At 71.4% G+C, this 56,034-nt stretch carries 53 protein-coding genes (1 of these 53 only partly in view); 30 read left to right on the top strand and 23 right to left on the bottom strand.

Translation table 11 applies throughout. The features are described 5' to 3' along the window. Positions 1-2,696: the 3' portion of a M66 family metalloprotease gene (locus AC4F3Q_RS00265; protein ID WP_491038275.1), read on the top strand. 1,021 nt of this gene lie to the left of the window's left edge; the window shows 2,696 of its 3,717 coding nt (coding positions 1,022-3,717); its start codon lies beyond the left edge, outside the window; the stop codon is at positions 2,694-2,696. A 112-nt stretch (positions 2,697-2,808) separates the two neighbouring features. Beyond that, on the top strand, positions 2,809-4,170 hold the full coding sequence (locus tag AC4F3Q_RS00260; RefSeq protein ID WP_491038274.1) for a GAF domain-containing protein: 1,362 nt from the start codon (positions 2,809-2,811) through the stop codon (positions 4,168-4,170). Here AC4F3Q_RS00260 and AC4F3Q_RS00255 read toward each other — a convergent pair. After that, positions 4,146-4,361: a hypothetical protein gene (locus tag AC4F3Q_RS00255; protein ID WP_491038273.1), complete on the bottom strand. Its 216-nt coding sequence runs from the start codon at positions 4,359-4,361 to the stop codon at positions 4,146-4,148. The genes AC4F3Q_RS00260 and AC4F3Q_RS00255 overlap by 25 nt on opposite strands. A 241-nt stretch (positions 4,362-4,602) precedes the next feature. Here AC4F3Q_RS00255 and AC4F3Q_RS00250 point away from each other — a divergent pair, with 241 nt between their 5' ends. The 5 genes from AC4F3Q_RS00250 to surE all read left to right on the top strand — a co-directional run bounded on the left by AC4F3Q_RS00250 (position 4,603) and on the right by surE (position 8,922). Then, positions 4,603-4,851: a DUF6458 family protein gene (locus AC4F3Q_RS00250; RefSeq protein ID WP_491038272.1), complete on the top strand. Its 249-nt coding sequence runs from the start codon at positions 4,603-4,605 to the stop codon at positions 4,849-4,851. A gap of 212 nt (positions 4,852-5,063) precedes the next feature. Further along, positions 5,064-6,587, top strand: coding sequence for an acetaldehyde dehydrogenase ExaC (gene exaC / locus AC4F3Q_RS00245; protein ID WP_491038271.1), 1,524 nt, complete (start codon positions 5,064-5,066; stop codon positions 6,585-6,587). A gap of 11 nt (positions 6,588-6,598) precedes the next feature. Continuing rightward, entirely contained in the window at positions 6,599-7,036 is a 438-nt protein-coding gene (locus AC4F3Q_RS00240) for a DUF779 domain-containing protein (RefSeq protein WP_491038270.1), read from the top strand. Between the two features lie 8 nt (positions 7,037-7,044). Next, a complete protein-coding gene (locus tag AC4F3Q_RS00235; protein ID WP_491038269.1) occupies positions 7,045-7,995 on the top strand; it encodes a PfkB family carbohydrate kinase in 951 nt (316 codons plus the stop codon). Positions 7,996-8,061: 66 nt separating this feature from the next. Next, complete coding sequence (gene surE / locus AC4F3Q_RS00230) at positions 8,062-8,922, top strand: 5'/3'-nucleotidase SurE (protein WP_491038268.1); 861 nt, start codon at positions 8,062-8,064, stop codon at positions 8,920-8,922. 29 nt (positions 8,923-8,951) lie between these two features. Here the strand turns inward: surE and AC4F3Q_RS00225 are convergent, their stop codons facing one another. From AC4F3Q_RS00225 to gcvT, 5 genes are all read right to left on the bottom strand, one after another. Further along, positions 8,952-10,118, bottom strand: a complete 1,167-nt coding sequence (locus AC4F3Q_RS00225; RefSeq protein ID WP_491038267.1) for a hypothetical protein — start codon at positions 10,116-10,118, stop codon at positions 8,952-8,954. 150 nt (positions 10,119-10,268) lie between these two features. Next, the gene (gene trpS / locus AC4F3Q_RS00220) at positions 10,269-11,336 is read right to left on the bottom strand and encodes a tryptophan--tRNA ligase (protein WP_491038266.1); all 1,068 of its coding nucleotides are present in this window, start codon (positions 11,334-11,336) and stop codon (positions 10,269-10,271) included. A gap of 163 nt (positions 11,337-11,499) precedes the next feature. Then, a complete protein-coding gene (gene gcvP, locus AC4F3Q_RS00215) occupies positions 11,500-14,370 on the bottom strand; it encodes an aminomethyl-transferring glycine dehydrogenase (RefSeq protein ID WP_491038265.1) in 2,871 nt (956 codons plus the stop codon). Positions 14,371-14,383: 13 nt separating this feature from the next. Next, positions 14,384-14,764 (bottom strand): glycine cleavage system protein GcvH, encoded by a 381-nt coding sequence (gene gcvH / locus AC4F3Q_RS00210; protein WP_434060841.1) that lies wholly within the window; start codon positions 14,762-14,764, stop codon positions 14,384-14,386. Continuing rightward, positions 14,761-15,867: a glycine cleavage system aminomethyltransferase GcvT gene (gene gcvT, locus AC4F3Q_RS00205; RefSeq protein ID WP_491038264.1), complete on the bottom strand. Its 1,107-nt coding sequence runs from the start codon at positions 15,865-15,867 to the stop codon at positions 14,761-14,763. The genes gcvH and gcvT overlap by 4 nt, the downstream gene beginning before the upstream one ends. A gap of 170 nt (positions 15,868-16,037) precedes the next feature. Between gcvT and AC4F3Q_RS00200 the strand changes: the two genes are divergently transcribed. Both AC4F3Q_RS00200 and AC4F3Q_RS00195 read left to right on the top strand, forming a co-directional pair. Continuing rightward, positions 16,038-17,726: a bifunctional 3'-5' exonuclease/DNA polymerase gene (locus AC4F3Q_RS00200; RefSeq protein WP_491038263.1), complete on the top strand. Its 1,689-nt coding sequence runs from the start codon at positions 16,038-16,040 to the stop codon at positions 17,724-17,726. 50 nt (positions 17,727-17,776) lie between these two features. Then, positions 17,777-19,090 carry a hypothetical protein gene (locus tag AC4F3Q_RS00195; protein WP_491038262.1) on the top strand — a complete coding sequence of 438 codons (1,314 nt, stop codon included), beginning with the start codon at positions 17,777-17,779 and terminating at the stop codon, positions 19,088-19,090. 33 nt (positions 19,091-19,123) lie between these two features. Here the strand turns inward: AC4F3Q_RS00195 and AC4F3Q_RS00190 are convergent, their stop codons facing one another. Then, positions 19,124-19,807: a FadR/GntR family transcriptional regulator gene (locus AC4F3Q_RS00190; RefSeq protein WP_491038261.1), complete on the bottom strand. Its 684-nt coding sequence runs from the start codon at positions 19,805-19,807 to the stop codon at positions 19,124-19,126. 100 nt (positions 19,808-19,907) lie between these two features. Next, complete coding sequence (locus AC4F3Q_RS00185; RefSeq protein WP_491038260.1) at positions 19,908-21,293, bottom strand: L-fuconate dehydratase; 1,386 nt, start codon at positions 21,291-21,293, stop codon at positions 19,908-19,910. 206 nt (positions 21,294-21,499) lie between these two features. Between AC4F3Q_RS00185 and AC4F3Q_RS00180 the strand changes: the two genes are divergently transcribed. From AC4F3Q_RS00180 to AC4F3Q_RS00135, 10 genes are all read left to right on the top strand, one after another. Beyond that, complete coding sequence (locus AC4F3Q_RS00180) at positions 21,500-22,561, top strand: 2-hydroxyacid dehydrogenase (protein ID WP_491038259.1); 1,062 nt, start codon at positions 21,500-21,502, stop codon at positions 22,559-22,561. A gap of 44 nt (positions 22,562-22,605) precedes the next feature. Next, positions 22,606-23,343 (top strand): IclR family transcriptional regulator, encoded by a 738-nt coding sequence (locus AC4F3Q_RS00175; RefSeq protein WP_491038258.1) that lies wholly within the window; start codon positions 22,606-22,608, stop codon positions 23,341-23,343. Positions 23,344-23,460: 117 nt separating this feature from the next. Continuing rightward, entirely contained in the window at positions 23,461-24,099 is a 639-nt protein-coding gene (gene eda, locus AC4F3Q_RS00170) for a bifunctional 4-hydroxy-2-oxoglutarate aldolase/2-dehydro-3-deoxy-phosphogluconate aldolase (RefSeq protein WP_491038257.1), read from the top strand. Positions 24,100-24,145: 46 nt separating this feature from the next. Beyond that, on the top strand, positions 24,146-25,270 hold the full coding sequence (locus AC4F3Q_RS00165) for a sugar kinase (protein ID WP_491038256.1): 1,125 nt from the start codon (positions 24,146-24,148) through the stop codon (positions 25,268-25,270). 126 nt (positions 25,271-25,396) lie between these two features. After that, entirely contained in the window at positions 25,397-25,777 is a 381-nt protein-coding gene (locus AC4F3Q_RS00160; protein WP_491038255.1) for a helix-turn-helix domain-containing protein, read from the top strand. Next, positions 25,774-27,069, top strand: a complete 1,296-nt coding sequence (locus AC4F3Q_RS00155; protein WP_491038254.1) for a type II toxin-antitoxin system HipA family toxin — start codon at positions 25,774-25,776, stop codon at positions 27,067-27,069. The genes AC4F3Q_RS00160 and AC4F3Q_RS00155 overlap by 4 nt, the downstream gene beginning before the upstream one ends. A 217-nt stretch (positions 27,070-27,286) precedes the next feature. Continuing rightward, positions 27,287-28,126 (top strand): DUF4397 domain-containing protein, encoded by an 840-nt coding sequence (locus AC4F3Q_RS00150; protein ID WP_491038253.1) that lies wholly within the window; start codon positions 27,287-27,289, stop codon positions 28,124-28,126. Between the two features lie 14 nt (positions 28,127-28,140). Beyond that, positions 28,141-28,899: a class F sortase gene (locus AC4F3Q_RS00145; RefSeq protein ID WP_491038252.1), complete on the top strand. Its 759-nt coding sequence runs from the start codon at positions 28,141-28,143 to the stop codon at positions 28,897-28,899. After that, complete coding sequence (locus tag AC4F3Q_RS00140) at positions 28,896-29,525, top strand: RNA polymerase sigma factor (RefSeq protein ID WP_491038251.1); 630 nt, start codon at positions 28,896-28,898, stop codon at positions 29,523-29,525. Before AC4F3Q_RS00145 ends, AC4F3Q_RS00140 begins: the two co-directional genes overlap by 4 nt. Then, on the top strand, positions 29,506-30,423 hold the full coding sequence (locus AC4F3Q_RS00135) for an anti-sigma factor domain-containing protein (RefSeq protein WP_491038250.1): 918 nt from the start codon (positions 29,506-29,508) through the stop codon (positions 30,421-30,423). Before AC4F3Q_RS00140 ends, AC4F3Q_RS00135 begins: the two co-directional genes overlap by 20 nt. 124 nt (positions 30,424-30,547) lie before the next feature. Here AC4F3Q_RS00135 and AC4F3Q_RS00130 read toward each other — a convergent pair whose 3' ends face one another. Together AC4F3Q_RS00130 and AC4F3Q_RS00125 are read right to left on the bottom strand one after the other, a co-directional pair. Beyond that, a complete protein-coding gene (locus AC4F3Q_RS00130) occupies positions 30,548-31,159 on the bottom strand; it encodes a histidine phosphatase family protein (RefSeq protein ID WP_491038249.1) in 612 nt (203 codons plus the stop codon). After that, the gene (locus tag AC4F3Q_RS00125; protein ID WP_491038248.1) at positions 31,159-31,632 is read right to left on the bottom strand and encodes a tRNA (cytidine(34)-2'-O)-methyltransferase; all 474 of its coding nucleotides are present in this window, start codon (positions 31,630-31,632) and stop codon (positions 31,159-31,161) included. Before AC4F3Q_RS00125 ends, AC4F3Q_RS00130 begins: the two co-directional genes overlap by 1 nt. Positions 31,633-31,693: 61 nt before the next feature. Between AC4F3Q_RS00125 and AC4F3Q_RS00120 the strand changes: the two genes are divergently transcribed. The 3 genes from AC4F3Q_RS00120 to AC4F3Q_RS00110 are packed head-to-tail and all read left to right on the top strand — an operon-like array spanning position 31,694 to position 33,691. Then, entirely contained in the window at positions 31,694-32,197 is a 504-nt protein-coding gene (locus tag AC4F3Q_RS00120) for a GtrA family protein (RefSeq protein ID WP_491038247.1), read from the top strand. A 35-nt stretch (positions 32,198-32,232) separates the two neighbouring features. Next, positions 32,233-33,318 (top strand): aldo/keto reductase, encoded by a 1,086-nt coding sequence (locus AC4F3Q_RS00115; protein WP_491038246.1) that lies wholly within the window; start codon positions 32,233-32,235, stop codon positions 33,316-33,318. 43 nt (positions 33,319-33,361) lie between these two features. Continuing rightward, complete coding sequence (locus AC4F3Q_RS00110; protein WP_491038245.1) at positions 33,362-33,691, top strand: cupin domain-containing protein; 330 nt, start codon at positions 33,362-33,364, stop codon at positions 33,689-33,691. 20 nt (positions 33,692-33,711) lie between these two features. Here AC4F3Q_RS00110 and AC4F3Q_RS00105 read toward each other — a convergent pair whose 3' ends face one another. The 9 genes from AC4F3Q_RS00105 to AC4F3Q_RS00065 all read right to left on the bottom strand — a co-directional run bounded on the left by AC4F3Q_RS00105 (position 33,712) and on the right by AC4F3Q_RS00065 (position 41,967). Further along, on the bottom strand, positions 33,712-34,476 hold the full coding sequence (locus AC4F3Q_RS00105) for an SDR family oxidoreductase (protein WP_491038244.1): 765 nt from the start codon (positions 34,474-34,476) through the stop codon (positions 33,712-33,714). Further along, positions 34,473-35,507, bottom strand: a complete 1,035-nt coding sequence (locus tag AC4F3Q_RS00100) for a zinc-dependent alcohol dehydrogenase (RefSeq protein ID WP_491038243.1) — start codon at positions 35,505-35,507, stop codon at positions 34,473-34,475. The genes AC4F3Q_RS00105 and AC4F3Q_RS00100 overlap by 4 nt, the downstream gene beginning before the upstream one ends. Continuing rightward, the gene (locus AC4F3Q_RS00095; protein ID WP_491038242.1) at positions 35,504-36,517 is read right to left on the bottom strand and encodes a C-terminal binding protein; all 1,014 of its coding nucleotides are present in this window, start codon (positions 36,515-36,517) and stop codon (positions 35,504-35,506) included. Before AC4F3Q_RS00095 ends, AC4F3Q_RS00100 begins: the two co-directional genes overlap by 4 nt. A gap of 41 nt (positions 36,518-36,558) precedes the next feature. Continuing rightward, a complete protein-coding gene (locus AC4F3Q_RS00090) occupies positions 36,559-37,344 on the bottom strand; it encodes an SDR family oxidoreductase (protein ID WP_491038241.1) in 786 nt (261 codons plus the stop codon). A gap of 53 nt (positions 37,345-37,397) precedes the next feature. After that, positions 37,398-38,162: an IclR family transcriptional regulator gene (locus tag AC4F3Q_RS00085; RefSeq protein WP_491038240.1), complete on the bottom strand. Its 765-nt coding sequence runs from the start codon at positions 38,160-38,162 to the stop codon at positions 37,398-37,400. Positions 38,163-38,188: 26 nt separating this feature from the next. Then, positions 38,189-39,022 (bottom strand): 5-dehydro-4-deoxy-D-glucuronate isomerase, encoded by an 834-nt coding sequence (kduI, locus tag AC4F3Q_RS00080; protein WP_491038239.1) that lies wholly within the window; start codon positions 39,020-39,022, stop codon positions 38,189-38,191. An 88-nt stretch (positions 39,023-39,110) separates the two neighbouring features. Continuing rightward, positions 39,111-40,415, bottom strand: coding sequence for a TRAP transporter large permease (locus tag AC4F3Q_RS00075; RefSeq protein WP_491038238.1), 1,305 nt, complete (start codon positions 40,413-40,415; stop codon positions 39,111-39,113). Between the two features lie 12 nt (positions 40,416-40,427). Next, positions 40,428-40,934, bottom strand: coding sequence for a TRAP transporter small permease (locus tag AC4F3Q_RS00070; protein ID WP_491038237.1), 507 nt, complete (start codon positions 40,932-40,934; stop codon positions 40,428-40,430). Positions 40,935-40,965: 31 nt separating this feature from the next. Continuing rightward, on the bottom strand, positions 40,966-41,967 hold the full coding sequence (locus AC4F3Q_RS00065) for a TRAP transporter substrate-binding protein (protein WP_491038236.1): 1,002 nt from the start codon (positions 41,965-41,967) through the stop codon (positions 40,966-40,968). Positions 41,968-42,189: 222 nt separating this feature from the next. Here AC4F3Q_RS00065 and AC4F3Q_RS00060 point away from each other — a divergent pair, with 222 nt between their 5' ends. Then, on the top strand, positions 42,190-43,206 hold the full coding sequence (locus AC4F3Q_RS00060; RefSeq protein WP_491038235.1) for a DUF4862 family protein: 1,017 nt from the start codon (positions 42,190-42,192) through the stop codon (positions 43,204-43,206). 84 nt (positions 43,207-43,290) lie between these two features. Here AC4F3Q_RS00060 and AC4F3Q_RS00055 read toward each other — a convergent pair whose 3' ends face one another. Together AC4F3Q_RS00055 and AC4F3Q_RS00050 are read right to left on the bottom strand one after the other, a co-directional pair. Beyond that, positions 43,291-44,073: an IclR family transcriptional regulator gene (locus tag AC4F3Q_RS00055; RefSeq protein ID WP_491038234.1), complete on the bottom strand. Its 783-nt coding sequence runs from the start codon at positions 44,071-44,073 to the stop codon at positions 43,291-43,293. Continuing rightward, positions 44,070-45,119, bottom strand: a complete 1,050-nt coding sequence (locus AC4F3Q_RS00050) for a D-2-hydroxyacid dehydrogenase (protein WP_491038233.1) — start codon at positions 45,117-45,119, stop codon at positions 44,070-44,072. Before AC4F3Q_RS00050 ends, AC4F3Q_RS00055 begins: the two co-directional genes overlap by 4 nt. Before the next feature lie 47 nt (positions 45,120-45,166). Here AC4F3Q_RS00050 and AC4F3Q_RS00045 point away from each other — a divergent pair, with 47 nt between their 5' ends. The 3 genes from AC4F3Q_RS00045 to AC4F3Q_RS00035 all read left to right on the top strand — a co-directional run bounded on the left by AC4F3Q_RS00045 (position 45,167) and on the right by AC4F3Q_RS00035 (position 48,411). Next, a complete protein-coding gene (locus AC4F3Q_RS00045; RefSeq protein ID WP_491038232.1) occupies positions 45,167-46,078 on the top strand; it encodes an NAD(P)-dependent oxidoreductase in 912 nt (303 codons plus the stop codon). Between the two features lie 179 nt (positions 46,079-46,257). Further along, the gene (gene nhaA, locus AC4F3Q_RS00040) at positions 46,258-47,532 is read left to right on the top strand and encodes a Na+/H+ antiporter NhaA (RefSeq protein WP_491038231.1); all 1,275 of its coding nucleotides are present in this window, start codon (positions 46,258-46,260) and stop codon (positions 47,530-47,532) included. Positions 47,533-47,583: 51 nt separating this feature from the next. Next, entirely contained in the window at positions 47,584-48,411 is an 828-nt protein-coding gene (locus AC4F3Q_RS00035) for an alpha/beta fold hydrolase (RefSeq protein WP_491038230.1), read from the top strand. Positions 48,412-48,438: 27 nt separating this feature from the next. Here the strand turns inward: AC4F3Q_RS00035 and AC4F3Q_RS00030 are convergent, their stop codons facing one another. Next, positions 48,439-49,200 carry a 6-phosphogluconolactonase gene (locus tag AC4F3Q_RS00030; RefSeq protein WP_491038229.1) on the bottom strand — a complete coding sequence of 254 codons (762 nt, stop codon included), beginning with the start codon at positions 49,198-49,200 and terminating at the stop codon, positions 48,439-48,441. A 165-nt stretch (positions 49,201-49,365) separates the two neighbouring features. Further along, the gene (locus AC4F3Q_RS00025; protein WP_491038228.1) at positions 49,366-51,933 is read right to left on the bottom strand and encodes an ATP-dependent Clp protease ATP-binding subunit; all 2,568 of its coding nucleotides are present in this window, start codon (positions 51,931-51,933) and stop codon (positions 49,366-49,368) included. A gap of 560 nt (positions 51,934-52,493) precedes the next feature. Here AC4F3Q_RS00025 and AC4F3Q_RS00020 point away from each other — a divergent pair. From AC4F3Q_RS00020 to AC4F3Q_RS00005, 4 genes are all read left to right on the top strand, one after another. Then, positions 52,494-53,294, top strand: coding sequence for a transporter substrate-binding domain-containing protein (locus tag AC4F3Q_RS00020; protein ID WP_491038227.1), 801 nt, complete (start codon positions 52,494-52,496; stop codon positions 53,292-53,294). Positions 53,295-53,326: 32 nt separating this feature from the next. Continuing rightward, a complete protein-coding gene (locus AC4F3Q_RS00015; protein WP_491038226.1) occupies positions 53,327-54,004 on the top strand; it encodes an amino acid ABC transporter permease in 678 nt (225 codons plus the stop codon). Then, positions 54,001-54,765, top strand: coding sequence for an amino acid ABC transporter ATP-binding protein (locus AC4F3Q_RS00010; RefSeq protein WP_491038225.1), 765 nt, complete (start codon positions 54,001-54,003; stop codon positions 54,763-54,765). The genes AC4F3Q_RS00015 and AC4F3Q_RS00010 overlap by 4 nt, the downstream gene beginning before the upstream one ends. 297 nt (positions 54,766-55,062) lie before the next feature. Further along, on the top strand, positions 55,063-55,692 hold the full coding sequence (locus tag AC4F3Q_RS00005; protein WP_491038224.1) for a DUF6318 family protein: 630 nt from the start codon (positions 55,063-55,065) through the stop codon (positions 55,690-55,692). Positions 55,693-56,034: the final 342 nt, after the last annotated feature.

Raw genomic sequence — 56,034 nt, 5'->3', positions numbered from 1 at the left:
TCAGCGGCGGCAACGGCATGGCGACCCTCTACGACTCGGTCGGCAACGAGCTGAGCCACGAGCTCGGGCACTCGTACGGGCTTGGCCACTACCCAGGCATGAGGTGGGACCTCGCCGGCGACGAGATCGCCCGCCACGCCACGCACCACCTCAAGTCCGGGTGGGGCTACATCGCCCACCGCGGGCTCATGCGCTCGAACCTCTCCACGGCCAGCTTCGTCGCCGCCAGGGACATCAACGGCGCCACGTTCACCGAGAACCTCGCCGGCCGCTACAACTTCAACACCGACACCATGGCGGGCGGCTGGGACGCGAGCACCGTGTCGGACTACACCCACGTCACCGGCTACAGCCAGAAGCGCATCCAGAGCTCCCTGAAGGCTCTGACCGCCGACAAGTCCTACCCGAGCGGCTACCGCGACTGGGACGCCACCGCAGGCAGGTGGGTCGACGCCAGGGCGAAGACGCCGTCGTTCGACCGGCCCAGCCCCGCCCAGGTCGGCGTGCCCGTGCGCACCATCCTCGGCGGGTACAACCCCGACAACGCGAGCCAGACGCTGCTGTATCCTGCCTTCCGCTCGAACTACGGCGTCACGTTCGACCTGCCCCAGGCCACCATCACCGGCACGTCTGCGACCCGCGCCTGCTGGGCCGAGATCACCTTCCGGTCGAAGCCCACGCGCCACGTCCAGATCGACGCCTCGAGCGGCGTCAAGCAGGTCAACATCAACGTCGCCGAGGCGGACCGTCCCACCGGTGCCCGGCTCGCGTGCCGCGAGAACGGCGTCACGACGCCGCTGGGGAACCGCATCGCGATCGACCCGGACCTGCCCGCCATGGCGGCCCCCGTCGTCGTCGGCCAAGAGGCCGGCTACGAGGCTCTTCGCACGCAGGAGCTCAAGGCGATGAGCCCGCGCCTCGAGGCGCTCGCGGGTGCGGCCGTCCCGGTCCTCAGCGCCGCCGACCAGATCGCGCTCCGTGGCTGGTCCGACGACCTCTCGGCGCTGAGCCCTGCCGCCCGCAAGGTCGCAGAGCGCGCCCAGGAGCTCTCCGACCAGGCGACGCTCGTGAGCGCCTTCGCTGCTCAGCACAGCGCCGACATGGGCGATGCCGCGGTGTCGGACGCCCAGCAGGACCTCGTGCGACACCTGACCGACCGCGGCTTCCTCGACGCCCCCGGACGGGTCCTGCCGCGCGGCACCGTCGTCACGGTCGACGGCGGCAAGTGCCTCACGCTCGACCAGGACAAGGACGGCACGACGAGCGTCCGTGTCACCCCCAAGGCCGCCGACTGCACCGGCAGCTCAGCTGAACGCTGGTTCGCCGACGCGTCTGGGCGCATCCACCCCGCGGACCGCCCGGAGCTGTGCCTCAAGGCCGCGTCACCCACGACCGCCGAGCCGTGCAGCACCTCGGACGCCGCGCAGCGGTGGAAGTTCGAGGCGGACGGCCACGTCATGTCCGTCAGCCGTCCAGGCAACGCGCTCGACCTGAACCGTCAGACCAGCCAGCCGGGCCTCTACTCCCGCGCCACCGGCTCGAACCAGGTGTGGCGCGGGCTGACGACGAGCAGCAACACGCTCCTCGGCGCGCTGAGCTCGCGTGGTCTCACCGAGCTGTGGGCGGCCTCGGTCCCCGCGGTCCGGATCAACACGTCCCGTCAGGCAGCAGCCTCGGGTTGGCTGAACAGAGCGACGACGGTCACCGCCACGGCTGTCGACGCGTTCGCCACTGCCGAGACCCCGATGATCGAGATCTCCTCGGGCGCGGGCTGGGCGCCGTACAACACGCCGGTCAGTCTTCCGGAGGGCACCACGACGGTCCGGGTCCGCGCGACGACGACGGCGGGACGGTCCGCGACCGTCAGCCGGACGTTCAAGGTGGACACGGTCGCCCCGGCGAGCACGGCCACGATCGGCCCCACGAGCCTGACCGTCAAGGCCCAGGACGCCACCTCGGGTGTCGAACTGGTCGAGTACCGCCTCGGCTCGGGGACGTGGAAGCACTACCAGGCTCCGGTGCGTCTGTCCGCGACGCGCACCACCGTGCAGGTCCGCGCGACCGACGGCGCTGGCAACGTGGAGCCGGCCATCGCGGTCGTCACGTCGTCCTCCCCGGTGCGGGTCGTGGCCAGCGCCCCGAAGGTCGCCTACGGCAAGTCCGCTCGGCTCGCGGTCCGTGTGACGGCGAAGGACGGGAAGTCGACGCCGACGGGAACCGTCCAGCTGCTGTACGGTTCACGCGTCGTCGGCACCGGCACGCTCGCGAAGGGCAAGACGTCGGTCAAGCTGCCCGCGCGCAAGCTGCCGGTCGGCAAGCGCTCCCTCACCGTGCGCTACTCGGGTGATGCCAAGCACGCCGCGACGTCGCCGAAGACCAAGGTGCAGGTCGTGCGCAGCTCGTCCACCAGCAGGCTGACGGCACCCAAGACCGTCGCGCGCGGCGCGGGCCTCACCGCGAAGCTCCGGGTCACCGCGCGGACGAAGGTGGCCGTCCAGGGTTCCGCCACCGTGCGGGTCACCCGGACTGGGCAGGTCGTGCACACCGGGAAGGTGCGGGTGTCGAACGGCCGCGCAACCGTGCGCGTCCCCGGGCGCGCGCTCGACCGCCGCGGCACCTACAAGGCGACGGTGACGTACAGCAAGGGCACGACGGTCGCGTCGTCGCGCACCACTGCGGAGGTCCGCGTGCACTGACCGCCGTCGGCGGTCGACGGCGGCCCCCGGTCGGGTGCGTGAGCACCCTGGCCCGGGGCCGTCCGTCTTGTTAGCCTCGCCGCACCGACCAACGACGATCGGAAGGAGCCGCGTGGGCCTCGGTGCGGAGACGAACGACCACGCGCCCCTGCGTCGCGTCGTCGCGGAGTCGTGGCGCCGCTCGCGGGGGTTCGCGCTCGACCCGGATGCCGTGCCGGGCGTCGTCGACGTCGCGGACGACGAGCTGCGCGCCTACCGCGACGAGCACCCGCTCGTGGCGGCACGCCCGATCATCGACCGCCTGCTCGTCCAGCACGCCACGGACGCGGGACTGATCGTCGCGATCGGCGACCACGCAGGTCGGCTGCTGTGGGTCGACGGCGACCGTCGGCTGCGTCGCCGGGCTGAGGCGATCGCGTTCCAGGAAGGCGCTGACTGGTCGGAGCGCGCTGTGGGCACGAGCGCCCCGGGGACGGCTCTCGCCCTCGGGCGGGCGGTGCAGATCCGCGGCGAGGAGCACTTCGCGCGGCTGGTGCACCCGTGGTCGTGCTCGGCCGTGCCGCTGCGCGACCGTGCGACGGGCACGCTGCTCGGGGTCCTCGACGTCACCGGCGGCGAGGCGGCCGTCGCCCCTGTGACGCTGCCGCTGCTCGAGGCGACGGCTGCAGCCGTCGAGGCGGAGCTCGCGTTGATCGAGCGCGGGCGCGCGCCGATCCCCGCGCTCGCTGCGGCACCGGTCGAGCTGTCTGCCACGCCGACGCTGCGCGGGACCGGACCGACGCCGCACCGTCCGTCGCCCGTGCTCGCGATCCTCGGCCGGGACGACGGCGTGCTGCGCTCGTCGGCTGGCGAGGTGCGCCTGTCGCAGCGGCACGCCGAGATCCTCACGGTGCTCGCGGACCGGCCGGAAGGACTGCCGGCGACGGAGCTCGCGGACGCCGTCTACGGGCGGGACGACGCGGTCGTGACGTTGCGCGCCGAGATGGTGCGGCTGCGGCGCGCTCTGCGCGGCGTGGCGCCACACCTGGGCCCGCTCGCGCGACCGTACCGCCTGGGCGGCCGGCTCGACGTCGACGCGCACCAGGTGCTCGCGTTCCTCGAGCGTGGCGCGCACCGCATCGCGCTCGCGGCGTACCCGGGCCCGGTGCTGCCTGCGTCGGAGTCGCCGGGCACGGCGCACCTGCGCGAGACGGTGCGGGCTCAGCTGCGCGAGTCGCTGCTGGCGGGCGCGAGCGTCGACACCCTGCTCGCGTTCGCGCGGACGAGCGACGGCGCCGACGACGTCGAGGTGTGGCTCGCGTGCTTGCGGCTCTTGCCGCCGCGGTCACCGCGGCGGTCTGCGATCGTCGCGAGGCTCGAAGAGCTGGACGCTGCGCTCACGACCGGGACAGGGCGGGTGCGTCGACAAGAGACGGGCCGCACGAGGCGGGTCCGGGCGGGCAGCGCGAGTCAGCCCAGGCGCTTGCGGGGGTAGCTGCGCGAGGCGACGAGCCGGGGTTCCCCGAGCGAGGCCTCGAGCACGCTGGCGGCGTTGAAGAGCGCCGCGTCCGCAGCGATCCGCGAACGGCTCAGCGCGGCCGACCTGCGGCGCGAGACTGGACGCCCCATACCGTCGGCGCGGCGCACGAGCGCCTGCTGGATGGGCACGACGTTGCCCTCGTTCATGTCACTCCCCGAATTCCTTGCATCCCCGATGAGCCGACACGCGTCAGCGCTCGCTCTCCAACTCACAGTAGACGTCTCACACGTCTTCGGCAGGGGGAAACGTCCCACCAAGGGCGGGTGAATCGGGAATTGTCGTGATATGCGTCACCCCACCAGGGTGGGATCACCTACCCCGGGATGCGGTGCGCCCCGACCCCGCTGACACTCGAGTGAACAGTCAGTCCCACGAAACGGAGCAGTCATGGGTATCGGCGGAGGCATCTTCCTCATCGCGCTCGGCGCAGTCCTGTCGTTCGGGGTCAGCCCCGACGCGTGGGAAGTCTTCAACATCAACATCATCGGCTACATCCTCATGGCGGCGGGTGCGCTCGCCCTGATCCTCGCGTTCGCGATGCAGTCGCAGCGCCGGAACACGAGCCACACGGCGTACGTCGAGAAGCACGACGTGGAGCACCAGGTCCCGCCGGCGGGCAACCCGCCCACGGTCTGAGCAGCACGCGCCCCGACGAGGCGGCGTCGACCCTCCGGTCGACGCCGCCTCGTCGCGTTCTGCCCGTCGCCGCTCCGCGCGGACCCGACCGTCGATCCACCACGCAAGGGACGAACGTCCTGCGATGCAACCGGGCGCAACCTTCGCCGACCTACCGTCAGGGACGAGCCTCCCCCGAGGCGCTCACAGACAACGACGTCGAAGGAGCCACCATGACCGTGTATGCCGCCCCCGGCAGCCCCGACAGCCTCATCACCTTCAAGCCCCGCTACGAGCACTGGATCGGCGGCGAATGGGTACGCCCCGTCCAGGGCCAGTACTTCGAGGACGTCTCACCCGTCACGGGCAAGCCGTTCGCCGAGGTCGCCCGCGGGACTGCCGAGGACATCGAGGCTGCGCTCGACGCCGCCCACAAGGCGGCACCCGCGTGGGGCCGCACGAGCGCGACCGAGCGCGCCGCGATCCTCAACAAGGTCGCCGACGTCATCGACGCCAACCGCGAGCTGCTCGCCGTCGCCGAGACCTGGGACAACGGCAAGGCGATCCGCGAACCGCTCAACGCCGACCTGCCGCTCGCCGCCGACCACTTCCGCTACTTCGCATCCGTCATCCGCGCGCAGGAGGGCGAGTTCACCGAGCTCGACGGCGACACGGTCGCCTACCACTACGCCGAGCCGCTCGGCGTCGTCGGGCAGATCATCCCGTGGAACTTCCCGCTGCTCATGGCGACCTGGAAGCTCGCACCCGCGCTCGCCGCCGGCAACGCCGTCGTGCTCAAGCCCGCCGAGCAGACACCCGTGTCGATCCTCGTCCTCATCGAGCTCATCGGTGACATCCTGCCGCCGGGCGTCGTCAACGTCGTCAACGGGTTCGGCCTCGAGGCGGGCAAGCCGCTCGCCTCGTCCAAGCGCATCCGCAAGATCGCCTTCACGGGCGAGACGACGACCGGGCGCCTGATCCTGCAGTACGCCTCCGCGAACCTCATCCCCTCGACGGTCGAGCTCGGCGGCAAGAGCCCGAACCTGTTCTTCGAGGACGTCGCCGCCCAGAACGACTCGTACTACGACAAGGCCCAGGAAGGGTTCGTGCTCTTCGCGTTCAACCAGGGCGAGGTGTGCACCTGCCCGAGCCGCTCGCTCATCCAGAAGAGCATCTACGACACGTTCCTGTCGGACGCGATCGACCGCACCAAGCGGATCGTGCAGGGCAACCCGCTCGACACGGACACCCAGGTCGGCGCGCAGGCCTCCAACGACCAGCTCGAGAAGATCCTGTCGTACATCGACATCGGCAAGCAGGAGGGCGCGAAGCTGCTCCTCGGCGGTGAGCGCGTCGACCTCGGCGGCGACCTCACGGACGGCTACTACGTCGCGCCGACCATCTTCGAGGGCCAGAACAAGATGCGTGTCTTCCAGGAGGAGATCTTCGGTCCGGTCGTCGCCGTGACGAGCTTCGAGGACTTCGACGACGCGATCTCGCTCGCGAACGACACGCTCTACGGGCTCGGTGCCGGCGTGTGGTCCCGCAACGGCAACACCGCGTACCGCGCTGGCCGCGCCATCCAGGCGGGACGCGTCTGGGTGAACAACTACCACGCGTACCCCGCGGGCGCGGCGTTCGGCGGCTACAAGAGCTCGGGCATCGGACGCGAGAACTCGAAGCTCGCGCTGAGCCACTACCAGCAGACCAAGAACCTGCTGGTGAGCTTCTCCGACAACGCCCTCGGCTTCTTCTAGACCGGCCCGTCATGCCGATCGACGCGCAGGTCGTCATCCCCGGGGAGACGCAGTCGCGGGTCGCCCTCACGGACGAGGCGCTCGCCCTCCTGCGGATGCTCTGGGACAAGCACGGACCGCTCATGTTCCACCAGTCCGGCGGCTGCTGCGACGGCAGCTCACCCATGTGCTACCCGGCGGGCGACTTCCTGACGTCGGACGCCGACGTCCTCCTCGGCACGTTCGACATCGCCGAGGAGGGCGCGGCGCGGCAGGCCGTCGACTTCTGGATGTCCGCCGAGCAGTTCGAGTACTGGAGCCACACCCACCTCACGGTCGACGCCGTCCCCGGGCGTGGCGCCGGGTTCTCCGTCGAGGCGCCCGAGGGCAAGAGGTTCCTCATCCGGTCGCGGCTCATGGACGTGACGGCCTCGCCCCCCGGCGTGCGGGACATCCCTGGTCAGCCCTAACCTCAGTCATGGAGACCAGCCGCTCGGACGATGCCGCCCCTCGTCTGTGCGTCCTCGCGGCGGAGCCGCTGCTCACCGTGACGATCGAGGCGAGCGGCCACGAGGTCGACGTCCCCGAGGTTCACGTCCACGCAGGCGGCCAAGGCCTGTGGATCTCGCGCATGGCGGCGTCGCTCGGCGCGACGGTGACCGTGTGCGGGCCCTTCGGCGGGGAGACGGGCTCGGTCCTCGCTCATCTCGCCGAGCAGGAGAGCTTCGACGTGCGGACCACCACGGGCCCCTCGAACGGCGCGTACGTCCACGACCGGCGCGACGGCGAGCGCCGCGAGATCGCCCGCATGCCGTCCCCGCTGCTCGACCGTCACTGCCTCGACGACCTGTACGGCACGGTCCTTGTCGCGTCGCTCGACGCTGACGTGTGCGTCCTCACCGGGACCGAGGAGAGCAGCAACGTCCCGCCGTCGTTCTTCGGGCGGCTCGCCCACGACCTGCGCGCGGCGGGTCGGATCGTCGTCGCCGACCTGTCCCGGGGGCAGGCGAAAGCCGTGATGGACGTCGACGGGGTCATCCTCAAGATCAGCCACGAAGAGATGGTCGAGGGTGGCTTCGCCGACGACGACACGCTGAACTCCCTGCGCACCGCCGCCGAGGGGCTCGTCGCGGACGGGCTGGGCGGCGTCGTGCTGTCCCGTGCCCACGAGCCCGCCCTCGTCGTCACCGGCGAGAGCGTCGCGACCGTGACCACGCCGCCGATCACGACCGTCGACCACCGCGGTGCCGGCGACTCGATGACCGCCGGGATCGCCGTCGGGCTCGGCCGCGGGGAGAGCCTCGCGACAGCCGCGCAGCTCGGCGCGGCCGCAGGCGCGCTCAACGTCACCCGCCGTGGGCTGGGGACCGGACGCCGCGAGCAGATCGAGCGGTACGCCCAGCAGGTGCGGGTCGACCTGCTCGACTGACCCGCCCGGGTGCGGCGTGCCCGCGAGCGCGGCAGGGTGGAGGGACGACGACGCGAGGAGGTTGGCGTGCGCGCCCTCATCACGAACGACGACGGGATCGACTCCCCTGGGCTCACCGTGCTCGCCGAGCGCGCCGCGGCCGAGGGCTACGAGGTGGTCGTCGCGGCACCCCGCCGCGAGTCCTCAGGGGCGAGCGCCGCGCTCATGGGCACCGAGGACGACGGTCGGCTCATCGTCGAGCGACGCTCACCTCCCGGCCTTCCCGACGGCGTCGAGTCGTTCGGGGTGCGCGCTACGCCCGCCCTCATCACGCTCGTCGCCGCGCACGGCGGCTTCGGCCCGCCGCCCGACCTCGTCCTGTCCGGCATCAACCGGGGCGCCAACACGGGGCACGCGACGTTGCACTCCGGGACGGTCGGCGCCGCCCTGTCCGCCTCGACGCACGGCATGCTAGCGATGGCCGTCTCGCTCAACTCGGCCGACCCGACGCACTGGGACACCGCCGGGTATGTCGTCGAGCACGCCCTGCGGTGGCTCCTCGAGAACCCCGACCCGACCCGGGTGCTCAACGTCAACGTGCCGGACCGTCCGGTCGAGCAGGTGCTCGGCATCCGCCAGGCTCCCCTCGCGAGCTTCGGCATGGTCCACGCCCGCATCAAGGAGGTGGATCACGGCCACCTGACGCTCACCTACACGGGGACGGACATGTCGAAGGAGCCGCAGAGCGACGCCGGGCTCGTCGCGCGCGGCTGGGCCACGCTCTCGCTTCTGCGCGCGCCCGTCGCGGACGACGACGCCGAGCTGTTCCGCATCGAGCACGACGGGGCGAAGGAGCGTCGCTCAGGAGCGCGCCGCGAGCAGGTCGACGCGATCGACGCCGGCGTGATGACGGGCCAGGACCTGCCCGCCGACCGCGGCGGAGCCTAGCCGCCGGCGGTCAGGCGCGGCCTCACCCGTCAGTCGGGGTGCGGCCAGCTCAGGACGGCGCCACCGACCCCGTCCGCCCCAGCAGGACCGGAGGCCGTCCAAGCGACGAGATCACCAGCGAGCGAAAGACCCAGCGCCAGCCGATCGACCGGCAGACGCTCGGACCGCTGCTCGACGACGTCGACCAGGAACAGCTCGTGCTCCCCCTCCGCATCCATGGACTCGCCCGTCATCAGGACCCGGCCGTCGTCCAGACCGGGCTCGTAGGGATCCGCGCCGGCCAGCAGGACGGCCGTGCGTGCCGTCCGGTCGAGCACCCACACCTGGGCGTCATCCTCGCCGACGGCGACCTGGACCACGACGTGCCGCTCGTCCGCCGCTCTGACGAAGACGCTGCCGCGAGCACGGACGAGCGGCGTGCTGCTGCCCTCCGGGTTCTCGACGCTGACCTCGCAGCCGTCGTCCGTGCAGCTGTTCACCAGGAGGTCGTCCCCACCCGGGGTGACCCACACGTCCGGCGCGTCAGACGACCGCGGGACCCGCGTCCCGTCCCAGCCGACCGCGCCACCGCGGTCGTCGTACGCAGCGGACCGGCCGAGCGCACGCACGTCGTCCTCGGCACCGTCCCCTTCAGCGACCACGCGGCCCTCGTCCTCGCCGTCGGGCGCGTAGAGCAGGCGCCACGGGCCCTCGACCGACCGCTCGACCCACGCGACGCCCCCGTCGACGAACCTTGCGAGCACGCCGGGGTCGACCATCCCTGAGACTTCCCACCCTGGCGAGCGGAGCGTCGTCGTCCCGTGCGCACCGACGAGGCGGAGGGGCCCGTACCCGTCCGGTCCACCGCCCGGGCTCGCGTCACCCTCGAGGTCGACGGCGAGATACGTCCCGTCAGGTCGCAGGTCGGAGATCGTCGGTCGCCAGCCCTCGGCCACCGTCAGCTCGGACACGAGCGTGACCCCCTCGCCGAGGCGCACGTCCACCGCGTCGTCGATGTCGATGGTCGGACCGTCGACCGGTGTCCCGTCCGCCCAGGCGAGGATCGGCTCTTCGGGAGCGGGCGTCGTGACTGCCGGCGACTCGACGCCCGCAGGCGGCGTGGTCACCCCCGGGCTCGCGGCTGGCTGCTCGGCGGTGCAGGCCGCGAGCGCGCTCAGCGCGAGCACGGCGATGCCGGTCCTCATTCCTCGTCGCATGTGTTCCCCCTGCTCAGGCCAGCGAAGCGCCGGCACGCTCACGCTATCGGCCGGGGCGACGGCGGGGAAGAGGCGGGTACTGCGAGGGCGGTCGCCGACCGCGCGGTCGGCGGGTCCCGTCAGACAGGCCCGCCGACCGTCAGCCGTCGATCAGTAGGTCGTCCCCATGAGCCGGCGGACGTCGTCGAGGGTCGCGTCCGCGAGCTCGTTCGCGCGCTCGTTGCCGCGGGCGAGCATCTCGAGCACGTCGTCGCCGTGCGCGGCGAGCTGGGCGCGCCGCTCGCGGATCGGCCGCAGGTACTCGACGAGCGCCTCGGTGACCTCGCGCTTGAGCGTGCCCGCACCGCCGTCGCCGATGCGTGCGGCGGCGACCTCGGGGTCCTCGCCCTTCGTGAGGGACAGCAGGCCGAGCAGGTTCGCCACCTCGGGGCGTCCCTCCGGGTCGTACGTGATCGTGCGCTCCGCGTCGGTCTTCGCGCGCTTGACCCACTTCGCGGTCTCGTCCGCCGTCGCGGACAGCATGAGCGTGTTGCCGCGCGACTTGCTCATCTTCGTGCCGTCGGTCCCGAGGATCGTCGGGGTCGGTGCGAGGAGCGCCTCAGGCTCGCGGAAGTACTGCTCCCCGCCCGCGTACCGCTGGTTGAACCGGCGCGCGATCGTGCGCGTCATCTCGAGGTGCGGCAGCTGGTCCTGGCCCACGGGCACGAGGTTGCCGTGGCAGAACAGGATGTCCGCAGCCTGGTGCACGGGGTACGTGAGCATGAGGCCGCTCATCGCGCGCCCGCCCGTCGCCGCCGTCTCAGCCTTGACCGTGGGGTTGCGCTCGAGCTCGGAGACGGACACGAGCGAGAGGAACGGCAGCATGAGCTGGTTGAGCGCCGGCACCGCGGAGTGCGTGAAGATCGTCGTCTTCTCAGGGTCGATGCCGCTCGCGAGGTAGTCGAGCATGATCTCGCGGACCGTCCCGCGCAGGTCGCCCATGACGTCACGGTCGGTGATGACCTGGTAGTCGGCGAGGATCAGGATCGTCTCGACGCCCGCCGTCTGCAGCCGGACGCGGTTGGCGATCGTCCCGAAGTAGTGGCCGATGTGCAGCGACCCGGTAGGCCGCTCACCCGTGAGCACGCGGAACTGCGAGGGGTCCTTGGCGATCTGCTCCTCGACCTGGGCGCTGCGCGCGCGGGCGGCCTCGAGGGTCGAGATGGGTGCTTCACTCATGTGTGCGGGCTCCTGGGATCGGGCGCCGCCCCCGCGACCGAGGCGCGGGCCCGGCTGCGGCGAGCAGCTCGGGGACACGGACGGTCACGGCTGCGCGGGCAGCCACCACCATGCGTGCGTCGTCATGCCCCCAAGGCTACCGCGTCCGGCACGAGGACAGGGCTCACACGAACGCCTCCGGTGGCGGGCACGCGCACACCAGGTTCCGGTCGCCGTACGCCTGGTCGATGCGGCGCACGGGCGGCCAGTACTTGGCGCCGCGCTGTCCTGGCGCCGGGAACACCGCGAGGTCGCGCGGGTACGGGTGCGTCCACTCCTCGACGACGCTCGCCGCAGTGTGGGGCGCGTGCACGAGCGGGTTGTCGTCGGCAGGCCACCGGCCCTCCGCGACGGCGTCGGCCTCCGCGCGGATCGCGACCATCGCGTCGACGAAGCGGTCGAGCTCGGCGAGGTCCTCGCTCTCGGTCGGCTCGACCATGAGCGTCCCCGCGACGGGGAAGGACACGGTGGGTGCGTGGAAGCCGTAGTCGACGAGCCGCTTCGCGACGTCGTCGACGGTGATGCCCGTCGCGGCCCGCAGGGGCCGCAGGTCGAGGATGCACTCGTGCGCGACGAGGCCGCCCTCGCCCGTGTAGAGCACGGGGAAGTGGTCGCGCAGCCGCGCCGCGAGGTAGTTCGCACCGAGCACGGCCGACGCGGTGGCGTGCCGCAGCCCGTCCGTGCCCATCATCCGCAGGTACGCCCACGTGATCGGCAGGACGAGCGGGCTGCCGAGCGGCGCGGCGGACACGATCCGGCGGTGCGCCGGACCGTCGTCGTTCGTGAGCGCGGCGGAGCGCGGGTCGAGCGGGTGCCCCGGCAAGAAGGGAGCGAGGTGCTCGCGCACCGCGACCGGGCCGACGCCGGGGCCGCCCCCGCCGTGGGGGATGCAGAACGTCTTGTGCAGGTTGAGGTGGGAGACGTCGCCCAGGTCGCCGAGGCGGACGTGGCCGAGCAGCGCGTTGAGGTTCGCGCCGTCGACGTACACCTGACCGCCCGCCGCGTGCACGACGTCGCGCACCTCGGTGATCGTGTCCTCGTAGACGCCGTGCGTCGACGGGTAGGTGACCATGATCGCGGCGAGGTCGTCCCCATGCTCCGCGACCTTGGCGCGCAGGTCGTCGAGGTCGATGCTGCCGGTCTCGTCGCACGCGACGACGACGACGCGCAGCCCCGCGAGGACGGCGCTGGCCGCGTTCGTGCCGTGCGCCGACGACGGGATGAGGCACACGGTGCGTGCCGCGTCGCCGCGGGAGCGGTGGTACTCGCGCACCGCGAGGAGCCCGGCGAGCTCGCCCTGGCTGCCAGCGTTGGGCTGCAGGCTCACCGCGGCGTAGCCGGTCAGGTCGGCGAGCCACCGCTCGAGGTCGGCGACGAGCGCGAGCGTCCCGGCGGCGTCCTGCGGCGGTGCGAACGGGTGCAGGTCGGCGAACGCGGGCCATGTCACGGGCGTCATCTCGACCGCCGAGTTGAGCTTCATCGTGCACGAGCCGAGCGGGATCATGCCGCGGTCGAGCGCGTAGTCCTTGTCCTCGAGCGCACGCATGTACCGCACGAGGCTCGTCTCGGAGCGGTGCGTGCGGAACACGGAATGAGTGAGGTAGTCGCTCGTGCGGCGCAGCGCGGCAGGGATGCCGACGTCGGGCGTTCCGTCTGCGGCGGGTGCGGCACCGTGCGTGGTGAGGATCTCCGCGAGGAGATCGACCTCGGCGTCCGTCGTCGTCTCGTCGAGCGTCACCTGGAGCGTGTCGTCGTCGACGAGCCAGAGCAGGAGGTCGCGCTCGGCGGCCGCGGCGACGGCCTGCGCCGCGCGGCCGGGCAGGCGCACGGCGAGCGTGTCGACGACGTCGCGGTGCACGACGGCGTCACCGAGCGCGCGGGCGAGCCGCACCGTGCGGTCGTGGACGGCGCACGCGATGCGGGCGAGCCCGTCCGGGCCGTGGTGCACGGCGTACATCGAGGCGACGACCGCGAGGAGGACCTGCGCGGTGCAGATGTTGCTCGTCGCCTTCTCGCGGCGGATGTGCTGCTCGCGGGTCTGGAGGCTCAGGCGGTACGCGGGGGCGCCGTCGGCGTCCTTGGACACCCCGACGAGGCGGCCTGGGAGCTGCCGTTCGAGGCCCGCGCGCACAGCCATGTAGCCGGCGTGCGGGCCGCCGTAGCCGAGCGGCACGCCGAAGCGCTGGGTGGTGCCCACCGCGACGTCCGCGCCGAGCTCGCCCGGGGCGCGCACGAGGGTGAGCGCGAGCAGGTCCGCTGCGGCGACGACGAGACCGCCGCGCGCGTGCACGGCGTCTGCGACGGCGGACGGGTCCCAGAGCCGGCCCGACGCGCCGGGATGCTGGACGAGCACGCCGAACGCGGGCGGCAGGTCCTCGTGTGCCACGTCCGCGAGCGGCACCTCGACGACCTCGATGCCGACGGCCTCGGCGCGGTGCGCGAGCAGTGCGCGCGTCTGCGGCAGGGCGTCGACGTCGACGAGGAACACGTCGGTCGGCACGGCCGGGCGCGCGGCGCGGCGAGCGAGCAGCATGCCCTCGACGACGGCGGTGCCCTCGTCGAGCATCGACGCGTTCGCCGTCGCGAGCCCCGTGAGGTCCGCGACCATCGTCTGGAAGTTGAGGAGCGCCTCGAGGCGCCCCTGGGAGATCTCCGGCTGGTACGGCGTGTACGCCGTGTACCAGCCGGGCGCCTCGAGGATCCCGCGGCGAATCGCCGCCGGCGTGATCGTGCCGTGATAGCCCATGCCGAGGAAGGACCGGCGCACGCGGTTCGCGGCTGCGAGCGCGGCCAGCTCTGCGAGCGTCTCGCGCTCGTCGGCCGGTGCGGGCAGCGCAGACGCGAGGGGGTCGGCGTCCGCGTGCAGGACAGCGCCCGGGACCGCGCGCTCGACCAGCGCGTCGAGCGACGTGAGGCCCGGGTCGACGGCGGCGAGCATGCGGCGCTGGTCCGTCGCGTCGGTCCCGACGTGACGGTCGACGAAACCTGACGTCATCGCGGGCGCCGCCTCAGGCGCCGACGAGCGAGGCGTACGCGGCGGCGTCGAGCAGCGAGTCGATCGTCGCCGGGTCGTCGGGGGCGACGACGTAGAGCCACGCGGCGTACGCGTCGGCGTTGACGAGCGCCGGGTCGTCGACGACCGCGGTGTTGATCTCGACGATCTCCCCGTCGATCGGCGCGAACAGCTCGGAGACGGACTTGGTCGACTCGATCTCCCCCGCCACGTGACCGGCGACGACCCGCGTGCCCGGCTCGGGCAGCTCGACGAAGACGATGTCACCGAGCTCGGTCGCGGCGTGCGCCGTGACCCCCACACGCACCTGCCCGTCGACGACGGCGACCCACTCGTGCTCGGCCGTGTACCTCAGGTCTGCGGGGATGGTCATCAGGATTCCTTCCGGGAGTAGAACGGGAGCGTGCTGACGGTGACGGGGACGCGCGTGCCGCGCACGTCCGCCTCGAGCGGTAGCCCAGGGTCGGTCAGGGCCGGGTCGACGTAGGCGAGCGCGATCGGGTGCCCGAGCGTCGGCGAGAGCGCGCCGGACGTGACCTCCCCGACGACCGTGTCGCCGTCGAAGATCGCGGTGCCCGCCCGTGGGGCGCGGCGCCCCTCGCCGACGAGACCGACGAGCTGGCGGGCATCGGCCGGCGGGCCCGCGAGGACCGCCTCGCGACCGACGAACTCGCCCTTGCGGGCGACCGGTACCGACCGGGAGAGCCCGGCCTGCGCGGGGTGCACCTGCCCGGTGAGCTCGTTGCCGTAGAGCGGCATGCCTGCCTCGAGCCGGAGCGTGTCGCGCGCCGCGAGCCCGGCGGGGACCGCGCCCAGGTCGGCACCCGCCGCGAGCACGGCGTCCCACAGCGCGGGGGCCGCCGACGCCTCGAGGTAGAGCTCGAAGCCGTCCTCGCCCGTGTACCCCGTCCGGGCGACGAGGCCGTCAGAACCGGCGAACCGCATGGGCAGCGCACGGTAGTAGCGCAGCGTCTCGAGACCGTCGACCTCGAGGTCGGCGACCCGCTCGAGGACCTCCCGCGAGCGCGGGCCCTGGACGGCGACGAGCGCGAGCTCGTCCGTGACGTCGTCGACTTCGCAGTCCGCGCCTCGGCACCGTGACCGCAGCTCGTCGCGGACGAGGTCGCGGTTGGACGCGTTCGCGACGACGAGGAAGCGGTCGGGTGCCGTGCGGTACACGATCAGGTCGTCGAGGATCCCGCCGTCCGGGGCGAGCAGCAGGCTGTACCGCGCCTGACCGTCGACGAGCGGGGAGAACAGGCCTGCGAGCGCGTGGTCCATCGCCGCTGCCGCGTGCGGGCCGGTCACGAGGATCTCCGCCATGTGGCTGAGGTCGAACACTCCGGCCGCCTCGCGCACCGCCTTGTGCTCCGCGAGCTCCGACGTGAAGCGCAGCGGCATCCGCCACCCTGCAAAGTCGGTGAACCGCGCACCAGCGGCCTCGAGCCGCTCGTCGAGGGGGCTCAGGCTCAGGGACATCGCGCTCCTCCGCGCCGCTGCCGGTCGGGCCCCGCGCGGGTGAGGGACCCGCAGGTGAACAGGACGATCCGGGACGCAGCGCACCTCTGTGGCGAGAGTAGCAAAGGGGTGTTTCGGGCACGTTGCGCACGTGAGAGCCGGCCAGCGTCCGGGACGCGGGAGGATGGGGCGTGCACATCGTGGTCGAGCAGGTGGGGACGCCCGACGGCGACCGAATCGCGCTCACGTCCGTGACCGGCCGCGGCGAGGTCGTCGCGCGCCGCGACGTCGCCGCGGACGAGCTGCCTGCCGCGGTGCGCGCCGAGCCGGCCGACGTGCGGTGGACCTGGGCGGACACGTCGGTCGCCCTGCCCCCGCTCCTCGCGGCAGGCGTGCACGTCGCGCGCAGCCACGACCTGCGCCTGTGCCACCGCATCCTGCGCGACGCGGCCGCGACGGCGTCGAGCAGGCTCGCACGGAGGCCCCGGGACGGCTGGGACGACCCGCTGCCGCTCGCGGCGCCCGCACGGCAGGACGCGCTGTTCGACGCGGCCGAGCTCAGCCCCGCAGCCGAGCGTCTCGACCCTGTCGTCGAGCTCGTCGCCCAGCTCGACGCCGTCAGGGCGGCCGGAGACGGCGCGGGCCGGCTCCGCCTCCTGCTGGCCGCCGAGTCCGCGGGCGCGCTCGCCGCCGCCGAGATGACGTACGCGGGCCTGCCGTGGCGGCCGGACGTCCACGACGCCCTCCTCGCCGACCTGCTCGGCCCGCGCCCGCCCGAGGGCTTCCGCCCCGCGCGGCTCGAGGCGCTCGCCGCGGTGCTGCGCCGCGAGCTCGACGACCCGACGCTCAACCCTGACTCCCCCGTCGACGTGCTGAGGTCCTTGCGCCGCGCAGGCCTCCCCGCGACGTCGACCCGCTCGTGGGAGCTCACGCAGATCGACCACCCTGCGATCCCGCCCCTGCTCGAGTACAAGAAGCTCGCGCGCCTGTGGACCGCGAACGGGTGGCACTGGCTCGACTCGTGGGTGCGCGGCGGCCGCTTCCGGCCGGTCTACGTGGTCGGTGGTGTCGTCACCGGGCGGTGGGCGTCCGACGGCGGCGGCGCCCTCCAGCTCCCCCGCCAGGTGCGCGACGCCGTCCGCCCCGATCCGGGGTGGTGCTTCGTCGTCGCCGACGCCGCCCAGCTCGAGCCGCGCATCCTCGCCGCCATGTCCGGCGACGAGGCGATGGCAGGTGCAGGCCGCGCCGCCGACATGTACGAGGGCATCGTCGCGACGGGCGCCGTCGAGAGCCGCACCCACGCGAAGTACGGGATGCTCGGCGCGATGTACGGCGGGACGCAGGGGGTGTCCGGTCAGGTGCTGCCCCAGCTGCGGCGCGCGTTCCCGGCGGCGATCGGGCTCGTCGAGCGCGCCGCCGAGGTGGGCGAGCGCGGCGGCCAGGTCACGACGTGGCTCGGCCGCACCTCCCCGCGCCCGGACGGCGGGGGCGGCGCGCCGCTCGGCGAGGGCGAGGAGCGCGAGCGCCCCGCGGACGCGGGTGCCGAGGCCGCGCGAGCCCGCGCGTTCGGCCGCTTCACGCGCAACTTCGTCGTCCAGGGCACCGCCGCCGAGTGGGCGCTGTGCTGGCTCGCGCTCCTGCGCGAGCGACTGCACGCGCTGCGCCCGGAGGCACCGCTCGTCGAGCGACCCCACCTCGTGTTCTTCCTGCACGACGAGGTGATCGTGCACGCGCCCGCCGACCTGGCCGACGACGTCGCGCAGGCCGTGCGGGAGAGCGCAGCAGAGGCGGGGCGCCTGCTCTTCCCCGCGTCGCCCGACGACGTCGAGTTCGCCCTCTCCGTCGCGGTCGTCGAGTCGTACGCCGACGCGAAGGACTGAGGCGCCGCCCTGTAACCTCGTCGGGACCGCACCGATCCTGGGAGCCTCGCATGCACGCCCGTCGCCTCGCACGTCCTGTCGGCGGGTTCGCCGTCCTCGCGCTCGCACTCGCGGCATGCACGTCGTCGAGTCCCGAGCCAGCACCGACGACGTCCGCCGCACCCGTCGAGGTCGACCTGCGCGCGGCTTTCCCCGACGCGATCGCCGAGGGCGTCGTCACGCCCGTGAGCACCGACGTCGACGCAGGCACCGGCACCGTCCAGGCCGACGGCACGGTGCTGCTCACCGGCTCGAGCGACGGCGTCACCGACGACTCGATCGGGATCCTGGACCTCACGACGGGCGACGTCGAGTGGCTCGTCGAGGACACGGTGCCGGAGGCGGTGACGCTCGTCGCGGGCCAGCTCACACCTGAGGTCCTGACCTGGACCGTCGAGGTCGAGGCCGTGGACGAGCAGGAGCTCGCCGCGACGCTCGAGGACGTCGGCGGCTACGTGTTCGCGCTCGACCGCGCGAGCGGGAAGCGCACCGTCCTCGCCGACGCGTCCGGCGCGGGCGGCATGCCCCCAGGCACGTACGCCGCCTCGGTCGCGGTCCAGGACGGGATCGCGTACTGGGAGGGCCTCGACGGCGACGACCTGTCGACGATCTACTCGCGACCGCTCGACGGCTCGGGCGCGCCTGCGGTCGTCGCGACGGACGCGTGGGGAGTCGCGGCAGACCAGTGCGTGTCCGCCGGCAAGCTCTCGTTCTTCGCGTTCGCCGAGGACGACGTCACGCGGCAGCTCGTGAACGCTGACGGGACCGCAGGGGAGACCGTCGCCATCCCCGCACCGACCGCCGCCGACCGCATCGTCGAGATCCAGTGCGGCACCGCCTACATCCAGAGCCCGTACTCCGAGGACGGCGGCGTGAGCCCTGACGACTACGACACGGGCGAGGAAGGTATCGACGACGGCCTGAGCGAGGACGACGAGACCGCAGAGGGCGAGCCGCTCGAGGGCGAGGTCGTCGTCGAGGGCGAGAACCTCTCGACCGAGGGCGAGGCGTCGCCCGCCGACCCGGCGGGAGACCTCATCGAGCTCGTCGACGGGGCGAGCCTCGTGCGCTTCCGGGCGAACGGCGTCGGAAGGATCTCCTCCGTCGCGCTCGACGCGACCTGGATGACGCTCGGGCTCGCGGTCGGCGACGACGACTCCGAGTCGCGACAGCTGCTGTTCCACCGCGCGAGCGGCAAGGTCTACGAGCTCCCGCAGACGAGCATGACGATGCTCGACCTGCAGAACGGCTACGTCACGTACGGCTCGACCGCGACCGAGGACAGCGACTCGATCACGGTGGTCGGCAGGCTCACCGCGCCCTGACCCCGTCAGGCCGCTGGGGACCAGCCTCGGTCGTCAGGGCAGCGAACGCTCGACCTCGAGCAGGTGCGCCTGCATGAGCGTGCGTGCCTCGTCCTGACGACCGTCCTCGACGGCCGTCAGGATCTGGCTGTGCCACTCATGAGCGCGGGCGTCCGCGTCGGGGAGCGTCGTCGCGCGCCACCTGCGGTGCGGCGTCGTGCGCCCAGCAAGAGCGTCGACGAGCGCGGCAAGCACAGGGTTGCCTGCCCACGCCGCGAGCGCGGCGTGGAATGTGACGTCAGCCTCGAGGAACGCGTCGTGCCCGTCGTCGGACGGGCCTGCGAGCGCCGCTGCGGCGCGGTCGAGCGCGGCACGAGCGGCGTCGCGGGACGCCGCGTCGTCAGGCCTGCGTGCAGCCCCTGCCGCCGCCTCGGCCTCGAGCATGCGGCGCACGGCATGCGTGTGCCGCGCCTGACCGGCCCCCTGCAGCTCGACGAGCAGGCCGACCGGGCGCAGCAGGAGGCTCGGGGCGAGGCTCGTGACGTAGGTGCCGTCGCCTTGGCGCGACTCGAGGATGCCGAGCACCGCGAGCGCGCGCACCCCCTCGCGCAGGGACCCTCGCGACACCTCGAGGCGCTCTGCCAGCTCAGCCTCGACGGGCAGCCGGGCCCCCGGGGCGAGCTCGCCGTCGAGGATCATCTGCGTGACAGCGTCGACGACGCGATCTGTTCGGGACATGGGGCGAGTATCCATGCTGCGGCTCCTCGTGTGGACCGGCGGCGCGCCTCGGGGGAGCGCGCCACCGGGGGTCGGGTCGTCCGGCCGGTCGGCGGACCGGTCAGTCGACGAGCCGCTCGGCGACGGACGAGGCCGCGGTCCCGGCGGCGACCGCGGCACGTGCGGCGCTCTCGTGCCGCTCGCGCCAGTACGCGCCGTCCGGGAAGCGGTAGTCGGCGACCGACGCGGGGAACATCTCGGTCGAGTAGCCGGGCTTGCTCGGCAGGCGGTAGCACGCGTCGCGGACCACCACGGGGTCGGTGAAGTGCTCGTGCAGGTGGTCGACGAACTCGGTCACGCGGCCTTCCATCGAGCCGGAGATGGCGACGTAGTCGAGCATCGACGCGTGCTGGACCATCTCGCACAGCCCGACGCCGCCTGCGTGCGGGCACACCGGCTTACCGAACTTCGCGGCGAGCAGCATGACCGCGACGATCTCGTTCATCGACGCGAGCCGGCCGGCGTCGAGCTGGACGAAGTCGATGGCGTCGGCCTGGAAGAGCTGCTTGAACATGACGCGGTTGTGGCAGTGCTCGCCCGTCGCGACGCCGACCGGTGCGACGCCGCGCCTGACGGCCGCGTGACCGAGGATGTCGTCGGGGCTCGTCGGTTCCTCGATCCACAGGAGGTCGAGCTCCTTCATGGCGTTCACCCAGTCGATCGCCTCCTGGACGTCCCACACCTGGTTGGCGTCGATCATGAGCGCGCGGTCGGGGCCGATCACCTCGCGGGCGATACGGGCACGGCGGATGTCGTGCTCGAGGTCGAGGCCGCACTTGAGCTTGATGTGCTGGTATCCCTCGGCGACGGCCTCCTCGCACAGTCGGCGCATCTTCTCGTCGGAGTAGCCGAGCCAGCCGGCCGACGTCGTGTAGCAGGGGTAGCCGGCCTCCTCGAGGTGGGCGATGCGCTCGGCCTTGCCGGCCTCCTGGGCGCGCAGGAGGGCGATCGCCTCGTCGCGGGTGAGCGCGTCGGACAGGTAGCGCAGGTCGGCGATGTCGACGAGCTGCTCGGGCGTCATGTCTGCGAGCAGGCGCCAGACGGGCTTGCCCGCGAGGCGGCCGGCCAGGTCCCAGACGGCGTTCATGACTGCGGAGAGGGACAGGTGCACGACGCCCTTCTCGGGGCCGAGCCAGCGCATCTGCGCGTCGGAGGTGAGGTAGCGGTAGGTGCCGCCGAGGTCGGCGGCGATCTCGGCGACGTCGCGTCCGACGAGGTGCTCGGCCTGCTGGCGGGCGGCCGCGGCGACGATGTCGTTGCCACGACCGGTGGTGAACGTGAGGCCGTGGCCGGTGAGCGGGGCTCCGGTCGCGTCGACGCCGTCGGTGCGCAGGACGACGTAGGCGGCGGAGTAGTCGCCGTCCTTGTTCATGGCGTCCGAGCCGTCGGCGGTGAGGGACGTCGGGAAGCGCACGTCCTCGATCTCGATGCTGGTGATGCGTGCCATGGGTGGCCCTTCGTCGTTGAGGGGGCGGGTCGGGCTCACGCTACCAGTCATCTGATGAATTTGACCATGGCGGCCTCGCTTGCCCTCTCAAGCGAGCACTGTCGCGCTATTGATCCGACGATTCGATGCCCTACGCTGAGAACGTTCCGCTGCCCGGAGCGCCTGTTCCACGGTGCGGGGAGGGCGTGACCGCACGAAGGAGTGTCATGGACCAGTCGCACCGCCCCTACGTCGTCGGGCTCACCTCCGACAACGTCGCCACCGACGGCACAACTGTGTTCGGGGACATCGGCCTCGAGCGCCTCGAGGCCGCAGGCCTCACGTGGCGCACGATGCGCCCCGTCGACGGCCACGCGCTGACGCCCGAGGACCTCGACGGGTTCGACGCGATCCTGTCGTTCGGCCACTGGCCGTTCTCCCGCGAGCTCGTCGCCGCCTGCCCTCGCCTCAAGCACGTCGCCCGCTTCGGCGCCGGCTACGACGGGATCGACCCCGCCGAGCTCGCCACCGAGGGCGTGGTGCTCACCAACGCGCCTGACGGCGTCCGGCGCCCCCTCGCCCTGTCCGCGCTCACGCTCGTGCTCGCGCTGAGCCACGAGCTTGTGGCGAACCAGCGGCTCGCGTCGAGCGGCCGCTGGGAGGACCGTGGGCAGCACATCGGACGCGGGGTGGCCGGCCGCACGGTCGGCATCGTCGGTTTCGGCAGCGTGGGCCAGGACCTCGCCGGGCTCCTCGCACCGCTCGGCGCGCACCTCGTGACGGTCGACCGCGACAGCGCACGCGAGCCTGCGGCCCGGCTCGGCGTCGACCTCGTGCCGCTCGAGCGGCTCGCGGCCGGGTCCGACTACGTCGTGCTGACGGCGTCGCTCAACCCCGGCTCGTTCCACCTCGTCGACGCGACGTTCCTCGCCCGCATGCGCCCGACGTCGTACCTCGTGAACGTGGGACGCGGCCCGCTCGTCGACCAGGCGGCGCTCACGGCGGCGCTCGACGCGGGCCAGATCGCCGGGGCCGCTCTCGACGTCCTCGAGGAGGAGCCGCCCGCGGCGGACGAGCCGCTCCTGTCGATGGACCAGGTGATCGTCACGCCGCACGCGCTGTGCTGGACCGAGGACTTCGTGCGTGGCGTCACCGACTCGGCGTTCGAGTCGCTCGTCGACGTCGCGCACGGGCGCCGCCCGCGCAACCTGCTCAACCCCGCCGCGTACGACGCCGACCGCGGCGTCGGAACGTTCAGCCCCCTCCCCGATACCGAGGACGCCCGATGACCGCACCTGAGACTACGCCGCCCGCGGCCACATCCTCGTCACCTGTGGAGGCGATCGACCGCGCCCTCGTCGTGCTCGAGGCGCTCGCCCGCGGGGGCGCCCAGGGCGTCCAGCTCGCCGATCTCGCGGCCGAGCTGGGCCTCAACAAGACGACCGTGCACCGCTCTCTCGCGGCGCTGAGGTTCCGCGGCTTCGCGAGCCAGGACCCCGTCACGGGCGCCTACCTCCTCGGCACGGCTGCCGTCGCGCTCGGCGACCGCTTCCTCTCCGAGGACAACCTCCCGGCGCTCCTGCACCCCGCGCTCCTCGCACTGTCGGCGGCGAGCGGCGAGCTCGTTCACCTCGGCGTGCTGAGCGGGACGCACATCGTGTACCTCGACAAGGTCGAGCCGGAGCGGTCGGTGCGTGTCTACTCCGCGATCGGCCGGCGCAACCCGGCCGCGACGACGGCGCTCGGGCGCGCCCTGCTCGCAGCCCGCGGGACGGACCGCGCGTCGCTGCGCGGGTACACGGCGGATCTCGCGGACGGTGTCGAGGAGCGGGCATGGCACGCGATCGAGGCGGCTCGCGAGCGCGGGTACGCCGTCGAGGAGCGGGAGAACGAGCCTGACATCTCGTGCGTCGCGGTCGCGCTCGTCCGCGGCGGGCAGCCGGTCGCGGCCGTGAGCATCACGGCGCCGGCGGAACGGATGTCGCCCGAGCGGGTCTGCGAGCTGCACTCGCTCATCCGCTCGACGCTGCCAGACCTGCTTCCCGGCGGGCTGGGTCTCGGCGCAGCCTGACGCTTGTGCGGCCATCCGCCGCATGCGATGCTTGTTCCGTTCAGCGACATGAGCGTTTCGGGTAGCGAAACGGCTGCGATGAGGCGGCCCGCCCGAGACCGACAGGACGGACCCGCCATGAGCCCTCAGCCCCAGCAGACCCTCGACCAGCTCTCCGCAGCACGGCTCGTGCCCGTCGTCGTGCTCGACGACGCCGCCCACGCCGACCCGCTCGCCGCGGCGCTCGCCGCCGGCGGCCTACCGGTCGCCGAGGTCACCTTCCGCACCGCCGCCGCAGCCGACTCGATCCGTGCGATGGCCGCCCGTGGCGACATGATCCTCGGCGCCGGAACAGTCCTGACCACCGACCAGGTCGACCTCGCCGTCGCCGCAGGCGCGAGCTACGTCGTCTCCCCCGGGCTCTCCCGCGCCGTCGTCGAGCGCTGCCAGGAGCACGGCATCCTCGTCCTGCCCGGCGCTGTCACCGCGACCGAGATCCAGGCCGCCCTCGAGCTCGGTCTGACGACCGTCAAGTTCTTCCCCGCCGGCACGTCCGGCGGCGCCCCCGCCATCAAGGCCCTCGCCGCGCCCTTCGGCGGCGTCTCCTTCGTCCCCACCGGCGGCGTCGGCCCCACCAACCTCCACGAGTACCTCGCCATCCCCGCCGTCGCCGCCGTCGGCGGCTCCTGGATGGTCCCCAAGAACCTCGTCAACAGCGGCGACTTCGCCGAGATCACGCGCCTCACCGCCGAGGCCGTCGCGCTCGCCGCCCGCTGAACCGCCCCCGCACACGAACCTGCCCCACACCATGGAGAAGACGACGATGTCCCAGATCCCCGCCGAGATCGCCGCGCTCAACCTGCGCCCCGCCTCCGAGTGCCGCTACGACGCCGTGTCACTCGGCGAGGTCATGCTCCGCCTCGACCCGGGCGCCGGCCGCATCCGCACCACCCGCCAGTTCGCCGCCTGGGAGGGCGGCGGCGAGTACAACGTCACCCGTGGCCTGCGCCGCGCCTTCGGCCTGCGCACCGCCGTCGTCACCGCCCTCGCCGACAACGAGGTGGGCCGCCTCGTCGAAGACCTCATCCTCCAGGGTGGCGTCGACACGCAGCTCATCCAGTGGCGCGACTACGACGGCATCGGCCGCACCGTCCGCAACGGGCTGAACTTCACCGAGCGCGGCTTCGGCGTGCGCGGCGCCGTCGGAGTCTCCGACCGCGGCCTCACGGCCGCGAGCCAGCTCGGCCCCGACGACGTCGACTGGGACCACCTCTTCGGTGCGCTCGGTGTGCGATGGCTCCACACCGGCGGCATCTACGCCGCGCTCTCCGAGACGTCTGCGCAGACCGTCATCGCCGCCGTCACGGCAGCGAAGAAGCACGGCACCGTCGTCTCCTACGACCTCAACTACCGGCCGTCGCTGTGGAGGTCCATCGGCGGGATCGACAAGGCGCGCGAGGTCAACCATGAGATCGCTCAGCACATCGACGTCATGATCGGCAACGAGGAGGACTTCACGGCCTCGCTCGGCTTCGAGATCGACGGCGTCGACGAGAACATCTCCGAGATCGAGGTCGACTCGTTCGCGAGGATGGTCGAGACCGCTGCTGCCGCCTTCCCGAACTTCAAGGTCGTCGGCAACACCCTGCGCACCGTCCACTCGGCGTCCGACAACGACTGGGGCGCGCTCGCCTGGTCCCGTGACACGGGCATCGTCCACGCCACCATGCGCGAGCACCTCGAGATCTTCGACCGCGTCGGCGGCGGCGACTCGTTCGCGTCGGGCCTCATCTACGGCATGCTCGAGGGCCAGCCCCTGCAGACCGCCGTCGAGTACGGCGCAGCACACGGCGCCCTCGCCATGACCACCCCGGGCGACACGACCATGGTCACGAAGGCCGAGGTGCTCAAGCTCGCCGGCGGCGGATCAGCCCGCGTCGACCGCTGATCGCTCCCTCACGAGCCGGCGTCACGTTTCCCTGACATACGCTCCAGTGACATGTTTGAGCGACACTAGATGTCGCTTTCTCATGACATTGACGATAGTGTCAGGGAAACGTGACAGGAGGCTTCCATGCGTGTCAGCACGACCGGGGATCTCGGGGCGCTCGTACGCCAGGAGCGTCAGGACCAGGGCCTCACCCAGGCAGAGCTCGCCGAGCGCATCGGCACCACACGCCAGTGGGTCAGCCAATTCGAGTCCGGCACCCTCAACCCTCGTGTCGGCCTCGTCCTGGCGGCGCTCACAGCGCTCGACCTCGACATCGACGTCCGCTCGGGCGCGAGCACGAACCAGGTGCCGAGCATCCCGCCCGCCGCCACCGCTCTCGACTGGATGCGTTCAGTGGTGTTGCCGCGCCCCACACAGAGGCTCATCGAAGAGCAGGCCTTGCGAGTCCGCGCAATCGAGGCCCGCCAAGCCAAGCCGTCCACGACCTCGGACCCAGAGCAGTGAGCGAGCGGCCGCGGCTCGACGTCTACCTGCACGGCAGGCACGCCGGTGTCATCACCAAGACCACGACCGGGCTCGTCCTCGACTACGAGCGCGAGTACGTGGACGCCTACCCGGACTACCCGCTGTCCTACTCGCTCCCGATGACCACCCGCCGGCACAAGGGTGCCCGCGTCGCCAACTACCTCGACAACCTCATGCCCGACAACGGCGAGGTGAAGCGCGAGTGGGCACGCATGCACGGCGCAGAGTCCGACGAGCCGTTCGACCTCCTGTGGCACGTCGGCGCCGACTGCGCGGGAGCCGCGTCGTTCTTCCCGCACGGCACCGACCCCTCCGAGGCAGGGTCCCTCGAGCCGACGGACGAGGCGGCGATCGCCGAACGAGTCCGCATCCTCCGAGCCCGCTCGAGCAGCTGGGTGCCGTCCGACAGTCCGGGACGATTCTCGCTCGGCGGCGCCCAGTCGAAGTTCGCCCTCGCCCGCCACGATGACGGCTGGGCGGACCCGACCGGTATCCACCCGTCGACCCACATCTTCAAGACCGGCGTCGACGGGCTCGAGTCCTCCGACGTGATCGAGTACCTGACCATGCGCGTCGCCGGCGTGATGCTCGGCGTCGTCGCCCCCGTGAGCATCGAGCGCTTCGAGGACCAGCACGCCCTGGTCGTCGAGCGCTTCGACCGCGCGGTCGACGGCGAGGTCGTCGCACGTGTGCACGCCGAGGACATGTGCCAGATGCTCGGCCTGTCGTCCCTGCGCAAGTACGAGCACCAGGGTGGGCCAGGCGTCACCGACATCTTCAAGGCGCTCGACCTGCTACCCGCAGGCAACCGAGCCGCCGCGAAGGAGAGGTTCGCCCTCGCGCTGGCGTTCAACTGGGTGGCTGGGGGGACGGATGCGCACGCGAAGAACTACTCGGTGTACGTCGGCCCCGGCGGCGCCCTCGCGCCTCTGTACGACCTGTCGTCCTTCGCGCCCTACACAGCGCCGTTCTTCGGCAAGGCGCGGGAGCCGATGTCGGGGATGAAGATGCCGATGAGGGTCAGCGGCAACGAGCGCTTCGGTGACGTCGACCAGCTCCACTGGCGCTCGATCGCTCGCGATGCCCGCATCGCGCCCCGCACGCTCATCGACACGATCGGCACGATCGCGACCTACCTCCCTGGCGCCTGGGCGCGCGAGATCGCTCTCGTCGCGCAGGTCGACGACGCCCTGCTGACGCCCGTGGTTCTCACCTCGGCAGACGCGCTCGCGGCCTGGTGCGACAAGATCCTCAGCGTGCTCGACCCCTGAGTCAGGCGTTGGCACGTTGCGCACCACACGGACCTTCCCGAGGAACTCGAACTCCCCCTAGATCGACGCGTCTGACCTGCACAGACACGCCGATCGAGAATCTCGTCGAACTTTCTTGCCTCCAGGTGCATCCGCGCGGACCCCTCCGCCGGAAGTAGTGGGTGTCCATCACACCCGACGGGTCGACCACGACCCGGCACGCACCTCAGGAGCAATCATGCGAATCACGAAGCGCGCAGCATTCCTCGCCACCGGCGCAGCCGCAGCACTGGTCACCCTCGGCGCCGTCCCCGCCCAGGCCGCTGACGGCGACGCGACCCTGTCCGTCCTGCACGGCGTCCCCGACCTCACCGTCGATGTGTGGGTCAACGACGAGCTCACCCTCGACGACTTCAAGCCCGGCGACCTCGCCGGCCCGCTCGAGCTCCCTGCCGGCACGTACTCCGTCGCGATCACCGCCGCGGACGCGACCGACGCGAGCGACCCGGCGATCGGCCCCGTCGACCTCACGCTCGACGCCGGCAAGAGCTACACCGCGGCCGCTCACCTCGACGCCGAGGGCAACCCGACGGCCTCGCTCTTCACGAACGACACCTCGAAGACCGAGGCCGGCGAGGGCCGCCTCACCGTCCGCCACGTCGCTGCCGCCCCGGCGGTCGACATCCTCGCAGGCGGCGACGCCGTGATCTCCGACCTCGCGAACGGCAAGGAGGAGGTCCTCGACCTCCCGGCCGGCACGGTCCCCGCCGCGGTCGCCGCCGCTGGCACGACCGAGCCCGTGCTCGGCCCGGCCGACGTCGAGGTCGCCGAGGGCACCAACACGATCGTGTACGCGTGGGGCAGCCTCGAGGGCGACTCGCTCGCGCTCGCGACCCAGACGATCGACGGCCTGCACTCGACGCCGTCGGGCGTCCAGGCCGGCATGACCGGTCTCGCGGCCGAGTCCGACTCGGGTGTCAGCCCGCTCGCCGTCGGCGGCGGTCTGCTCCTCCTCGCCGCCGGCGGGGCTGCGCTCGTGCGCCGCTCCTCCGTCGCGACCGCCCGCGCCCAGCGCTGACCGGACGGACGACCATGCACCCGACCGGACGAGCTCTCCTCTCGCTCACGGCCCACGGTGCACCCCGGCCGGCGTCCCGCCCGCTCCTCGGAGCGGCGCGGGGCGCTCGGCCCGCGGGGGCTCGGGGCCGTGCGCGGTCCCGGGCTGCCGCAGTCGTCGTCGCCACGTCGCTCGCGCTCGCCGCCTGCTCGGGCGGCACGGTGACCGACGTCCCGGCCCCGACGCCGTCGGCTGTCTCCCCGACGGCGTCGGCCGCGGAGCCGGCCGCTCCCGTCGTCGTCCCGGACGTCCCGGTGGCCTTTGCGATCGGCGTCCCCGACGCCGCCCCACCGGCACCGGCGACGCTCACGATCGAGGACCTCGACATCGCGATGGCGGTCGACGCCGTGGGCGTCGAGCCTGACGGGACCATGACGATCCCCGAGGACGGGGACCGCGCCGGCTGGTACCGCTACGGCCCCGCCCCTGCGGACAGCGCGGGTGCGGTCGTCGTCGCGGCGCACGTCGACACCCTCGCTGGCCTCGGGCAGTTCTCCCGCCTCGTCGACATCGACGAGGGCACCCGCGTCACCGTGACCGACGACGACGGGCAGACCTTCACATACACGGTCACCGACATCGAGCGCATCGCGAAGACCGACGTGCCGCTCGAGCAGGTCTTCGACCGTGCAGGTGACAGGCGCCTTACCCTGGTCACGTGCGGTGGCAGGTTCGACCGCAGCACCGGACACTATGTGGACAACGTGATCGTCACCGCCGTACCCGCACCATGACCGCACTGACGACCGCACCACCGCCCACGCGCAGAGGAGAGCACGTGACCGTCACCGCGCGCGCTGACGACGACGCCCTCCGGGCGCTCGGCGCAGCCTTCGCCGGCGGTGACGAGAGCGCACTGCGCGAGGCGTACGAGCGCTGGTCAGCCCTCGTGCACACGGTCGCGATGCGGTCGCTCGGCAACCGCAGCGACGCCGAGGACGTCACCCAGGCGGTGTTCGTCGCAGCGTGGCGCGGGCGGCAGGGCTTCGACCCCGACCGCGCCAAGCTCTCGACGTGGCTCATGGCGATCTGCCGCAACAAGGTCGCAGACGCCCACGAGGCCCGGACACGGTCGCGGAAATCCGAGACTGCCGCCGTCGTGCTGGCCCCGGACGTCGCCGGGACCGAGGAGTCCGCCGCGGACCGCGTCGCGGACCGCGTGCTCGTCGCCGACGAGCTCGACCGGCTCGGCGACCCCGCCGGCACCATCCTTCGGCTCGCCTTCTTCCGCGAGCTGACGCACACAGAGATCGCCAAGGAGCTGGCCCTGCCGCTCGGTACGGTGAAGAGTCACGTCAGGCGCGGCCTGACCCGATTGCGCACACGACTGGAGGTGGACGGTGCAGCACGTCGATCCTGACGTCCTCGCGCTCGTCGCGCTCGGAGAGGACGCCGCGAGCGCCTCCGAGCGTGAGCACCTCGCCGTGTGCGAGCACTGCCGTGCGGAGCTCGCCGAGCTTTCCTCCGTCGTCGCGACCGGACGCTCCGTCACGCCCGAGGACGCGCTCGTCCCCGCCGCGCCCGAGGTGTGGGACCGCGTCAGCGCCGAGCTCGGTCTCGGTGGCGAGGGCGGTACCTCGGGCAGCGGGTCGTCGCCCGACGCGGGCCCTGCGGGCGTCCAGTCCTTCCCCGGTACGCCCGTCCCCGCGGACGCGCCCGTCCCCGTCGTCGACCTGCACGCCGCGAGCGTCCCGCCCGTCGTGCCGGTCGTCCCTCCGGCGGGAGACGCCGAGGACGGTCTGCAGCCTGACGAGCGCGCCGACGAGACCCGGGCGACCGTCACGGATCTGTCGTCGCGACGTCGTGGGTCGTCGCGCGGCGGACGCGTGCAGATGCTCGTCGCAGCGTGCGCAGCACTCGTCGTCGGAGTGACCGGCGGCATCCTCTGGGAGCGACGCGGGTCCGAGCCCCAAGAGGCCCCGATCGCGAGCGCAACCCTCGTCGCGCTCCCCGACTGGCCCGACGCGCGCGGAGAGGCGCGCGTCAAGGAGGTCGACGGTCACCGCCAGGTCGTCGTCGACCTCAACGCGCCGACGAGCGCCGACGGCTACCGCGAGGTGTGGCTCATCGCTTCCGACCTCTCCGGGCTCGTGAGCCTTGGCGTGCTGCAGGGGCAGGAGGGGCGTTTCGACATCCCGTCGGGCCTCGACCTCGAGAAGTACTCGCTCGTCGACGTCTCCGAGGAGCACTTCGACGGCGACCCGGCGCACTCGGGCGACTCGATCGTCCGCGGCCCCCTCGAGCCCAGCCAGGCCTGAGCGCGAGGTAGGCCCTCCCCCGCGAGATAGCCCCTCCCACGCGACGTAGGCCCCGGCACGCCCCTACCCCGCGCGGAACTTCCTACTTCGGCGCGCACGGCGAGGGACCGTCCGGCCGCGACCGTCAGGCCGGGATCGGGACGTTGTACGAGTCGAGCGCGGCCGCGCCGTCGTCCGCGAGGTCGAGCGTGGTCACCGTCGCGTTCCGCAGGTTGGGGAACACCTGCCGGTAGGACTCCGGGTCGATCCCGAGCAGCGCGCACAGCACGAGCCGCAGCAGCGTGGAGTGCGCGACGACGAGCACCCGTCCGTCGGGCTGCTGCGCGCAGATCTCACGGAACGCCGCAGCGGCGCGGGCGATCGCGTCGTAGCCGCGCTCCCCACCGGGCAGCGGCACCGATGCCGGGGACCGCAAGAAGGCGTCGACCGCGTCCGGGAACACGACGCCCATCTCGCTGCGCGTGAGCCCTTCGCCCTTGCCGAACGCGACCTCGACGAGGCGTGCGTCCGTGCGCAGCTCGAGTCCCGCGGCCTCGGCCGCGGGCGCAGCCGTGTCGATCGCGCGCTGCAACGTCGACGACCACACGGCGTCGAGCCGGGCGGAGGCCGCCCACCGGGCGAGGGCCTGCGCCTGCTCGTGCCCGACGTCGGTCAGCGGCACGTCCGACGAACCCGCATACCGGTTGCCCTCGTGCCACACGGTCTGACCGTGCCGCACGAGCAGGAGCGTCGTCATCACTCGCCCCCGGGGAAGCCGGCCTGGCGCCACGCCTCGTAGATCGCAATGGATGCCGAGCTGGTCAGGTTGAGGGAGCGGCGCTGCGGGAGCATCGGGATGCGCAGCTGCGCGCCGATCGCCGGGTGCGCGAGCACCTCGTCCGGCAGGCCGGTGGGCTCGGGGCCGAAGAGCAGCACGTCGTCGTCCCGGTACTCGACGTCGGTGAAGCGCTGGGTCGCGTGCGTCGTGAAGGCGAGGACCCGCGCGTCGCCCCACGCGGCGACGGCCGCGTCGAGGTCCGGGTGGACGACGACGTTCGCGAGGTCGTGATAGTCCAGCCCTGCACGGCGGAGCTTGGGCTCAGAGAGGTCGAAGCCGAGCGGTTCGATCAGGTGGAGCGGCGCGCCGGTCACCGCGGACAGGCGGATCGCGTTGCCGGTGTTCTGCGGGATGCGGGGCTCGAAGAAGGCGATGACGGGCACGCCTGCCATCGTCCCACGGGTGTGACGCAACCGTTCCCTCGGGGGCGCTCGTCGTGTGGTAGAAATTCATGTGACGTCTGCTCTCGCCCCCTCGGTTCTCGACCCGTCCGAGGCATCGGTAGCCACGTCCCTCCTCCCCGCTCGGGGCGCCGCGATCGTCGCCCGCCTGGCCGAGATCGCGCGTTTCGGCGCTGTCGGGACGATCGCCTTCTTCGTGGACCTTGGCGTCTACAACCTCCTGCGCTTCGGCCCTGGTGACGCCCCGCACGCGTCCGCCCTGTGGGCCAAGGTCATCGCCGTCGTGCTCGCGACCGCCGTCTCGTGGCTCGGGTCGCGGCACTGGACGTTCGCGGACCGCCGCACCGACCAGCCTGCACGCGAGGCGCTCAGCTTCCTCGTCGTCAACGGCCTCGGCATGGCGATCTCCCTGCTGTGCCTCGTCGTCGCGACGGACATCCTCGGCCTGACGTCGCCCCTCGCGGAGAACATCGCAGCGAACGGCGTCGGCCTCGCGCTCGCGAACGTGTTCCGCTACTTCGCGTACCGCCACCTGGTGTTCTCCGAGTCGCGCTGACGCCGTCGGCCCCCCACGGGCCGTAGCCTGGACAGATGACGACGCCGTCCTACACCCCCGACTCCTCCCGCTACGCGAACGCCACCTTCCGGCGGTGCGGCCGCTCCGGGCTCGACCTGCCTGCCCTCTCCCTCGGGCTGTGGCACAACTTCGGGGACACCAAGCCGTTCGACGAGCAGCGTGCGATCCTGCGTCGCGCGTTCGACCTGGGCATCACGCACTTCGATCTCGCGAACAACTACGGCCCGCCGTACGGCTCCGCCGAGGAGAACTTCGGCCGGCACATGGCCGCCGACCTGCGCCCGTTCCGCGACGAGATGGTCATCTCCTCGAAGGCCGGCTACGACATGTGGCCCGGCCCGTACGGCGACGGCGGCAGCCGCAAGTACCTGCTGTCCTCGCTCGACCAGTCCCTGACCCGCATGGGCCTCGACTACGTCGACATCTTCTACTCCCACCGCCCCGACCCGTCGGTGCCGATCGAGGAGACGATGGGCGCCCTGCACACCGCCGTGACGAGCGGACGCGCGCTCTACGCCGGCATCTCGAACTACACGCCCGCGCAGACGCGCGAGGCGCAGCGCGTCCTCGCCGAGCTCGGCACGCCGTTGCTCATCCACCAGCCGAGCTACTCGATGTTCAACCGGCACGTCGAGCTGCCCGACGCCGCGTCGACAGCCGACGCGGACGCCGTCGCGGACGGCGCGCGGTTCGCCCCCGCGCCGACGGGCGAGTCGCTCCTCGACACGGTCGGCGACCTGGGCATCGGCATGATCGTGTTCTCGCCGCTGCACCAAGGGCTGCTCACGGACCGCTACCTCACGGGTGAGGTTCCTGCGGGCTCGCGTGCCGCCGTCGGGCACTTCCTCAAGCCGGAGCGCATCTCGCCGTCGTACCTCGAGCGGGCGCGAGGCCTCGCCGAGATCGCGGCGGGGCGCGGACAGAGTCTCGCGCAGCTGGCGCTGAGCTGGGTGCTGCGCGACGCTCGCGTGACCTCGGCACTCATCGGTGCGAGCAGCGTCGCCCAGCTCGAGAACAACGTCGCGGCGCTCGAGGCGCCTCCGTTGACGGCCGACGAGCTCGCGGCGATCGAGCCGCTCGCGGTCCACGGCACGGTCTGACCGCCGTCAGGTGATGCTGGCGCGCGGGTGGCACAGTGGGCGCATGGAGAAGTTCTCGCTCGTCGCGATCGGCCGCCAGCAGCTCGACGCCGCACGGGCCGCGAGCAGCGGCCGCGCGGCGCAGACGGTCTACGGCGGTCACGAGCACGTGCTGCGCCAGACGATCGTCGCCCTGCGCGCCGGTGCGCGGCTCGACGAGCACGACAGCCCCGGCGAGGCGACCGTCCAGGTACTGTCGGGCCGCGTCGTGCTCGTCGCCGCGAGCGCGTCGTGGGAGGGCGCCACGGGCGCGCTGCTCGTCGTCCCGGCGGAGCGGCACGCGGTCGAGGCGCTCGATGACTCGACGTTCCTGCTGACGGTCGCCAAGCGCTGAGGCGGGCGCTGAGCCGGGAGCTAGCGCGCCATCCAGCCGCCGTCGACGGCGATGACCTGCCCGTGGACGTAGCGCGCGGCCGGGCTCGCGAGGAACACGACGACGCCACCCATGTCCTCGGGCGTGCCCCACCGGCCGGCGGGGATCCGCACGGAGAGCTGTTCGAGACGCACCGGGTCGGCGAGGAGCGCCTCGTTCATGTCGGTCGCCATGTAGCCGGGGGCGACGGCGTTGACGTTCACGCCCTTGCCCGACCACTCGTTGCACAGCGCCTTGGTGAGCTGCCCGACCGCGCCCTTCGACGCCGCATACGCCGCGACGTTGAGCCCACCCTGGAAGGTGAGCAGGGAGGCGGCGTTGATGATCTTGCCCTCGCCGCGCTCGAGCATGGGCCGCCCGAAGAGCTGGCAGAGCTGGAAGACGGCGCGCAGGTTGACGTCGAGGACGGCGTCCCACGCGTCGAGGGGGAACTCGGCCGCGGGGTAGCGGTCCTGGGTCCCGGCGTTGTTCACGAGGATGTCGACCGTGTGCGCGGCGAGGACCTCGGCGGCGACCTGGTCGATCGACGCGGCGTCGGCGAGGTCGACGCGGTAGAACGAGACCTTGCGGCCGCGCTCGGCCGCGTACGCCTCGAGCTCGGCTGGCACGCCGCCGCGTGCGAGGACGACGACGTCGGCTCCTGCGTCGAGGAGGGCCTGGGACATCCCGAGGCCGAGACCGCGTCCGCCGCCGGTGACGACGGCGGTGCGTCCCGTCAGGTCGAACGCCGGGTTGGGGGTGCTCATGCGTCTGCTCCGTCCGGGAGGGGGGTGACAAGGACCTTGAGGGCGTCAGCGCCGGTGGTCGCGGCGTCGAACGCCTCGGTCACCTGGTCGAGCGGGTAGGCGCGGGTCGGGAAGGTCTCGAGCCCGAGCTCGCCGGACGCGATGAGCTCGATCGCGCGGACGACGTCGGCCGTCGTGTAGACGCGCACGCCCTGGAGCGACTGCTCCTTGAAGCAGATCGCCTGCAGGTCGACCGGGGTCGGCTGCTTGTAGACGCCGACGATGACGATGCGACCGAGGACGCGCGTCGCGGCGGCGAGCTCGGCTGCGACGGACGGGTGCGCTGCCGAGTCGAACGTCGTGTCGGCCCCCTCCCCGCCGGTGAGCCGCGCGAGGTGCTCGGTCATGGTCACGCCGTCGGGGACGACGTCGAACCCCATCTCGTCGGCGACGGACCGGCGCCAGGCGCTCGGCTCGGTCACGACGACGCGGCCGGCGCCCGCGTGGCGGGCGACGAGCGCGGTGAGCAGACCGATCGGTCCGGCGCCGAACACGGCGACCGTGTCTCCGCGCTCCATGCCGGACAGCTCGACGGCGTGGACGGCGACGGCGAGCGGCTCTGCGAGCGCGGCGGTGCGCGGGTCGACGCTCGAGGGCACTGCGTGCAGCACGCGCGGCGGGAGCGCGACGTACGGCGCCATGCCCCCCGGGGCGTCGATGCCGAACAGGCCGAGGGCGTTGCACACGTGCGCGCTGCCCGTCGTGCACGCTCTGCACCCGCCGCACGAGATGAGCGGCTCGACGACGACGAGCTGCCCGACGTCGAGCCCGCTGTCGCCCGGCTGCTCGATCCAGCCGGACATCTCGTGACCGGGGACGAGCCCGTGCTGCGCGCGCGGGTGCTTGCCGTGGTAGATCGACAGGTCGGTCCCGCAGATCCCGTTGTACGCGACCCGGACGAGCGCCCAGCCGTCGGGGACCTCGGGGAGCGGGATCTCCTGGATCTCCGCCGTGTCCGTGGCGGTCCACACGGCTGCCTTCATGGTGGTCATCGCTGCGCTCCTTCGCGTGCGGGGGCGCACGAGACGTTGCGCCCAGGGGCCCCGAGCACCTCGGGGTTGACGATGTTGCGCGGAGCGCGGCCGGAGCAGACGTCGACGACGTTCTCGATCGTGCGGCGCTTGAGCTCGTCGTACGACTCCTCGGTGTACCAGGCGAGGTGCGGCGTGAGGACGACGTTGTCGAACGTGGTGAGCGGGTGGTCGGCAGGCAGGGGTTCGGTCTCGTGGCAGTCGATGCCCGCACCGCCGAGCGCTCCGGCGCGCAGCGCGTCGACGAGGGCGTCGGTGTCGATCACGCCGCCACGCGCGGTGTTGACGATGATGGCGTCGCTGCGCATCCGGTCGAGCTGTGCGGCACCGATCATGCCGCGCGTCTCGTCCGTCAGCGGCGTGTGCACGGACAGCACCTGGCACCGCTCGAGCAGCTCGTCGAGGCTCACGTGCGTCACGCCGCGGAACTCGGTCGCGCCGTCGGGCGCCGCGGCGTCGTACCCGATCACCTCGTAGCCGAGGCCGGCCGCCTTGCGGGCGGTCGCCGTGCCGATGAGGCCGAGGCCGAGCACCCCGAACACGCGGGCGCGCGTCTGGTAGAGCGGTCGGACGGCAGGCAGGTCGAACGCTCCCGCCCGGAGGCCACGGTCGAGCCGCGGGATGCCCCGCGCGACGGCGAGCGTGAGCCCGATCGCATGGTCGGACACGGACTCGGTGCCGTAGTCGGGGACGTTGCAAACGGCGATGCCGCGTGCGCTGGCTGCGGGGACGTCGACCGAGTCGACGCCGACGCCGTAGCGGCCGATGACGCGCAGCCGCGGCAGCCGGTCCATCAGCTTGCCTGTGATCTGTGCGTACTGGACGAGGATGCCGTCGGCGTCCGCGCACGCCGCGACGATCGCGTCGTCGTCGAACGCCTGACGGATCGTCAGCGTCGCGCCCGCCGCGTCAGCGACGCCCTGCTCGGGGGCGAACGAGTCGTGGTCGCACTCGGTGGTGGTGATCTGCACGGTGATTCTCCCGGTGCGTCGAGGCTGGGGTGGGCAGACGGTCAGCGGGCGAGCCAGCCACCGTCGACGGGCAGGATCGCCCCGTTGACGTACGACGCCGCGCGGGAGGCGAGGAACAGGACGGCGCCCGCGATGTCGTCGGCCTGGGCCCAGCGTCCTGCGGGGATGCGGTCGAGGATCGCCTCGGAGCGGTCCGCGTCGTCGCGCAGCTGCTGGGTGTTCGCGGTCGCGACGTAGCCGGGGGCGACGGCGTTGACGTTGAGGCCCTTGCTCGCCCACTCGTTCGCGAGCGCCTTCGTGAGGCCGGCGATCGCGGACTTTGACGACGTGTAGCCCGGGACGTTGATACCGCCCTGGAACGAGAGCATCGACGCGGTGTTGATGATCTTGCCGCTGCCGCGCTCGATCATGGTCCGTCCGATCTCGCGCGACAGCACCCACGCGGTGCGCAGGTTGACGTCCATGACGTGGTCGAAGTCCTCGTCGGAGTGCTGCGCGGCGGGCGTGCGGCGGATCGTGCCGCCGTTGTTGACGAGGATGTCGACAGGCAGGTCGGCGAGCCGGGCGGCGAGAGCGGCGACGGCGTCGCGGTCGGAGAAGTCTGCGCGGATGGGGGTGAGCTCGCGCCCCGCGCCCTCGACCGCGGTGCGGACGTCGGACTCACCCAGCTCCATGTTGTGCGAGACGCCGACGACGTCCGCGCCTGCTCGCGCGAGCATCGTGGCGATCGCGAGACCGATCCCCTGGCTCGCGCCTGTCACGACGGCGAGCTGCCCCTCCAGGGAGAAGAGGTCGGTGAGGTGTGCGGGGACGGTGCTGGTGCTCATGGTGTGTCTCTCGTTCGGTTCAGTCGGTCGCCCAGAGGCTGGGCGCCGGTGGTTCAGTGCGTGATGTGGCCCAGTGCCTCTGAGATGGCATCGGCGGTCGCGATCGCGTGCGGCGCCATCGCCTCCATCTGCGCCTCGTCGTGCTCGACGGCGATCGAGGAGATCGAAAGGCCGTACTTGACCGTGCCTGTGTGGTCGCGGATCGGGGCGGCGACGCAGACTACGCCGGGCACGTTCTCCTCGCGGTCGCGGGCGTAGCCCTTGGCGCGGACGTCGGCGATCTCGTCGCGCAGCCCGTCGATGGTGGTGATGGTGTGCGCAGTACGCGCCGTCAGGCCTGCACGGGCGACGAAACGCTCGAGCTCCTCGTCGCTCCAGTCCGCGAGGACGACCTTGCCGATGCCTGACGAGTGCATCGGGATCGCGTGGCCCACCCGCGACGGCATCTGGTAGGGCTTGTCCGAATCGCTGCGCACGAGGTAGACGATCTCGTCGCTCGCGACGACGCCGACGTGGACCGTGCAGTGCACGAGCGCGACGAGCCGCTCGACGTGCGGGCGGGCGATCGAGGAGATGTCGATGTTCTCGAGCGCCCGGCCCGCAAGGGTGAGGATCTTGGGGCCGGGCTGGAACTGCCCGTCCGACGACACGAGGATGAACTGGCGGTCCTGGAGCGTCGCCAGGATCCTGTGCGCCGTCGCCTTCGCGAGACCGGTCGCCTCGACCACGTCCGTGAACCGAGAGTGCGTGAGCGCGGCCTCGAGGACGAGGAGAGTCTTCTCGCTCGCGCTCGCGGCGTGCGTGGTCGGCTCGGTCATGTCATTCCCCTGTCTCGTCGCGCAGATCAGCGCATGTCCGTGACGGCGAAGCCGTCCATGTCGTCGAACGACTGATTCTCCCCGGCCATGCCCCAGACGAAGGAGTACGACGCGGTCCCTACTCCCGAGTGGACGGACCAGCTCGGCGCGATGGTCGCCTCGCGATTGCCGACGACGAGGTGGCGCGTCTCGGTCGGCTCCCCCATGAGGTGGATGACGCGGGCGTCCTCGGGGAGGTCGAAGTAGAGGTATGCCTCCATGCGCCGGTCGTGGGTGTGCGCGGGCATGGTGTTCCACATGCTGCCGGGGTGCAGGGTGGTGACGCCCATGACGATCTGGCAGGACCTGACGCCGTTCTCGTGGATGTACTGGTTGAGCGTGCGCCGGTTCGAGGTGAGCGCGTCGCCGAGCTCGCGGACGTTGCCCTGGCCTGCCTCGACGAGCGTCGTCGGGTACGCCGTGTGTGCGGGTGCGCTCATGACGTAGAACGCTGCGGGAGCCTCGGCACCTCCAGCCGAGGCGAAGGTGACGTCCTTGACGCCGCGACCGAGGTAGAGGCACGAGCCCTTCGTGAGCGTGTACGTGGTCCCGTCTGCGGTGATCGTCCCGGTCCCGCCGACGTTGATGACCCCGGCCTCACGGTGCTCGAGGAAGTGCTCGGACCGGATCTCGGGGAACGTCGGCAGGTCGAGAGGCTTGCTGGTCGGGCTGACCCCCAGGAGGACGACACGGTCCTGGTGGGTGTAGACGGCGCCGACCGCGTCGTCCCGGAAGAGGTCCTGGACGAGGTAGCGCGAGCGCAGCTCTGCCGTGTCCATCCCGGGTACGTGCTCGGGGCTGGTGGCGTAACGCTGTTCCATGAGGTTTCTTCTCCTATATATAGGGAGGTCTTGCGAGGTGGTCCGGGTGCCGGCCCGCTCGGGGGGACGGGCGCGGCACCCGGACGGGTCAGAGGAGTCCGAGCGCCGTCGGCAGCCAGGTGGAGAGCTGCGGGACGAACGCGACGACGACCAGGACGACGACGAGTGCGAGGAAGAACGGCACGAGCCGCCTGATGACGTCCTCGATCCTGAGGTTGGCGACCTTCGCGCCGACGAACAGCACGGGGCCTACCGGGGGCGTGATCGTGCCGATGCTCAGCGCGAAGCACATGATGATGCCGAAGTGGATCGGGTCCATCCCGAAGCTCGTGACGATGGGCAGGAAGATCGGCACGAAGATCAGCACTGCGGGGGTCGGGTCCATGAAGCACCCGATGACCAGGAGCATCAGGAGGATGAGCAGTACCAGGATGGTGGGGGTGTCGGAGATGGAGAACATCGCGTCGGCGACCATCTGCGGGATCTTGGCGAAGCTCATGACCCAGCCCATGATCGAGCTGACGCCGACGAGGAACATGACGATCGCGGTGGTACGTGCGGAGTCGAGGAGGATCGGGAAGAGGTCCTTGACCTTGATGCTCCGGTAGATGAACGACAGCACCAGCGCGTAGACGACAGCGATGCACGACGCCTCGGTCGGGGTGAAGATGCCGCCCAGGATTCCGCCGATCACGACGACGATGAGCAGGAGCGAAGGGATCGCGTCGACGACGACGAGCACTCGCGTCTTCATCGGGACGCGCTCGGTGAGCTTGAGCTCGGAGCGCTTGCGTGCGTAGAGGTAGACGATGATCATGCACGCGAGCGCCCAGAGAATGCCGGGGATGTAGCCGGCGACGAACATCGCCGCGATCGACGTGCTCGAGACGAGCGAGTAGACGATCATCAGGTTGCTCGGGGGGATCAGCATCCCGGACGGCGCCGACGCGATGTTCGTGGCGGCGGCGAAGTTCCTGTCGTAGCCCTCCTTCGCCTGGAGCGGGCCCATCGTCGAGCCGACGGCGGCGACCGCCGCGACGGCCGAGCCGGAGACCGCTCCGAAGAGGGCGTTGGCGGCGACGTTCGTCTGGGCGAGCGATCCGGGCATCCGCCCGACGAGCACCTTGGCGGCGTTGATGAGCTTGAGTGCGATGCCCCCGTTGTTCATGATGACGCCGGCCAGCACGAAGAACGGTATGGCGAGCAACGAGAAGTTGTTGATGCCGCGGAACATCTGTTGCGCGGACGTGAGCATGCCGTTCTCGAACCCGAGGGCCGAGACCATGGCGAGCGCCGACGAGAGGCCGACGGCGACGGAGATCGGCGCGCCTGCGAGCAGCAGGACGACGAGACCGACGACGAGGACGAGCCCTGCGAGAGCTGCGGTTTCCATCTGCGACCCTCCTTACAGGACGTCCGGCTCGGCGTCCGTGAGCACGCCGGACTCGGCACGCCGCAGGATCGCGACCAGATGGTAGAGCGTGTAGAAGATGATGAGCACGCCCGAGATCGGCAGTGCGGTGTAGAGCCAGCCGACGTTTACGGGGAGCCCGGTGAGGTTCTGGTCCCACGCGAGCGCCGAGACCTTGTACCCGCCGTAGACGAGCACGAGCGCCGCGAACAGGAGGATGGCGACCTGCACGAGGACGCCGACCCAGTGCTGGAGCTCGCGAGGCAGCTTGGCCACGGCGAAGTCCACGAAGATGTGGCCGCGTTCGCCGAACACGAGGGCGGACCCGAAGAGCCCGAGCCAGATGAAGAGGTACTTCGCGAGCTCTTCCGACCAGCTGCTCGGGCTGTCGAGCACCTGGCGCGTGAACACCTGCCAGGTCACGTCGACGACGAGCGCGCCGAACAGGATGACGCAGAACCACGCGAGCGCCCTGTCCAGACCTGTCTTGATCTTGTTCATGGTGTAGTCCTCAGATCCGCCCTCGTGAGGGTCACTTGGCCGCGGCGCGGATCTTCTCGTAGATGCCCTTGACGGTGTCGTTCGAGAGCTTCTCCTCGATCAGCGGCTCGAGCGCGGTGCGGAACGCGGCGGCGTCGACCTCGTTGAACTCGGCGCCGGCCTTCGTGGCGATGTCGATCGAGCGGGTCACCTCGTCGTCCCAGTAGCCGGCCTCGGCGGTGAGGGCCGTCTGGACCTCTTCCTTGAAGGCGGTGCGGTCGGCCTCGGACATGCCCTCGAGGATCTTCGGGTTCGTGATGAGGAAGTCCGGGAACATCAGGTGGCGCGTGTACGAGTAGTACTTCGCGATCTCGGCGTGCTTGAGGTTGGCGTAGATCGACTCGTTGTTCTCGGCGCCGTCGAGGACGCCGGACTGGATGGCGGTGTAGACCTCGCCCTGACCCATCGGGGTGCCGGAGCCACCCATGAGCTCCATCATCCGCAGGTTGGTGTCGGACTCGATGACCCGGATCTTCATCCCGGCCAGGTCGGCAGGCGTGTTGATCGGCTTCTCGGAGTTGTAGACGGAGCGGATGCCGCCGTGGAAGCCAGCGACGACCTCGATGTTGGAGCTCTTGAGGGTCTCGAAGATCTCGCCGGAGATCTCCGGGTCGTTGACGGTCTCGCGCTGGTGGTCCTTGCTGTCGAACGTGAACGGCAGGTTGAAGACCACGAAGTCCGGGTTGAAGTTCTCGAGCAGCGAGCCGGCGACCATCGCGAAGTCGACCGAGCCTGCCTGGACCAGCTCGAGCGTGTCCTTCTGGGTGCCGAGCGTCTCGTTCGGGAACACCTCGAGGTCGTAGCGGCCGTCGGTGCGCTCCTTGAGGCGGTCACCGAGCTCCGAGATGGCCTTGTACTGCGGGTGGGTCTCGGTCTGGTTGAACGCGACCTTGAAGACCTTCGTGCTGCCCTCGTCGTCCGAGCTGCAGGCGGTCAGACCGAGAACCCCCATGGCTCCGATCGCGAGAATCGAAACGACCTTGTTTCGCTTCATGAGGTGGCTCCTCTCGAGGGCTGACGCTGGTGGGCCGCAGAAGTGCTGGGGGCCGGTCCGATGCTCGACATCGAGCGGAGGTGATCGAACGACCTTGTTGCGATCCCACACCGTCACCCGCGACGATGTGATTCAGAATGGAACTCAGTTCCAGTGGACGGAACTAGTAAGCCATGGTCTTCCGAGCAAGTCAACCCACAGCATCTCGAAGAAGAGAGTCCGATGACTGACAACCGTGCCACTGCGCCCCGCACCCGCCTCACGCTGGGCTCGTACGCGTTAGCACCCCACCCCGGGCAGGACGAGTCCACGTTCTATGCCGCTCTGCGTGACGTCGCGTTCGACGCGTACGAGCTACCCGTCCCCAGCTCGGACGCGGCTGCGCACGTCACGTCCTGGATCCTGAAGCACCTCCCCGACGACCGGGACGTCGTCCTCACAGCCATCCCGAGCACTATGCGTCGGCTGGGCGAGAGCCCGGGGTACGGGCTCGCGTCCAGCGACGGCGAGGGCCGTCAGGCGGCCCTGACCGACCTCGCGGTCGTGGGCGAGCTGGCGCAGCGGCTCGCCGACGCGTCCGGCCGTCGGCGAGTCGTGGCGGTCGAGGTCCACTCGGCGCCAGGTCCCGACGGCAGGAACGCTCGCGGGGGCGCTCCGGGCTCGTCGGAAGCACTCGCGAGCTCGCTCGCGGACATTGCGGGGTGGGGCACGGGAGCGCGGATCGTCGTCGAGCACTGCGACAGGCTCGTCACGGGGCAGCGCCCGGAGAAGGGCTTCTTCTCGATCGCGGACGAGATCGCGGCTGTGCGCCGCGCCATCGACGTGGGCCTGCCTGCGGCCGACGACGGCGGCTCACCTCTCGGGGTCGCGCTCAACTGGGGGCGGTCGGCGATCGAGGCGCGCGACGCTGCGGCGCCCGTGGCGCACGCCCGGGCAGCCGCGGCTGCGGGTGTGCTGCGGGGCGTGATGCTGTCGGGGGCGACGCCCGAGGCGACCGAGTGGGGCGAGCCGTGGACGGACGCTCACATCCCGCCGCGGGGTGCGGCCGCTGCGCTCACCGCATCGGCAGCGTCCGCGCTCGACGTCGAACAGGCCCGAGCGACGTTCGCGGCCGCGGCCGGCGGCCTCGACTACGTCGGGGCGAAGGTCTCGGCACGCCCGCTCGACGCGAGCGTCACCGACCGGGTGGCCCTCGCCGAGGCGACGCTCGCTCTCGTGCGCACAGCGAACGGAGCCTAGAAGCAGGCGACGCGCGGCGACCAGCCGTCTCCGGCTGCGGTCGCCGCGCGTCAGGCCCGGCCCGCGCCCGACCGCGCCAGGGCTTCAGTCCGGGACATGGCCGGAGAGCTCCGGCACCGGATCGCGCAACAGGTGCGCCAGGCGGGTCAACGACTCACTGACGGCCGCTCGCTTCGCCTGGTCGGCATACCTGTCGAGCATCGACACCCCGACAGCGCACGGCCGCGCCCCTGCGGCGCCGGGAACGGCGACAGCAAGGCCGACGACGTGCTCGAACGTCCGTCCGTCGTCGACCCCGTAACCCTGCCGCCGCGTACGTTCGAGCTCTTCCTCGAGGACGCGCTCGACCACGGAGCCGTCGGACGCCTCGGCGACCGCCCGGACAGCCTCCGCACGTCCAGCCTCGTCGAGCGCGGCGAGCAACACCTGACCGACGGCGGTCGTCGTAGCAGGCAAGCGGTCCCCGACAGAGGCTGAGACGCGCAACGGTGCCGTGCCCTCGTGCCGCGCGAGGTACAGGACGGCGGGGACGCGCCCACCGGAGGTCACCATCTCGTCGAGCACGGCGAGCTGCACGACCTCCTCGCGGAGCACCGGGTCCTGCCGGCACACGGTGGCGAACTCACGCACCGGCTCGAACTGACGGACGTACGCTCCACCCAGCGCGACGGCCGAACGCCCGAGGCGCATCCCGCCGTCGGCCCGTTCGACGTAGCCCGCAGCCTCGAGCTCTGCGCAGAGCGCGGACGTCGAGGACTTGGGCGCACCGAGCGCCCGGGACAGCTCGCTCAGGGAGCGCGGCTCGCCGCGGGAGGCGGCGAGGATCTCGAGCAGCGCGATCGCACGCGCGACCGCCGGGACGCTCACGCGAGGTCCTCCAGGCGCACGCGGTTGCGCAGCGGCTCACCTGCGAGCAGCCGGCGCGCGTTGTCGGCGGCGAGCTGCGCGATGCGGGCGTCCTCGGCGTCGCTCAGCGCCGCGGTGTGCGGGCTGAGGAGCACTCGGGGGTGCGCCCAGAGGGGGCTCGTCGGATCGAGGGGCTCGTGCGCGACGACGTCCAGCGCTGCGAACCCGACCTGACCGGTCTCGAGCGCGCCGACGAGCGCCCGCTCGTCGATCACGGTCCCGCGACCGACGTTGACGACTGTCACGCCGCGACGCGCCGCGTCGAGGACGTCGTCGGCGACGAGTCCTGTCGTCCCTGGCGCTCCCGGCAGCGTGACGATGATCGCGTCCACCTCCCCGACGACGTGGACCACCTCCCCGAGCCCGACGACCCGCTCGACGCCGGGCACCTCGACCGGCGACCTGTTCGCCCCGATGACTCGAGCACCGACGGCGCTCAGCAGGCGCGCGCAGTCGCGACCGATGCTCCCGAGCCCGACGACGAGGACCGTCTGCTCGTGGACCTGGCCCATGGCCCAGCGCGGCGCCCACTCGCGCGCCCTCTGGTGCGCCTGGAGCCTCGGCAGGTCCTTCGCCCCGGCGAGGACGCCCAGAAGGGCAAACTCGGCGAGCGTCCCGCCGTGCACCCCAGCCGAGGTCGTGAACGCGATCCGGTCGAGCGCACCGTCAGGCAGGCGCGCAGCCGCGACCTGAGAAGCTCCGCCCGCGGCCATCGTCTGGACCCAGCGCAGCCGCGGGTTGGCCGCGACCGTGCGTGCGAGCGCCGCCGGGGACACATCGGGGATTCCGTAGAGCGCCTCGCCCGTGTCGACGAGCGCTTCGAACGCTGCCTGCTGCTCGGGGGTGCGCCGGAACGCCGGGTCACCGTCGTGGTCGCCCGGGTAGCGCATCGGGGGGAGCAGCGAGTGGTCACGGACGAGCTCCAGGCCGGGCACCTCGCTCTCGAGCTGGACGCACAGTGCCTCGGGGAGCGGGGTGGCGAGAACCATACGGAGGGTGTTCGACATGGTGAACAGTATTCATCATGTCGAACAACTCGGCTAGGGTGGCTCTCATGGACGCACAGACGATCGAGGGAGATGTCGGTTTCGTGGGGCTCGGCACGATGGGCGCCCCGATGGCCGGGCACTTGCTCCGCGCGCTCGGCCCCGGGCGGCTGCACGTCACGGCTCGCCGCCGCGACGCCGCCACCGACCTCATCATGGGCGGTGCCGTCTGGCACACGAGGGCCCGCGAGGTCGCAGCCGCGAGCACGACGGTGGTGCTGATGGTCCCCGACCTCCCCCAGGTCCGGCAGCTGCTCGAAGGTCCTGACGGTCTGCTTGCCGGCGCAGGCGACGACCTGCTCATCATCGTGAGCTCAACCTCGTCGCCGCAGGGTGTGCGCGACCTCGACGCCGAGGTCCGCTCGAGGACCGCGAGCACCGTCCGGGTCGTCGACGCCCCGGTGTCCGGTGGGGAGGAGGGCGCACAGGCCGGCTCTCTCGCGATCATGGTCGGCGGACCCGAGGACGATGCGGCGCGGGCGTGCGCCACGCTCGCGCCCTGCGGGCGACCAGAGCACCTTGGCCCGCTCGGTGCGGGACAGGTCGCCAAGGCATGCAACCAGATGATCGTCGCCGCAACCGTCGCCGCCCTCGGCGAGGCGAGCGTTCTCGCGGAGCGCGCGGGGCTCGACGTCGCACGGCTGCTCGCGCTGTTCGGCACCGGGTACGCCGGGTCGCGCATCCTCGACGTCAAGGCACGGCGTTTCGCCGAGCACGACCATTCGCCGTCAGGTGCCGCGAAGTTCATGGTCAAGGACCTCGGCTTCGCGACGGAGGAAGCAGCCCGCACCGGCACGGGCACCCCGCAGCTCGATGTCTTGAGGTCCGTGTTCGCCGATCTCACGGATGCCGGTCTGGGCGACCAGGACACAGCCGTTGTGCAGGCGTGGATCGGGCAGCTCGCACGCACCACTCTCTGACTGTGATCTGCCTCACGTAGCCCGCAGGGTGACGCACCGGTTGTCGAGGGCGCGCGTACGCACGCGATATCACCTCGCACACCTCCGCACCAGACCCTGCAGTCCCTCATCCAGGCTCACCCCCTTCAGGCGCGGGGTTATCGTTCCCGTGAACCCGTGCCCGTCAACGAGGACGAACCATGACTGACAAGAACGCGATCCTGGGGAAGCTCACCCCGGGCTCCCGGCGGAACTTCCTGGATACGCTGCGCGCCGAGAACACCGGCGCGATCCTCCTGCTCCTGGGCGCCGTCGTCGCACTCGTCTGGGCGAACTCTCCGTGGGGTGACAGCTACCGCAACCTCTCCTCGCTCCGGTTCGGCCCGTCTGCGGTGCATCTCGACCTCGCCCTCGCGCAGTGGGCGACCGACGGGCTCCTGGCGATCTTCTTCTTCGTCGTCGGCGTGGAGCTCAAGCGGGAGATCGTCGACGGCCAGCTGCGCCGCCCCGCGACGGCGATCGTGCCGATCGTCGCAGCCGTCGGCGGCATGGCCGCACCCGCGCTCATCTATGCCGCCGTCAACGCGATCGGCAACGGCGACCCGCAAGGCTGGGCCGTGCCTGTCGCGACCGACATCGCGTTCGCGGTCGCCGTTCTCGCGATCGCCGGGAGAGGACTACCGACCGCCCTGCGCGCGTTCCTGCTCACGCTCGCCGTCGTCGACGACCTTCTCGGCATCATCGTCATCGCCGCTTTCTACACCGAGTCTCTCGACTTCCTCGCGATGGCAGGAGCCGGTCTCGTGATCGCCGCCTTCGCCATCCTCGTCCGCAAGCACGGCGGCGCGCCGCCCTGGCTGCTGGTTCCCCTCGCTGTCCTCGCATGGGCGCTCATGCATGCGTCGGGCATCCACGCCACGATCGCAGGGGTCCTGCTCGGGTTCACCGTTCCCGCCCTTCCCCGCGCTGGCGAGCGGCACAGCCTCGCCGAGCACTACGAGCACCGGTGGCGGCCCATCTCCGCCGGCTTTGCCGTCCCGGTGTTCGCGCTGTTCGCCGCCGGCGTCACGATGACGCCCGACGCCCTGCGCGACGCCCTCGGCAACCCGGTCGCGATCGGCGTCGTCCTCGGCCTCGTCGTCGGCAAGCCCCTGGGCATCACCGCCGCCACCTGGCTGCTCGTGCGTCTCACCCGAGCGACGCTCGACGCAGCGCTGCGCTGGCTCGACGTCGTCGCCGTCGCCTGCGTCGGCGGCATCGGCTTCACCGTGGCCCTCTTGATCGGCGAGCTGTCGTTCGAACCAGGCTCTCCCGACAGCGAAGCAGGCAAGGCCGCGATCCTCGTCGGGTCGCTGCTGTCCGCCCTGCTCGGCGGCCTGCTCCTCGCCTGGCGCTCGCGCGTGCACCGCGCGTCGGCCATCGGCGCTGACGACGTGCAGGTTCGTACCCAGGAGGATCCGCCCCACAACGGCTAGGATCGTCCAGGCTGAGCGGGCACCGAGGCAAGGACAGAGGCGACGAGCGACGTGAGCGACCACAGCTATGGGGTCATCGAGGCAGGCTCCGGCCACCTCGGGCACGTCACGTGGGCCGCTTTCGGTCCGACCGACTCCCCTCTTCCCCCAGCGGTCCTGGTCCACGGTCTCGGGGACTCGGCCGCGTGCTGGCCCGGCATCGTCGAGCACCTCGCCGAGCAGCGCCTCGTCATCGTCTCGGACCTGCGAGGTCACGGCGACTCCCCTCTCCCCGACGGCCCCGTCACGGTGCGCGCGCTCGCGGACGACCTCGCCGTCGTCGTGCACCGCGTCGCGCAGCGGCCCGCCGCGCTCATCGGGCACTCGCTCGGCGCGCTCGTCGCGCAGGATCTCGCGCTGCGCGGGCCTGCACTCGTCTCGGCACTCGTGCTCGAGGACCCGGCCTGGACGGCGGACGACTCCACCTTCCCCGACGTCGCGCGCATCCTGCGCGAGCTGAACCGCACCCCGTACGCGCGGCTCCTCGCATCCGTCACCCGCGACCACCCGAGCTGGCCGGCTGCCGAGGCAGCCCCGTGGGCGACGTCGAAGCGGCAGCTCGACCCGCGATTCCTCGACCGCGCCACCGGCTTCTCTCAGGACTGGGTCGCACCCCTGGCCACGCTCGCACCCGACGGCGAGTTCGCGACGACCGTCCTGCTCGGGCAGGAAGAGCTCGGCGGGATCATCCCCGGTGCGATGGCTGTGCGCGCCGAGGAGCTGCTCGAGGGCAAGGGCGAGGTCTTCGTCCTCACCGCGGGGCACGACGTGCGGCGCGAGCAGCGTGCGACCTACCTCCAGCTCCTCGACGAAGCCCTCGCTCCCCACCCGGCCGGCTGAGCCGCGCCGCACCCACGCGGCGGCAGGTCAGTCGGGCGACGGCGCGGTCGACGACTCAGGTTCGAGGAGGAGGATCGCGTCATGGTGGGTGCGCAGCGCTGTGGCCGGGACGGCAGGCCCGACGGGCGCAGAGAGCGTCGCGGCGATCGCGGCGGCCTTCCGGCGCTCGGGCACGTTGACGATGATCTTCTGGCCCGCGAGCAGTCCCGGCACGGTCGTGGAGATCGCACGGTCGGGCACGTCGTCGATCGACTCGAAGTGGCCTTCTCCCACCTCTTGTCGTCGTGAGGCCTCAGCCAGTGCAAGCACACGCACCCACCGCGGGTCGGAGAACCATGCGGCGTGCGGCTCGTTGAGGCCGATGTGGGCGTTCTCGCCGATGCCGAGGACGACGACGTCGATCGGGTCCTCGCGCAGCAGCGCTTCGTAGCGCTCGGCCTCGGCGAGTGGAGACCTGACGTCGCCGCGGAGCCGGTGAACGATCCCGGGCTGGAACGGTGTGACGAGGTGCTCCTGGATCCACGTGCCATATGCGGCCGGGTGGCCAGGGGGTAGGCCGACGTATTCCGCGACCTGGAAGATCGTGACGGCGGCCCACGGGATGCTCTTGCCCGGGAGGGCGCGGACGAAGGGAAGCTGTGCGTTGCCCGTTCCGATGAGGACGCGGGCTTCGCCGTGCTCCCGGACGACGCCGCGGATCGCGTCGGCGAACAGGGTCGCGGCGCGGTCGCCGAGCGCGTCGGCGTCCTCGTGGACCTCGACGGTGAGGCCGTCGACGGCGAATGTCATAGGGATGTAACTACCAGCCGGACGCCACGCCGTCGAGGTTATGGTTGACCTTCCCACTGGATCGGGTGTATTTATCCACATTCGCGCGCCGTGCGTGAGACGAACGACGAAGGTCCCCGGCACTCCTGGTGCCGAGGACCTTCGTCGTATCTGTGCTGCTGGGGCTCAGGCGCCTGCGCTGAGCTGCCCCTCGCCGCCGCTCGAGCTTCCCTTCGAACCGGTCGATGCGGGAACCGCGATCGACTCGATCTCGGGAACTTCCGAGGCAGGTGCGCCGGGCTTGCGCGGCTCGCCGCGGAAGGTGAACTCCCCGAGCGGGGCCTCACCTTCGGCGTCGACCACGATGTTCTCGCCAGCCTTGAGGTCGCCGAAGAGGATCTTCTCGGAGAGCACGTCCTCGATCTCCCGCTGGATCGCGCGGCGCAGCGGACGTGCGCCGAGCACGGGGTCGTAGCCCTTGTCGGCGAGCAGGCTCTTGGCGGCGGGCGTGAGCTCGACGCTCATGTCCTTGTCCCGCAGACGCTTGTCCAGGCGGGCGATCATGAGGTCGACGATCTGGACGATCTCCTCGTGCGTGAGCTGCGGGAACACCACGACGTCGTCGACACGGTTGAGGAACTCAGGCCGGAAGTGCTGCTTGAGCTCGTCGTTGACCTTGCCCTTCATGCGCTCGTAGTCGGTCGACAGCTCGCCGGACGCCGCGAAGCCGGTCATCACGCCCTTGGCGATGTCCCTCGTGCCGAGGTTCGTCGTCATGATGATGATCGTGTTCTTGAAGTCCACGACGCGGCCCTGCGAGTCGGTCAGGCGACCGTCCTCGAGGATCTGCAGGAGCGAGTTGAAGATGTCGGCGTGCGCCTTCTCGACCTCGTCGAACAGCACGACGGAGAACGGACGACGGCGAACCTTCTCGGTGAGCTGGCCGCCCTCGTCGTAGCCGACGTAGCCGGGAGGCGAGCCGAACAGGCGCGACACCGTGTGCTTCTCGGAGAACTCCGACATGTCGAGCTGGATGAGCGCGTCCTCGTCGCCGAAGAGGAACTCGGCGAGCGCCTTGGCGAGCTCGGTCTTACCGACACCCGTCGGTCCCGCGAAGATGAACGAGCCACCGGGACGCTTCGGGTCCTTGAGCCCGGCGCGCGTGCGGCGGATCGCCTGCGAGATCGACTTGATGGCGGCTTCCTGGCCGATGACCCGCTTGTGCAGCTCGGTCTCCATCTTGAGGAGCCGCGAGGACTCCTCCTCGGTCAGCTTGAAGACAGGGATGCCGGTGGACTGCGCGAGCACCTCGGCGATCAGGTCCTCGTCCACCTCGGCGACCGAGTCGAGGTCTCCGGACTTCCAGGCCTTCTCGCGGTCGGCGCGCTGCGCGGTGAGCTGCTTCTCCTTGTCGCGCAGGCCGGCGGCCTTCTCGAAGTCCTGCTCGTCGATCGCGGACTCCTTGTCGCGGCGCGCCTCGGCGATGGCCTCGTCGAGCTCGCGGAGCTCCGGCGGCGCGGTCATGCGGCGGATGCGCAGGCGCGCGCCTGCCTCGTCGACCAGGTCGATCGCCTTGTCCGGGAGGAAGCGGTCGTTGATGTAGCGGTCCGCGAGGGTCGCGGCGGCGACGAGCGCGCTGTCCGTGATGGACACACGGTGGTGCGCCTCGTAGCGGTCGCGAAGGCCCTTGAGGATCTCGATCGCGTGCTCGAGGTTCGGCTCGGCGACCTGGATCGGCTGGAAGCGCCGCTCGAGCGCGGCGTCCTTCTCGATGTGCTTGCGGTACTCGTCGAGGGTCGTCGCGCCGATCGTCTGCAGCTCGCCGCGGGCGAGCATCGGCTTGAGGATCGACGCCGCGTCGATCGCGCCCTCGGCAGCACCGGCACCGACGAGCGTGTGGATCTCGTCGATGAACAGGATGATGTCGCCGCGGGTGCGGATCTCCTTGAGGACCTTCTTGAGACGCTCCTCGAAGTCACCGCGGTAGCGGGACCCGGCGACGAGCGCGCCGAGGTCGAGCGTGTAGAGCTGCTTGTCCTTGAGCGTCTCCGGGACGTCGCCACGGACGATGTCCTGGGCGAGGCCCTCGACGACAGCCGTTTTGCCGACGCCGGGCTCACCGATGAGGACAGGGTTGTTCTTGGTGCGGCGCGACAGGACCTGCATGACGCGCTCGATCTCCTTGGACCGACCGATCACGGGGTCGAGCTTGCCCTCGCGGGCGGCCTGCGTGAGGTTGCGCCCGAACTGGTCGAGGACGGCCGAGCCGGCGGGCTGCCCCTCGTTGGGAGCGCCCGCAGCGACCGGCTCCTTGCCCTGGTAGCCGGACAGGAGCTGGATGACCTGCTGGCGCACACGGTTGAGGTCGGCGCCGAGCTTCGTCAGCACCTGGGCGGCGACGCCCTCGCCCTCACGGATGAGGCCGAGCAGGATGTGCTCGGTGCCGATGTAGTTGTGGCCGAGCTGCAGGGCCTCGCGCAGCGAGAGCTCGAGCACCTTCTTGGCGCGCGGCGTGAACGGGATGTGGCCCGACGGCGCCTGCTGGCCCTCGCCGATGATCTCCGTGACCTGCTGACGCACGGCGTCCAGCGAGATGTTCAGGGACTCGAGCGCCTTGGCGGCGACCCCCTCACCCTCGTGGATCAGACCGAGCAGGATGTGCTCGGTGCCGATGTAGTTGTGATTGAGCATCCGTGCCTCTTCTTGGGCAAGGACGACCACCCGACGCGCTCTGTCGGTGAATCTCTCGAACATCTGCTGCTCCTCACGAGCGGCGTTCACCCGCGCCGGATAGCGCACAGGTCTGACCGCTTCGACTCTAACCAAGCGAGGGGTGCCGTGATGCCCGTGTTCGCCATGGGCGTGACACCTCGCCGGAGCGGGCGTGAGGGCACCGGGACCGCTCGGCGGGACGTCCGTCACGTTCCGCGTCGGGCGCCGCCCAGGTCAGGTACGCTCCCACCGTGAACATCCGGCAGAGCGCTCTCCAGCCCGCGTCGACGTCGTCGTCGCTGCGCTGTTGCTGCCTGCCCGCAGGCACCTTCGGGTGTCCCTGTCAGCGCTGAGGCGCTGCCCCGGCACCCGGCTCGGGTGCCCGACGTCGTCGCGACCCGTGGTCGCCGTCGTCCCCTCCCCGTCGCTGACGTGAGTCTTCCCGTCCCGGCCTGAGCGCCGGCGCTGCGAGCACCCGTCCGACACGTCCCCGGCGCTCCGCCCACCCTCGGGCTGCGCCTCCCGAACGGCCACGACATCCTGGACCTTGCGGACATCCGTCCGCCGGGCCGGCGTCGCTGTCACCACCCCTCAGGAGAACCATGAACATCCGTAGGTCCGTCGCCTCCACCGCCGTCGTCCTGTCAGCGCTCGCGCTCGCCGCGTGCTCGTCCGACGGCGACGAGAAGACCGCTGCCGACCCGGTCGCCGCGCTCAAGGAGTCCGGCGTCCTCAAGGTCGGCACGGAGGGCACGTACGCGCCCTTCACCTTCCACGACCCCACGTCGGGCGAGCTGACCGGCTACGACGTCGAGGTCATCACGGCGGTCGCCGAGAAGCTCGGCGTCAAGCCGGAGTTCTCCGAGACGAAGTGGGACTCGATCTTCGCGGGCCTCGAGGCCAAGCGGTACGACGTCGTCGCGAACGAGGTCACCATCAACGACGAGCGCGCCGCGAAGTACGACCTGTCCGACCCGTACTCCGTGTCCGTCCCCGTCGTGATCGTGCCTGCGGACGACACCGAGCTGACGGGCCTGGCCGGCTTCGAGGGCCGCACCGCCGCCCAGACGGCGACGTCCAACTGGGGCGCGCTCGCGCGTGACAACGGCGCGAAGGTCGAGCCGATCGACGGCTTCACGGAGGCCGTCACCGCCGTCCGGGACGGCCGCGTCGACTTCACGGTCAACGACAACCTCGCGGCCCTCGAGTACCTCACGTCGACCGGCGACACGAGCGTGAAGATCGCGTTCGAGATCCCTGAGGAGAAGGTCGTGCAGGCGTTCGCGCTGCGCAAGGACTCGGGTCTCGTCGCGGAGATCAACAAGGCGCTCGGCGAGCTCGCGGCCGACGGGACTCTCGCCTCGATCGGTGAGAAGTACTTCGGCACCGACATCTCGAAGTGACGGCGACGGCCCTGACGAGCGGAGGTCTCACGATGTTCGGCATCGACGACCAGCTGCAGCAGCTGCTCCTCGACTCGCTCGTGCCCCTGCTCGTCGGGGCCGTGCGCGGCACGATCCCGCTGACGCTGCTGTCGTTCACGATCGGCCTCGTCATCGCGCTCGTCGTCGCGCTCGCCCGCATCTCCCGGTGGCGCGTGCTGCGCTGGGTCGCGCGTGCGTTCGTGTCCCTCATCCGCGGTACGCCGCTGCTCGTGCAGCTGTTCATCATCTTCTACGCGCTGCCGTCGCTGGGCATCGTGATCGACCCGTTCCCGTCAGCGATCGTCGCGTTCTCGCTCAACGTGGGCGGCTATGCGGCCGAGGCGATCCGTGCGGCGATCCTCTCGGTGCCGCGAGGGCAGTGGGAGGCGGCGCAGACGGTCGGCATGTCGTACACGACGACGCTGCGCCGCGTGATCCTGCCGCAGGCGTTGCGCGTCGCGGTCCCGCCGCTGTCCAACACGTTCATCTCGCTCGTGAAGGACACGTCGCTCGCGTCGTCGATCATGGTGACCGAGCTGTTGCGCAAGGCGCAGGAGATCGCAGCGCCGTCGTACGAGTTCCTTGCGCTGTACTCGCTCGCCGCCGTCTACTACTGGCTGATCTGCACCGTGCTGTCTGCGGTGCAGTCGCGGCTCGAGAGCCGCCTGGAGAGGTACGTGACCGTATGACCGCCCCCGCTCTTCTCGAGGTCGTCGACCTGCACAAGTCGTTCGGCGACAACGAGGTGCTGCGCGGCATCGACCTGCGCGTCGACCGCGGTTCCGTGACGGTGCTGATCGGCCCGTCCGGGTCTGGCAAGACGACGCTGCTGCGGTGCCTCAACGCGCTCGAGACGCCGCAGCGCGGCGTCGTGCGGGTCGACGACGCCGCCGTCGACTTCGCGACGTCGCCCACGCCAGCAGACCTGCGTCGGCTGCGCGCCGGCTCCGGCATGGTGTTCCAGGCGCACCACCTGTTCCCGCACCGCACGGCTCTGCAGAACGTGACCGAGGGTCCGATCTACGCGCAGAAGGTCCCGCGGGCGCAGGCGGAGGCACAGGCTCGCGAGCTGCTCGCGAAGGTGGGGCTGGCCGACAAGGAGGACGCGCTGCCTGCGCAGCTGTCCGGCGGCCAGCAGCAGCGCGTCGGTATCGCGCGGGCGCTCGCGCTGCGCCCGGCGCTGCTCCTCTTCGACGAGCCGACGTCGGCCCTCGACCCGGAGATCGTCGGCGAGGTGCTCACGGTCATGCGCGACCTGGCGGCCGAGGGTTGGACGATGGTCGTCGTCACGCACGAGATCCGGTTCGCGCAGCAGGTCGCTGACCACGTCGCGTTCCTGGACGGCGGGGTCGTCGTCGAGGAGGGGCCGCCGTCCGAGGTGCTCACCGCGCCCCGCGAGGAGCGGACGCAGCGGTTCCTCAAGCGGGTCCTGGACCCGCTCGGCGAGTAGGGCGGGCGTCCTCCCCAGTTGGTCGCTTCGCCTCGCCTGGCCTGGCCTGGCCTGGCCTCCTGACGATCTCCCACCTTTCCCCCGACCGATCGCCCGGTTGCACACGTCGCGTGTGCAACCGGGCGATCGGTGCGCAGCCCGCGTCACTTCCTCCCGCACGGATCGCCTCGGTGCACACGTGAGGTGTGGATGCGGGCGATCGGTGAGGCAGGTGCGGGAGGCGCCTGCCCGCCTCACTGATCCACAGGTTCGGGACATATGTGGCGGCCTGAGCGGTGGATCGCTACCTTGCTCACCATGCCCGCGACCCGCTCGTCCGCCCTGCGCTGTGCCTCTGTCGTCCTTGCGGCGATCCTCCTGACCGGGTGCACGAGCGAGGTAGCGCCCGCGCCGACCGCACCGACGACGACGGCGGCCACCCCGACGGCGAGCGCGTCACCGTCCGCGACACCCACCCCTGCCACTCCCACCGAGCCGACGATCGAGAAGATCACGACGCCGCCGCCCGTGCCCGCGGACCTCACGACGCCGGGGAAGGTCGGGTCGAAGGCAGCGGTCGAGTACTTCGTGGCGCTGCATCCTTACACCGTGAACACCGGCGACGCGGAGCCGCTGCGTGAACTCGCGTCACCGGCATGCGACTACTGCAATCAGCTGATCGCTGGCGTCGAGAAGGACGTCGCAGCCGGTTGGACCACCTCCGGTGACGTGATCACGATCGACGATCTGTGGCTCAACCCCGGGGAGTCCACGGAGAACAGCCACTTCTGGATCGTCGATGTCCACTCATCTGGCGCGACAAGAACCGGACCTGATGGTGTTCAGTCGAGCATTCCTGGAAAGCAGAGCTCCCGGGGACTCCGCGTGGCATGGACGGGCGACCGTTGGCAGGTGTCGCGCGTCCGCGCGGTGGAGTACGTCGAGTGATCCCGTCAGTGGCGTCAAGCTGCATCGCGCTTGCCTTGAGCGTGGCCCTCGCTATCGGTGCACCTATCGGGTTCGCTACGCAGACAACCGAGGGAAGCACAGAGAAGAATGCGGACGACACAGGCTCGACGCAAACAACGTGGGACACAGTCCCGTTGGGGGACGGCAAGTACCGGGCCAAACGGGATGACCGGGACCGTCGGAGGGCGCCCAACCCGGAGACGCGCCGCCCCGTGAATGGTCCTCCGCTTGTCGAGTCGCGGGCGATCGACCCGGCGATGTGTCAGCCGGGCTCGTCGGTCTCCTATGACCCGGCGTACTCCTACCGGTGTGACGGGTTCG

It is taken from the genome of Flavimobilis sp. BM9 (assembly GCF_058313055.1).
Note: the sequence above shows the minus strand (reverse complement) of the source record. Positions and strands in the feature narration are given on the sequence as shown.

Excerpts from the sequence above, each read along its gene's own strand:
- AC4F3Q_RS00255 (WP_491038273.1), bottom strand. The coding sequence starts at position 4,361 with ATGAACGAGGGCAACGTCGTGCCCATCCAGCAGGCGCTCGTGCGCCGC.
- AC4F3Q_RS00250 (WP_491038272.1), top strand. The coding sequence starts at position 4,603 with ATGGGTATCGGCGGAGGCATCTTCCTCATCGCGCTCGGCGCAGTCCTG.
- exaC (WP_491038271.1), top strand. The coding sequence starts at position 5,064 with ATGACCGTGTATGCCGCCCCCGGCAGCCCCGACAGCCTCATCACCTTC.
- AC4F3Q_RS00240 (WP_491038270.1), top strand. The coding sequence starts at position 6,599 with ATGCCGATCGACGCGCAGGTCGTCATCCCCGGGGAGACGCAGTCGCGG.
- AC4F3Q_RS00235 (WP_491038269.1), top strand. The coding sequence starts at position 7,045 with ATGGAGACCAGCCGCTCGGACGATGCCGCCCCTCGTCTGTGCGTCCTC.
- AC4F3Q_RS00225 (WP_491038267.1), bottom strand. The coding sequence starts at position 10,118 with ATGCGACGAGGAATGAGGACCGGCATCGCCGTGCTCGCGCTGAGCGCG.
- trpS (WP_491038266.1), bottom strand. The coding sequence starts at position 11,336 with ATGAGTGAAGCACCCATCTCGACCCTCGAGGCCGCCCGCGCGCGCAGC.
- gcvP (WP_491038265.1), bottom strand. The coding sequence starts at position 14,370 with ATGACGTCAGGTTTCGTCGACCGTCACGTCGGGACCGACGCGACGGAC.
- gcvT (WP_491038264.1), bottom strand. The coding sequence starts at position 15,867 with ATGTCCCTGAGCCTGAGCCCCCTCGACGAGCGGCTCGAGGCCGCTGGT.
- AC4F3Q_RS00195 (WP_491038262.1), top strand. The coding sequence starts at position 17,777 with ATGCACGCCCGTCGCCTCGCACGTCCTGTCGGCGGGTTCGCCGTCCTC.
- AC4F3Q_RS00190 (WP_491038261.1), bottom strand. The coding sequence starts at position 19,807 with ATGTCCCGAACAGATCGCGTCGTCGACGCTGTCACGCAGATGATCCTC.
- AC4F3Q_RS00185 (WP_491038260.1), bottom strand. The coding sequence starts at position 21,293 with ATGGCACGCATCACCAGCATCGAGATCGAGGACGTGCGCTTCCCGACG.
- AC4F3Q_RS00180 (WP_491038259.1), top strand. The coding sequence starts at position 21,500 with ATGGACCAGTCGCACCGCCCCTACGTCGTCGGGCTCACCTCCGACAAC.
- eda (WP_491038257.1), top strand. The coding sequence starts at position 23,461 with ATGAGCCCTCAGCCCCAGCAGACCCTCGACCAGCTCTCCGCAGCACGG.
- AC4F3Q_RS00165 (WP_491038256.1), top strand. The coding sequence starts at position 24,146 with ATGTCCCAGATCCCCGCCGAGATCGCCGCGCTCAACCTGCGCCCCGCC.
- AC4F3Q_RS00160 (WP_491038255.1), top strand. The coding sequence starts at position 25,397 with ATGCGTGTCAGCACGACCGGGGATCTCGGGGCGCTCGTACGCCAGGAG.
- AC4F3Q_RS00150 (WP_491038253.1), top strand. The coding sequence starts at position 27,287 with ATGCGAATCACGAAGCGCGCAGCATTCCTCGCCACCGGCGCAGCCGCA.
- AC4F3Q_RS00145 (WP_491038252.1), top strand. The coding sequence starts at position 28,141 with ATGCACCCGACCGGACGAGCTCTCCTCTCGCTCACGGCCCACGGTGCA.
- AC4F3Q_RS00140 (WP_491038251.1), top strand. The coding sequence starts at position 28,896 with ATGACCGCACTGACGACCGCACCACCGCCCACGCGCAGAGGAGAGCAC.
- AC4F3Q_RS00130 (WP_491038249.1), bottom strand. The coding sequence starts at position 31,159 with ATGACGACGCTCCTGCTCGTGCGGCACGGTCAGACCGTGTGGCACGAG.
- AC4F3Q_RS00125 (WP_491038248.1), bottom strand. The coding sequence starts at position 31,632 with ATGGCAGGCGTGCCCGTCATCGCCTTCTTCGAGCCCCGCATCCCGCAG.
- AC4F3Q_RS00115 (WP_491038246.1), top strand. The coding sequence starts at position 32,233 with ATGACGACGCCGTCCTACACCCCCGACTCCTCCCGCTACGCGAACGCC.
- AC4F3Q_RS00110 (WP_491038245.1), top strand. The coding sequence starts at position 33,362 with ATGGAGAAGTTCTCGCTCGTCGCGATCGGCCGCCAGCAGCTCGACGCC.
- AC4F3Q_RS00105 (WP_491038244.1), bottom strand. The coding sequence starts at position 34,476 with ATGAGCACCCCCAACCCGGCGTTCGACCTGACGGGACGCACCGCCGTC.
- AC4F3Q_RS00100 (WP_491038243.1), bottom strand. The coding sequence starts at position 35,507 with ATGACCACCATGAAGGCAGCCGTGTGGACCGCCACGGACACGGCGGAG.
- AC4F3Q_RS00090 (WP_491038241.1), bottom strand. The coding sequence starts at position 37,344 with ATGAGCACCAGCACCGTCCCCGCACACCTCACCGACCTCTTCTCCCTG.
- AC4F3Q_RS00085 (WP_491038240.1), bottom strand. The coding sequence starts at position 38,162 with ATGACCGAGCCGACCACGCACGCCGCGAGCGCGAGCGAGAAGACTCTC.
- kduI (WP_491038239.1), bottom strand. The coding sequence starts at position 39,022 with ATGGAACAGCGTTACGCCACCAGCCCCGAGCACGTACCCGGGATGGAC.
- AC4F3Q_RS00075 (WP_491038238.1), bottom strand. The coding sequence starts at position 40,415 with ATGGAAACCGCAGCTCTCGCAGGGCTCGTCCTCGTCGTCGGTCTCGTC.
- AC4F3Q_RS00070 (WP_491038237.1), bottom strand. The coding sequence starts at position 40,934 with ATGAACAAGATCAAGACAGGTCTGGACAGGGCGCTCGCGTGGTTCTGC.
- AC4F3Q_RS00065 (WP_491038236.1), bottom strand. The coding sequence starts at position 41,967 with ATGAAGCGAAACAAGGTCGTTTCGATTCTCGCGATCGGAGCCATGGGG.
- AC4F3Q_RS00060 (WP_491038235.1), top strand. The coding sequence starts at position 42,190 with ATGACTGACAACCGTGCCACTGCGCCCCGCACCCGCCTCACGCTGGGC.
- AC4F3Q_RS00050 (WP_491038233.1), bottom strand. The coding sequence starts at position 45,119 with ATGTCGAACACCCTCCGTATGGTTCTCGCCACCCCGCTCCCCGAGGCA.
- AC4F3Q_RS00045 (WP_491038232.1), top strand. The coding sequence starts at position 45,167 with ATGGACGCACAGACGATCGAGGGAGATGTCGGTTTCGTGGGGCTCGGC.
- nhaA (WP_491038231.1), top strand. The coding sequence starts at position 46,258 with ATGACTGACAAGAACGCGATCCTGGGGAAGCTCACCCCGGGCTCCCGG.
- AC4F3Q_RS00030 (WP_491038229.1), bottom strand. The coding sequence starts at position 49,200 with ATGACATTCGCCGTCGACGGCCTCACCGTCGAGGTCCACGAGGACGCC.
- AC4F3Q_RS00025 (WP_491038228.1), bottom strand. The coding sequence starts at position 51,933 with ATGTTCGAGAGATTCACCGACAGAGCGCGTCGGGTGGTCGTCCTTGCC.
- AC4F3Q_RS00020 (WP_491038227.1), top strand. The coding sequence starts at position 52,494 with ATGAACATCCGTAGGTCCGTCGCCTCCACCGCCGTCGTCCTGTCAGCG.
- AC4F3Q_RS00015 (WP_491038226.1), top strand. The coding sequence starts at position 53,327 with ATGTTCGGCATCGACGACCAGCTGCAGCAGCTGCTCCTCGACTCGCTC.
- AC4F3Q_RS00010 (WP_491038225.1), top strand. The coding sequence starts at position 54,001 with ATGACCGCCCCCGCTCTTCTCGAGGTCGTCGACCTGCACAAGTCGTTC.
- AC4F3Q_RS00005 (WP_491038224.1), top strand. The coding sequence starts at position 55,063 with ATGCCCGCGACCCGCTCGTCCGCCCTGCGCTGTGCCTCTGTCGTCCTT.